The following is a 57,671-nucleotide window of genomic DNA, read 5'->3' as shown; positions in this document are numbered from 1 at the left end:
GGGCAGTTCGGCCCCACCGGGACGAGCTACTCGTCGAGCTCGCTCCCCGGTCAGGTCGACTTCGGCCAGGCGAACTTCCTCCTCGGTCGGGTGAACACCAACGACGAGGTCGCGGCGAAGGGACAGTCGATCGCCTTGCCTTCGGGCCAATACGCCGGGATCGCCCTGCTGGCGGCCTCGAGCAGTGGGGTCCAGACCGTCACGTTCGTGGTGAATTACTCCGACGGCTCCCGAGACCTCATCACACTGTCGATCAGCGACTGGATCGGCGGTTACACCGGCGCCGGGACGACCGGGCCCGGCGAGACGATCGCGGCCACCGGGCTCCTGAACACCGCGAGCGGATCGACCCAGGTCCTCGGCAACACAAACGCATACCTCTATGCGTACTCCCTGCCGATCAACTCGAGCAAGACCGCCGTCAGCGTCACGCTCCCTTCCAATGACAAGGTCAAGGTCCTGGCCATGAACATGGTCGGCTCGGCCGCCATGTCGACCTCGAGCGGCACGGTGCAGACCCCCTTGGCGGGCAACGCGGTGGGGACGACCTCCGACTCCAACACTCGAGCCGGGAACGGCAACGCCCTCCCCGGCATCGACGGCGCCGGCAACACCTACTCCGCAGACCTCCTCGGGTCTTCCATCACCTGGGGTTCCTCAGACTTCGCCATCACCGGACCTGGCTCCTACAACGTCGTCCAGTCCGCCGCACAGCCCGTCTCCATCCCGCTCACCCAGGGGCGTTACTCCTCCATCCAGTTCCTCGGGGCCGCCGTCAACGGCGCGCAGTCCGGCACCTTCATCGTCACCTACAACGACGGCACCACCTCCGCCGTCACCATCAAGCTCAGCGACTGGGCCTCCGGCGGCGGTGCCCCCGGTGAGACCATCGTCAAGCAGATGGCCTACCGCAACACTCCCAACGGCAAGAGCTCCGGACTCTCCTTCTACGTCTACGGCTACTCCATCGCACTCGACCCCAACAAGACCGTCGCCTCGCTCACGCTCCCCAGCAACAACGGGAACATCGTCATCCTCGCCGTCGACCAGGTGGCCCTGCCGGCGACGAGCGTGCAGAGCTACGGCCCCGGGCAGGTCCCCTTGACGGGCAACGCGGTGGGGACGACCTCCAACGCCAATACCCTCGCCGGCAGCGGCAGCAACTTCTCCGGGATCGACGGAGCGGGCAACTCCTACTCCGCAGACCTCCTCGGGTCTTCCATCACCTGGGGTTCCTCAGACTTCGCCATCACCGGACCTGGCTCCTACAACGTCGTCCAGTCCGCCGCACAGCCCGTCTCCATCCCGCTCACCCAGGGGCGTTACTCCTCCATCCAGTTCCTCGGGGCCGCCGTCAACGGCGCGCAGTCCGGCACCTTCATCGTCACCTACAACGACGGCACCACCTCCGCCGTCACCATCAAGCTCAGCGACTGGGCCTCCGGCGGCGGTGCCCCCGGTGAGACCATCGTCAAGCAGATGGCCTACCGCAACACTCCCAACGGCAAGAGCTCCGGACTCTCCTTCTACGTCTACGGCTACTCCATCGCACTCGACCCCAACAAGACCGTCGCCTCGCTCACGCTCCCCAGCAACAACGGGAACATCGTCATCCTCGCCGTCGACCTCGTCGGGCAGGTGAGCACGACCCCCGCCGCGACGCCGGTCGTGCTCAAGTCCTCGGCCATGATGCTGTCCGCCGCGACTTCGACAAGCGCAACGACCTCCACCATCTCCGCGATGGCGATCGCCGACACCTCGACCCCCACGACCCTGGCCCTAGCGACCTCGGCCGTCGTCACGACGGTCGCGGCACCCGCAACGACCTCGACCACCCCTGGCACGATCTCGGCCGAGTCGGTCGCCGCACCGCAACAGAAGGTCGCGATCATGGGCCGCCGACACCCGCACGGGGTCAAGTTCCCCCACCTCCGCCCTGCCCTCGCGGCCGGCCACAAGCTCCCGCACCGGGCCGTCGGCCACTTCCCGGGCCTCCACCGAGGCGGGAAATCCTAAAACGAAGAGTCCCGACATCGAAAAGCCTCGCCCGCGTCGACCAAGTCGGCGCGGGCGAGGCTTTCTGCGTTCCTGGGCCATCGGCCAGTTCGGCCAACAGCTCAGGCGGGATGGGAAGCGCAGGGGCGGAGCAGGTGCCAGTTTCCGGGCGAGGTCGGTCGCGTCGACCAAGGAACGGTTAGCAGAGCCGCTCCGCTCAGGGACGCCCCCTAACCGGGTGCGAAAGCAACGACTTCGGACGGAGAGGGGTTTCCTGCGGGCCACGGCCCGAGTAAGTTGATCCAGGTTGAAATATGTAATGGGCACCAAAAGTATTAGTAGAAGAGGTATCTAGTAATGGTAACGGCCGCTTCCTCTCCGCCCCCTCTCACCGGTCCCAAGGCGCTCGATCCCAGGCTCCGCCGTCTCGTCTACGACCTGGATCGAGCTGCCGGTTCCCGGCTTCGATCGGATGTGTCCAGCGCCTTCATCGCGTCGAGCGAGGACCTGACGCCGACACAGGCCCCTGATACCCAGAAACTCTTCAAACGCGTCCTCGTCAAGCTGGACCGGGACAAGATTCCGGCGGCGATGGCGGGCCTGGACTGGTCCAAGATTGTCGATGATATCTATTCGGTGAATGTGCCGATAAATCGCCTACGCGACCTTTCAACGACCACCGGTATCCAGTTCATCTCGGCGGGCCATCCGATCGGAATGGATCTCGATACGTCGCGGGCCGAGGCGCGGGCCGACCTGGTCCAGGCTCCTCCCCCGGGGCCCGATCTCAAGGGCGCGAACGTGATCGTGGGGATCATCGATTTCGGCTGCGATTTCACGCTGCACGACTTCCGGAATGCCAACGGTTCCACCCGGATCGCGTTCCTCTGGGATCAGTCGCTCGTGCCCATCGCAGGAGAGAGTTCTCCGGTCGGATTCGCCCACGGGGTCGAGTACACGGCGGCCGATATCGACTTCACCAACGGATTCGTACCATCATCTGGGGTCACGGTCCGGCATAGCACAGGACTCTCGGAGCACGGAACGCACGTCCTGGGGATCGCCGCTGGGAATGGGCGGTCGGGGGACGCGGCTTTTCCAGCCGGCAACTACATCGGGATGGCCCCGGAAGCGACGATCATCTTCGTCCAGCCGGCCGCCAATGACCAACAGACGACGTTTACCGACTCGGTCCACGTGGCCGAGGCAGTCGCTTATATTTTTCGGAAGGCCCAGGAGCTGCACCTGCCCTGCGTGATCAACATGAGTCTCGGGCAGAACGGTGGGAGCCACGACGGCGAGAGTATCGTGGAGAGGGCGATCGACCGACTCCTGGACGAGCCGGGTCGCGCTTTTGTGGTGGCCGCGGGGAACGAGCATGTTTGGCGGCCCCACGCCTCCGGGGTGATCGCCCTCGGCGCGAGCCGCAACCTCCACTGGCGGGTTGGCGGTCCGATCCCGCCCCCCTTCGGGCCGACGCCCCCCGGACCGGACCGTACGCCCAACGAGATGGAGATCTGGTATTCGTCACGCGACCGCTTCGAGGTCCGCGTCATCGACCCTGCCGGCAACGCCACTCCTTTCGCCGCGCCCGACGCTCCGCCAATCGACCACCCGATGCCCGGCGGAAACCGGGTCTTCGTCGACTCGGAGCGGTTCACCGTCATGAACGGGGACGCTCGGGTCTATATCGAAGTCAGCCCTGACGCGGCGGTCCCCGCTGTCATTCAGTCCGGCGTCTGGATTGTCGAGATCCGCGCCATCGAAGCCCAGGACGGGAGTTTCGACGCCTTCATCGAGCGCGACCTGCGGAGCCTGTCAAACAACTTCGCCGACCAGTCGATCTTCGACGGGGCCGACTTCGACCCAACAATGACCCTGGGTACGCCTGCGACCACCCGGCGCGCCATCGCGGTCGCCAACTATCGCCATGCTCCGCCGATCGCCATCAGCGACTCCAGCAGTCGCGGTAGGACCCGGGACGGCCGGACCAAGCCGGAGGTCGCCGCGCCGGGCACGCAAATCCATTCGTCGAATTCGCAAGGGGGTCGGCCGGCCCCCGCCCCGGCACTCCCCGGGACGATGATCCCGATGCGCGTCAGCATGAGCGGCACCAGTATGGCGGCCCCGCACGTCACGGGAATCGCCGCCCTCTTGCTTCAACGCGAACCTCGCCTGACTTCGTCCCAGATCGTCAAGATCCTGGTCGCTGCGGCCCGCCCTCACCCGGGTGCCGCCGGGCCAGGATACGACATCGCCTTCGGCTTCGGCCTGATCGACGCGGACGCGGCGGTCAGGCTCGTCCCCTGAGTGACAACCCTCCGCACCGCCGGGGCCGGCTCATTTCCGATACTTCTGGCCGGCCTCGACCTGGACGACCCCGTCAAGATCGGCCAGTTCGGAGAGGTGCCCGGCCCCGATGTCCACAGTCACCAGGTTGGCCTCAGGCAACCAGGACCGCACCGACCCTCCGTAGGCCGTGACGCCTCGCTCGAAGGCGAGACGGTCGATCGAGGACGCGACCTGTATCAGGGTGGAGACCGTTTCGTTACCCGTCGACCGCATTGCTATCTTCTTCGCTGAGGACCCCAGACGCTTTGAGAGGATCGGGTTCATAGCAGCACCCTTGTTCTCCGGGACTCGGGAGCGAACGACGGATCTGGACCTGTCGGCCTGGGCGCGCGCCGCCGGTGCGGGCCGGGAGGACTTCAGCGAAACGGAGTTCGGATCGTCGGCGCCGACGCAGCCCGCCGGGGCAAAGGCGATCCCTACAGCGAGCAGTGCCGTCGACGGGGCCGAACCGGCCGAGTTAACGCATCGAGCAATCAACATCCCCAGTTCGAATCGCCTCGGAGCCATCATCGATCCTCCAGCCTTCGGAGTCTCACAGCATCCAACCGGCGAACAACGAATAATTGTCGCACAACCAGCATCAAAGATCGAGCCAAGAACCTGGACAGAACCAGAATTTTGACAGATAAGGACCAATGGCAGCGACAACCACCAAGGCTGGTGGAGGTGGATCACGCAGTTCTCCCGCGCACCTCGGGTTGCAATTCCCCTAATCGAATGCCCAATGCCCCGGGACGACACGACCCTCTCAACAAGGAACCGGAGATCCCACGACCAGGGCCCGCGGGACGCGGCCCAACCGAAAGAGCCGACGCCTCCGACTCGGCCACGCTACCATCACGCGATGCCTCGAGGTCCTCGCACCGCTCCTGCGCCTTCACTTGCTCGACACGTCCCCTTGATCAACACGTGGCGGAATCGCCTCCGAGACTGTTCCGTGGGAGCCGGTCAAAGCCTCGGCGAATCTCGATGAACCCTTTTGCATATCAGGGATCCTCTCTGTTCCAGGCCCTGGCTACGGCTCGCCGCGCGGGTACAATCGCGGCCAGCGACGGGTAGTCGGTCTACTTCGGGCCGTCCCCGACGCGCCACGGTCTCGGAGGCGATGATGAAGGCAATCCTCTCAATCTCAATGGCGTTGGCCCTCGGTGTCTGCGGCCTGGCGGGTGCGGCGGATGATAAGGCGGCCGATCCGGTCGGGACGTGGAATTGCGAATACGAGGTCGGCGGCCAGCAGCGGACCTCGACCCTGGAGATCAAGAAGGACGGAGATAAACTCACCGGGACCATGAGCTGGTCGAACCAGAAGGACGAGATGCTCAAGGATCTGAAATTCAAGGAAGGAACCCTGACGTTTTCCGCCGTACGGAAGGTCATGGATAACGAGATCTCCATCGACTACACCTTCAAGGTCGACGGCGACAAGCTCAAGGGGAAAGGTGAGACCGAGTTCGGTGGCGACAAGCGGGAGTTCGACATCGAGGCCAAACGGGAAAAGACGGACAAGTGACCGTCGCGCCCAGGCCTTGCCGCCAGCTCGATCCTCGTCGATCGGTCGAACCCTGAGCCTGCACCACCTACCCTCGACTCGACCCGGAACGCCCCACATGAGCCCTGCGTCCTGTCGCCGCTCGACCATCTGCGTCATCCTGCTCGCGGTCGCCACCAACTCCGAAGTCCACGGCCAGCAGCCTCCCTACGACGTCTTCCCTCCGGCCGATCCCCCCTATTACCGGGTGCGGTACGAGCCGTCGAAGGAGCCTGGTGGCCTTGCCTTCGGCGTCAACTACACCGCCTGGTTCCCGCCGGGCGTGAAGGCCCTGCGCGGGGTGATCGTCCACCAGCACGGCTGCGGCGAGGGGTCTTGCAAGTCCGGGCTCACCGGGGCGTACGACCTCCACTGGCAGGCCCTGGCGAGGCGTCACGATTGTGCGCTGCTGGCCCCGGCCTACGAGCAGCCCGAGACGGCCGACTGCCAGAAGTGGTGCGACCCACGCAACGGTTCGAGCGATTCATTCCGTAAGGCCCTGGCCGACCTGGGGGCGAAGTCCGGGCATGACGAGTTGGCCAAGGTCCCCTGGGCGCTCTGGGGCCACAGCGGCGGTGGCCACTGGGCGGGTGGGATGGTCATGATGCACCCCGAACGCGTGGCGGCCGCCTGGCTGCGCTCGGGGGTCCCCCTCCTCAAGCCGAACCCGCAGCGGCCCGAGATCAAAGTCCATAACTTGCCCGACGCGGCGCTCGCGGTGCCGTTGATGTGCAACCTCGGCACGAAGGAAGGCGTCACGGTCAAGGACAGCCGATTCTCCGCGGTCTGGCCCGCGAACGAAGTCTTCTTCGGCGAGGTCCGCTCTCGAGGCGGCCTCGTCGGGGTGGCCGTCGATCCGCTCACCAGCCACGAGTGCGGCAATCAGCGCTATCTCGCGATCCCCTGGCTCGACGCCTGCCTCACCGCCCGCCTGCCGAAGACGCCGGGCGAACCCTTGAACGTCATGCCCGCCGGCGACGCCTGGCTCGCCGTCCCGACCGGGACCGAGGCGTTCCCTGTGGCAAAGTTCACCGGCGATCCCCTGAAGGCCGGATGGCTTCCAAACCCGACGATCGCGTCGGCCTGGATGCCGTACGTCAAGGACACCAACCTGCCCGACGCGACCGCACCGCCTGCCCCGACGAACCTGCGAGTCTCCGGGGGGACCCTGCGATGGGAGTGCGCGGCCGACCTCGAGAGCGGATTGGCCGGATTCGTCATCGAACGCGATGGTGAGCTCCTCGCCAAGCTGCCCGAAAAGCCCAGCAACCCCTTCGGACGCCCCCTCTTCCAGAACCTCCAGTACAGCGACACCCCTTCACAACCGCTCGTCCCCATGGAATTCACGGATACGACGGCACGACCCGGTGCAACCCATACATATAAGGTAATCGCCGTGAACACGGCCGGGATGAGGTCCGAACCGGCCAGTGCAGAGCCGGGAAGGTGAAATGATTGACACTCCTCGCCAATCTCTACCGAACCCTCAGCCGAGGATTCTTTCACCACAAAGGCACAAAGGTCAGTACCCCAAGGGAACGGATCCCTTTCCAATGTCCTCTCGGGACCCTTTGTGTCTTTGTGGTGAGTCTCCCACTGCGTCAACCGAAGACGACTCGGTGGACTTCAGCGAGGCGTCTCCATTTACTCCCACGCCGATCGGAGCCAGATCCCGCCGTCCACAGGGATCGCTGCGCCGGTGATGTAATCGGCGTCGTCGGAGGCGAGGAATGCCGCCGCTTTTCCGATGTCCTCGGGCGTACCGAGCCGACCCCAGGGTAGCGTCGGGCCGGCTTTCGCGATCGCCTCGCTGCCGAAGGACTCGTGTTCGCCCGGTGTGTCGATCCAACCCGGCTCGATCACGTTGACGTTGATCCGATGGCGATAAAGCTCGGTGGCGATGGTGAGCGCCATGTGGTTCAGCCCGGCCTTGGCGGCGTTGTACGCGACGCTTCGGGCATAGGGCGTCTTCGCGTGACAGCTCGAGATGAAGACGATCTTGCCGCCACCGCCCCGCTCGACCATGTGGCGAGCCACGAGTTGGGCCATGTGAAATCCGCTGCTGAGCGTCCCGTCGATCACCCTGGCGAACGTCTCGGGGTCGTAGTCGAGGAAATCGGCCCGGCGGTTGAACGCCGGATTGCTCACCAGGATGTCGATGCGTCCCAGGGCCTCAATCGCCCGAGCCACGACCTGCTCGCAGCTTGCTCGCTGGAAGACATCCCCTTCGACCAGGGCCGAGCGACGGCCCAGGGCCAGAACCTCCTCGACCGCGGCCTCAGCTTGGGCGGTGCGATCGCGATCGTTGATCGCCACGTCCGCCCCGCCCTTGGCGAGCTCCAGGGCGATCCCCCACCCGATCCCTCTCGCCGCGCCCGTCACCAATGCCGTCTTGCCCAGGAGTTTCATCAGCGTCGAGGCCCTGTTGAGGATTGCCATCGTCTGCTGACGAGAATAGCGGCCACGGCGAGGCGAGGCAAGCAATGGACGCAGGCGGGGAAATTGGCGAAAAGTGGCCGTCAAGTCAAAGCCAAGAAATGAGCACCCCTGGCAGAGGGAAGCGTGGAGTGGGAAGACTTCCACGAAGGTAGACCACGAGAGCCGAGCCACAACTCGATTCAAAGCAAATGCAACGCTTGGCACTTTGCATATTCACCGTTGCCCACCGTGATATCCCACCTCATAATAGCCTTCCCCAATGACACTAGGGGCTACTTAAAGAACCGTCACGCCAGGACCTTATTCATGCTATATCTGATCCTCGGCATCGTCTGCCTGGGCCTATTTGCTGCCGCGCTCTTCTTCTTCCTCAGATCCAACGAGCTTTCCACGCAGATCAAAGCAGCGCAAGACGACTGGCGACTCAAGGAAGACGACTATACTTCCGAGCTTGCCAAACTCGAAAAGATCAGGCACATCCCGAACGTCGTCGAAAAAGCCCGACGAACGCAAGCCGAGGTCGAGGCAAAACTGGCGGAGGCGGACCGAGCGGCTACCGAGAGGGTTTCTGACGCGAACCGACGGGCAGAAGAGATCGTCCATCGCGCCTTGGCGGAGGCTCAGGATCGTAGCCAACAGATCAAGTCCCAAGCGGAAACGCTGAAATCCGAGGCGACAGAGTCGCTACGGTTGGCGAAGTGGCAGGCCCAGAACGCCCTCGATGAAGCCCAGAAAGAGGCAAAGGATCTGGCGTCGAAAGCCCGCAAGGACACGAAAGAGAAGCGGGACAAAGCCGAGTCAACCCTGGAGCAGGCCATCGCGTATGCCTTGGAGATTCGACAAAAAGCCGACCATCGTGCAACGGAAATAGCCGGGGAGGCTTACGAGGCCAAGGGCAAGCTTCGGGACTATGAGGCCGCGATACATGCCATTGAGAACAGAATCAAAAAATACGACGGTGTCTTCATCATCCCGGCAACCCACTTACTCGACGAACTCGCCGGGGATTTTGGCTTCCAGGACGCCGGTACGCGGCTGAAACTTGCAAGGGAGAGAACCAAGCGCATGCAGGAGAACGGCACAGCCGCGACCTGCGGCTACAGCGAGGGATGGAAGAAAGAGCACGCGTTGAAGTTCGTCCTTGGCACGTTTAACGGAAAGATTGACACGATCCTTTCACGACTGAAGCCCGGCAATCAGGGCAAACTCCTTCAGGAGATCAAGGACGCCTACGCCATCGTGAACCTGGACGGTGAGGTGTATAAGAACGCCCGCATCCAGGAGGAATACCTCGACGCTCGGCTCGATGAAGTGAAGTGGGGTGTGGCGGTCCTGAAGATCAAAGAGAAATCCCGAGAAGAGCAGCGGGCGATCAGGGAGCAGATCAGGGAGGAACAGAAGGCCAAAAAGGAGATTGAGAAGGCGATCAAACAGGCCGTGCGCGAGGAAGAGTTGGTCAACAAGGCTATTGCCAAGCTTAGGAAGCAGTTCGAGGAAGCGAGCGACGCTGAGAGAGCTAAGCTCGACCTTCAGATTATGGAGTTGGGAGCCAAACTCGCCGAGGCCGAGGAGAAGGGTAAGAAAGCGATCTCGATGGCCCAGCAGACGAAGCAGGGGCATGTCTACATCATATCCAACCTCGGGTCATTCGGCGAGAACGTCTATAAGATCGGCCTCACGAGGCGGATCGACCCCACCGAGCGTGTCAGGGAACTGAGCGACGCGAGCGTCCCTTTCCCGTTCGATGTGCACGCGATGCTGAAGTCCGACGACGCGCCGGCATTGGAAACGATTCTGCACCGGCGATTCGTCGAACGGCAAGTCAACAAAGTTAACAGGCGCAAAGAGTTCTTCAAAGTTAGTCTGAAGGAACTTAGGGAAGTTATCGACGAGCTCGGCATCGACTGCACTTGGACGCTGGAATACGAGGCAAGCCAGTACCGTGAGACTCAGGCGTTGGAGGAGGCAATGCGCTCGAATTCCGGGCTAAGGAAGCAATGGCTGGAAGAGCAGGCGACGTTCAAATTCGACGATCAGGACTTCGAAGACGCAGAGCACGAGCTCGAAGATGCAGAAGCGTGATTAAATCATCTAGAAAATTAAAACATTTCCGAACTACGCTTTATATCAATCTCTTCACAATTTTACGATGGTCTGGCGCCTAACGAGGCCGTCGACCTCTCGCCTCCGTGCCGAAGTCCGGCTTGTGCGGGTCGGCAGGGATGCTATCATCCCGCGTCTTGCCGGGACGCGTTCGGGGAGGGTCGACGATGCCGAATGGGATGCTTTCTCGTCGCGGGTTTCTCGGGGCCACGATGGCGTCGCTGACGCTTGGGGCCGGCCTTCCCGTCTGGTATGCACGCGAGGTCGCGAATCGGGCCCGCGCGAAGCGGGCTCGCGCGCGGAAGCGGGTCGCTCCGAGCGAACGGATCGGGTTGGCGGCGATCGGCGTCGGCGGCCAGGGATATCGGCTCATGACGGAGGCCGTCCTGAAGCGCCCCGACGTCGAGCTGATCGCCGCGTGCGACGTGGACGCCGACTGTCTCCGGGCGGCGATCGAGAAATCCGAGCTCGACGGGGTCGTCGGCTACAACGACTTCCGGGACCTGCTCCAGCGCCGGGACATCGACGCGATTACGATCGCGACGCCCGACCACTGGCACACGCTGATCGGCGTCGCTGCGATGCGGGCGGGGAAGGACGTTTACTGCGAGAAGCCGCTGACGCTGACGATCGACGAAGGAAAAACGTACAGCCGAGTCGCCAAATCGACGGGCCGGGTCGTCCAGGTGGGAACTCATCAGCGATCCGACCCGCGTTTCCGACTGGCCTGCGAACTGGTGAGAAACGGTAGGATCGGCCGTTTGAGCCGGATCGAGACCCGCGTCGGTGCAAATCCGCGCCCCAAGCCGCTCTACCCTTCGGCGGTCCCGAGCGGGCTGGATTGGGACCTATGGCTGGGGCAGGCGCCGGCCGTCCCCTACATCAAGGAACGGTGCCGATACGACTTCCGCTGGTGGTACGAATACTCCGGCGGGAAGCTCACCGATTGGGGCGTTCATCACAACGACATCGCTCAGTGGGCGATGGGGGCCGACGAGACAGGTCCCGTCACCATCGCAGCCGAGAATACCCCGGTCGGCACCGATCCCAATGCCTACTACTGGCCGTCCGACTTCAAGGTCACCTACACCTATGCGAACAGCGTCGAGCTGATCTGCTCGGCCAAGGGAAAGAACGGGATCCTCTTCACGGGCGACGCGGGCTGGATCTTCGTCGACCGTGCCAAGATCGAGGCGAGCGACCCCCGGCTGCTTAACGAGCCGCTCTCGGCGAATGCCATCCGCCTCCACTCGTCCGACGATCACATCCGGAACTTCCTCGACTGCGTGAAGACCCGAGATACGCCCGTCTGCGATGCAAGCATCGGGCATCGTTCGGCCAGCGTCAGCCACCTCGGCAACATCGCCATCCTCACGGGCCAATCGCTCCAATGGGACCCCTCAGCCGAGCGATTCGTCGCCAACGCGGCGGCCGATGCGAGGCTCGCCCGCCCCATGCGATCACCGTGGACGCTTGATAGCCAGCAAGTCCACATCAGATTTATCTAATTAGAAACGTAAACAAATATCAAATTTTACGATATTCGCCGACACTATCGCGCGATGATATCACGTACTTCCCATTCCACGTCCCCTACTTGATTCGCGTTGACCTGCTACGGATACTGAGGTGTGGAACGGCAGTCATCCTGGGAAGCGCACTCGTATTCGTCCCCGATGCACTGCGAAAGTGCCAGGGATGCTCGGCTGCAAGGCCCGGAGAGGCGGTGAGATGCAGAAACTCAGACTATCCCTACGAGTGGTTTTCTATCGAGAGGGAGAATACTGGATCGCTCATTGCCTTGAATTCGACCTGCTCGGAGATGGCGAGACGAGGAAGGATGCACTGGAGAATCTGTCGGCGGCGATCGCCCTTCAGATCTCGGCTTCCATCGAAAACAAGAACCCCTCAAATCTCTTCAGCCCCGCTGAGGGCAAGTTCCTCGAGATGTTCGCGGCCGGGAAGGATATCGCAGAAGGTCAACTTCAAGTCCAGGTTCAGCAGCTTCGCGAGACATTCCCTATAGTCGATGGCGTCGAAGCCCGGGAGTTTGAAGGAACCATTCCCGAACTCGCCTTGCGCTGAGGACGCCTGATGGCCGACCGTACGATCAAGATGGCCGATCTCAAGTCGATTCTCAACCGATACGGTGTGGGGTGGTCGGAGCAAAGAGGAACGGGCTCGCACATCCTCTTCAGCAAAGAGATGGATGGCGGAATTTTCACGTATCCCATCCCAACTCACGGCAAAGATGTCCTTGCCTGTTACCTGCGTGGCGTTCGAAAGAAGTTCAAGCTGAGAGCCGAGGACGGAGTCGCCGACAAGGATTTTTACAGCAAATCCTGACCGACCGATCTCCGAGGGTTTATCGCTAACCCTCGGGGCGTGAACATTCGAGGCCGGAGGCTATCCACGACGGGAACGTCGTGGCCCTATCGAAGTCCCATTACGGTCCAGGCACCGTCCATCCACGCTGCCTTTTCCGCGGCTGCAAAGCTGTGCCCCCATCACGCGGTTCGTCGATCGGCACGCCGTTCATCCCGTGGACGCTCCTTCTGACGCGATTCCTCCAGGCGGTGGCTCAGCAGCACGTGCTCGGGTTGCCCCGACGCCCAACGCTCGGGCAGCAATTCGGCCAAGCGTTCCAGGCTCGCGTCCATCGACTTTCAGCGTTCCGGGGCCGTCGGCCAGATCGAGGCCAGCTCGGTCATCAACTCGGGAGGGATGGGGAGCGCGGGGGCGGAGCGGCCGGCGAGTTTGCGGGCGAGGTCGGGCGCGTCGACGGAGGGGATCTTGGCCTTCTCGGAGGCGACGCGGAGGGTCAGGCCCGAGCTGCCCTGCAAGGCGGAGCGGACGGAGACACGCCGAGGGGGGGGGCCTCCTCCGAGGATGAGGGTCAGGCCTCGAGGGCCCTGGAGGACGAGGGAGGCGCCGGTGAGGATCTCGGCGGAGTCGCCTCGCCAGCTCCGGGCGAGTCGGCGACGGCGGGCACGGAGGGCGGGGTCGCCTTCCATCGAGCGCATGTCCTCGCGCTGTTCGTCGGGGGTCATCATCAGCCGGGCTTCGAGCCGTCGGCGCTGCAGGGCGAAGTCGATGAGGCCCAACGCCAAGGTCGCGGAGGCGAGGGTCAGGGCGAGGCTGCGGAGGGCGTGGCCAACGGCCGAGGCGAGGGCCGGGGTTTCGAGCTCGGCGAAGGCCTGGGACGCCGGCCAGCCTGCTCGGATCGACCAGACGGCGGCGGCCAGGACGACGGCCGTCTTGATGATGGCCCAGAAGGTCCGGGCTCCCCGCGCCGCGAGGCCGGGGCCTCGCCCGAGGCTCCAGAGCCGCTCGGGGTCGGGGAGGGCCAGGCCGGGAACCCAGAGGCCGCCGACCTGCGCCTGGTGGACCGCCACGGCGGCGGCCGAGGCCCCCGCGATGATGAGGCCCAGCGGCCAGGCCACCGCGAGGGCCTGCCGGCGCAGGAGGGCGACGACTTCGCCAGGGTCGGCCGAGAGGGGGGGCATGCCCTCGAAGGGCCCACGCAACAGCGATACCAGGGCCAGGGCCAGGTCGTCGCCGAAGGCCCCCAGAAGCGCCACCGCCGCGAGCAGGGCCGAGGCGCCGGTCAGCTCGGGGCTGTGGGCCACCTGCCCGAGCTCGCGGGCCCGCTGGAGGCGCTGTTTCGAAGGGGATTGGGTCCGATCTTCGGACTCGGACATGGCTTCAGCCTCCCCCCGGCCAGGACGTCCAGGCCCCAGCGATCGTGACGGCCAGGGTCGCCATGCCGAGGCCGACCACGATCAGGCCGATCACCGAACGGACGGGCATCGACAGGGTCACGAGCGGCAGCGAAGGTGCGGCCTTGCCGAGTAGCCCGAGTGCGACTCCCGCAAGGGCCAACGCCAGGGCCGGCGGCGCGGCGGCGCGGAGCGCCAGCTCCAGGGCCTGGCCGACTCGGGCGAAGGCCAACGTCGCCGTCTCCTCCGACAGGGTCACGCCTCCGACGGGCGCGACTCGGTAGCTCTCGACGAGCGCCTGGACGAGGACGAGCGGGCCGTCGAGCGCGAGGAAGATCGCCAGGGCCACGAGGCCGTACCAGTGCCCGAGGGCCGTCATTTCTTCACCGGCGTCGGGGTCGAAGAGGGAGGCGGCCGAGAGCCCGGCCTGGGCCCCGACGATCTCGCCGGCCTGCCTCGCCCCGGCCACGATCAGGGCGGCCGACCACCCGAGCCCCGCGCCGACCAAGGCCTCGAGCAGACACGCCTTCCCCAAAGCTTCCAGGCCGATCGGGACGGCGACCTGCGCCGAGACCGCCGGGACCAGGATCGCCCCGAGGACCAGGGCCAGGGCCAGGCGGGACCGCCAATCCGCGCCCGGGACCGCCAGGCCCGGGGCGGTCCAGGCCAGCCCGAGGACCCTCGAGAGCACCAACGCCCCCGTCCCGGCTTGCCCGAGCAACCAGGCGAGTTCGATCGGCGTCATCGGTCCGGGCTCGTCGGCCCGAGGGTTCGACCCGTCTTCGCGTCCATGGCAGACTCCTCCTGAGGCCGGGGCCGGCACGCCCGCTTCGGTCGCCTCGTCAGAATGACCCCGGGATCGACTCGATCAACTGGGTGGCGAACGCGACCCAACTCCCCAGGAGCCAGGGCAGGATCAGCATGACGACGAAGAGCACCGCGACGAGCCGGGGGACCAGGCCGACCACCGGCTCGTGCATCTGGGTCATCGTCTGCACGACGCCGACCACCAGGCCGACCAGCAAGGCCACGCCCAGCGGCGGGCCGCTCAGCAGGATCGCCAGGCGGATCGCCTCGCGGGACCAGTCGACGACGTAGGACATTTCCATCGGGCCCGCTCCTCGTTCCACTCGGCGGCGGTCCCGAAACCCGTTCTTTCTTAAAAAAAGACGGGTTTCTGACGCGCTCGACGCCGACAACTCTTGCCGGGATGCCGTCGCCTAAGGCCACAGAAACCCGTTTTTTAAGAAAAAAACAGGTTTCGGGACAGCTCAGGTCGCGAAGCTCCGCAGCAGCATCGAAGCCACGAGCATCCAGCCATCGGCGAGTACGAATAGGATCAACTTCAGGGGCAAGGCCACGAGCGAGGGGGGGAGCATGAACAGGCCCATCGCCGCGAGCACCGCCGAGACGACCAGGTCGACGACCAGGAACGGCAGGTAGATCGTGAACCCGATGACCAGGGCCGTCGTCAGCTCGCTGAGCAGGTACGCCGGGGCGATGACCCGGAGCGGGACCTCCTCGACGGTGGCCGGCTCGGGCTGCCCCGCCGAGCGCGGGACCGCCAGGTCGTAGAGCTGGAGCAGGTAGCGCTCGTGCTTCGTACGGACGATCTGTTCAAACATGAATTGCTTGATCGGCCGAGAGCCCGACTCCCAGGCCTCGGCGGCGGACGCCCGTTTCGAGTTGTACGGCTCGATCCCCTTCTTGTAGACCTCCTCGGCCACCGGCTGCATCACGATCGCGGTCAGCAGGAGCGAGAGGACCATGAGGACCTGGTTGCCGGGGACCTGCGGGCTCCCGAGCGCCTGTCGGAGCAAGAGCAGGACGATGTTGATCCGAACGAATGCCGTCACCATCAGGAGCGCCGCGGGCGCCAGCGAGACGAGCGAGAACAGGGCGACCGTCTTGAGCGTCCGGACGACCTGGTCCGGGTCGTCGGTGCCCAGCGGGTTCGCCGGGGTCGTCGCGGCGGCTGCGGAGACGGCCGGGTCGGCGGGACGTCCGGTGGCCGGCGGCGGGGCCGAGGGCCCTGGCTTGCGGCCCGAGGGGGTCGCGACCGTCCGAGGGGGCCGCGCGGCCTGAGGTGCGGGCTCCTCGACCGAGACGGCCTGGTTCGACAGGACCACCGAGCCTTTCGACCCGCGCTCGTTCGGGGCGGTCGGTCGGCCGGGGGGCGAGGCGCCGAGCAGCACGACCACGCCGATCGCGAGGGCGAGAGAGGGCCGACCGACGTTCCTCCAAAGTCGGGGTCGCGTGTTCATTCGTCGTCCCCCACCCGGCGATCGAAGGAGGACGTGACGACGGTCGGAGCTCGGCGCCCTGGAGGGGCGAAGGCTTCGAGGTCCTCGGGGTCGCTGAGCTCGCCGAGCAGCGAAGGCGCGCCTTGCGGGCCGGCGCCCACGATCAGGACGCGGCTCCCCGCCCGGAGGAGGTAGACGGTGTGCTTGGGAGAGAGGCTCGTGCGCCCGACCACGCGGAGCGGCCCGGAGGCCAGGCCGGGCAGTTGGCGTCTCGTCGCGACGCCGATCCCCCCGATGACGGCCAGGACCACCGCGACCCCGGCCGTGCCGAGCCACCATGATCCCGAACGACCTTGGCCCTCCGACGACCCTCGACGGAGGACGTCTCGGGACGGCCAGGGGTGCGAGTCGGAAGCCTTGGCGGAGGGGACGCTCGAAGGGGCCTCGGCCTGGGCGGCCTCGGCGTGGATTGAGAGCGGGCTGAAGGCCCATGCCCCGAGGATGAGGATCGTTCCCATCCCCGCGAGGGCGCGTCGGCGAATCCTGGTTGCGCTCGGCATTCGCAAATCCTTCGCGAAAGGGCCGTCGGCGTACTCGAATGTTGACGAACGAAGTTCGAGGCCCCGGGGTCTTCTTACCCCTCGTCCCGTCCCCCGCGCGGCCGATTCGACCGCACGCGAGGGGCGAACGAGATATGTCGGAATTCCCTGGGTGATTCGCGGCCGATTGGCCGAAAACAAAGGGGCCGATTCCTAGGCCACCATGTCCTCGGGGTCATCGAAGGCGACCTGCCCCGCCCGGCTGAGCCGGCAGAGGGCATCGACGACGGCACGCTGCGCGGTCTGCACGGTCTCGAATGAGACCGACGCATGCGCGTTGACCTGGGCCTCGAGTTCGACGGCCGAGGCGGTGGAAAGCTTGGTGAAGAGCAATCGGCGGACGCCCGGAGGGGTCCCGCAGAGCGCCTCGAGGAGTTGTTCGCGAGACACTTGACCGAGGACCGCACGGAGGTCGGTCCCGTCGAGGTCTCCCAGGTCTTCGAACGCGACGAGGTCAGACAAGGATGGCCTCCTGACCGTTGGGGTCGGGAAGGGTGAGTCGTCCGTGGTCATGGAGGCGACGCAGCCTTTCGGTCACGTCGGCCTGGGCGGCCTCGGCATCATCGAGGCGGAACGGCCCGAGCTTGGCCAAGGCCCTGCGAAGCGAATCGGCCGAGGAGGCCGAGAGAGCCTCGAGGACCCTGGCGCACACCGGGCGGGCCGCCCCGGCCAGGGCCAGGGCCCAGGTCGCGGCGTCCTCCTCGTGATACGCCTCCCGGATGTCTCTATCGTCCATCTTGACCACATCTTCGAACACAAAACGGAGCCTTCGCAGGCCCAGGCCGTAAAATTCCTCAAGGACGGAATGCTGCTCCGCCGGAGCGATCCGCTCGAGCCGGGCAATCTCGAGGGTCACCGCCTCGACCGCCGAGCGGTCGAGGTGGGCCAGGAGCTGGGAGGCCAACGGCTGCTCGAGGCTGACGAGCAGGATGGCCGCCTTGCGGAGCGGCGTGGGCTCGTCGTCGGGGTCCGGAGACCCGGCCACGCCCGACGCGGTCGCTCGGTGCGATTCCTGTCGGCTCATCCGGCGTGCCCTCCCTGTCCGATCCAGCGGTTCAGGACGCTCGCGGCGGCATCGGGATTGCGCCTGATCAACTCGCGGACCCGCTCGGTCGGGGCCGGGACCGACTCGGACGGCTCATCCCTCGTGTAACGGCCGAGGTCCTTCTCGGGAGCGGGGGGAGCCGGCGACGGCCGTCGGACGGCCAGCATCCTCAATCCGACGATCAGGGCCATCGCCGCGATCCCACCGGCAACACCCGCGGGGAGCCACCAGGAGGGGCTCCGGAGCGTCTCCGGCATCGCGGGGGGCACCGGCGCGATCCTCGTCTCCACGTCGTCCGGGATGGTGTCGATCTTCGGCTCCTCGCCCACCTCGGCGGGGGCGACCGCCAAATCCACGGCCTTTCGGATGAACCCGTGGGTCTTGGCCATGAGCTTGCTGATCTCCTCGGAGGACAGGCTCCGGCTGGCGGCCGCTCGGTAGTAGAAGCTGCTCGGCACCTTGACCCAGACCTTCGCCAGATAGCGGTCGACGGCCGGGGCCGGCGGCGGAGTCGGCTCCTTCGGGACCGCGGGGGCCGGCTTCGGCTCGGGGTCGAGCGGCACGACGGGCATGTTGGCCATGACCATGTCGTGCGCGGCCGGCGGCGGCTCGGGCGCCGGGGTGGGCTTCGGCGGCGGCGGAGGGGCGGGGACGAGGCGCACCGAGACCTGGAGCCCCTTGATCCAGGAGAGCTCGTCGGAGACTTGCCGACGGATCTCGTCCTCGCGGGCCCTGGTCCTGGAGATCGCCCCGACCGTGGGATTGCCCGCCTTCAGATAGAATCGCCCTCGGGCGATCACCGAGACGGCGTCGGCCTTCACCTCGGGCTCGTTCGCGACGATCACGTTCTGGATCGCCTGCACGACGTCGGGGTTGAGCTCTCGGTTGTCCTCGGTGTCGAGGTCGACCGAGGCGCTCGTCATCGACACCGGCCTCAGGCCTTGGTAGGTCCGGATCCGGTTGAGCCGGACGAAGACCGACTCGATCCCGTTGAACTTCGCGATCAAGGATTCGAGGATCTCCTCGCGAACCTCGAGGTCGCGCTGCTCTCGCTCCGAGGCCGTCTCGAACGACTTCCAGAGCCCGGAGGCCTGGGTCCTCCGACGGATCTCGGTCGGCGAGTGCGGGCCGAGGTCGAGTTTGGAGAGGATCGCCGAAGCTTCTTCGAACCGATCGGCCGAGACGTCGATGCACTGGTCGACGACGCGATACGGGATTCCCTCGGCGTCGAGGGTGCGGGTGATCTTGTCGCGATCGCCCGAGGTGTAGGATCTCCCGCCCCCGAGGTACTTGCCCGAGGCGGGGGCGGTGGCCATGTAGCCGAACGCCAGGATCGCCGCGAGCACACCGAGGCCCGCGAGCCAGCGTACGGCCGGCCCTTGCTCCAGCACGGAACGCCGGGCGCGCGACCAGTAGTCGCGGATCCTGGCGGCCGGCGTTGAGGGGTTCTCGGTCCGCATCGACTCTCCTCCGAGCCTCTTCGGTCGCGACGCATCCGCCGAGTATGCCCGAGTCCCGCGAATCCTTTCGAGGGGCCGTCCGGGGTCGACATCGCCGCGGTCTTTGGAGGCGCGTGAACGGGGAAAGCAGACGGGAAGGGCCCAATCGGCCGGCTCGCCCCGAGGGTTCCGCGAGGGCCGTTCGACGCCCTCGTCCCTCGACTGTCGCGAACCGCCGCCATCCCGATCCTTGGGATCCAGGGGCCCGTCGCATCCTGCATTGGGGATTTATCCACAATCAGCCCGGTTTGTCAATCGCGAGCGACGCGGCAAGGCGTGCCGATTCGGCGGTCCTCAAACGACGAAAAGGCCCTCGCATCGTGCGATGCGAGGGCCGCTTGAATCTCAAGAGGATTCAGACCGAAGCCAGGGTTGGCTTCGGTCCGGGCTCCGTCGGGTCTCGGGAGGTCCCGAACACCCCACTTGAGCGAGGGCTAGCTCAGTTACCCGCGGGGGTGGAGAAGAGCAGGCTGCTCTGGGGGGCGTTGGCGGCGGGAGCGGCCGGGGCCGGGGGAGCGGCGGGGACTTCGGCGGCCGGGGCGGCCGGGGCGGGAGGAGCCTCGTCGCCAGCCGGGGCGGCAACGGCTTCGGTGGCCGGGGCGGTGTAGCTGGCCGCACCGTAGATCTGGCCGCTGGCGACCGCCTGCGGGCTGCTGTAGCCCTGCGGGCTGCTATAGCCCTGGGGGCTGGCGTAACCCTGGGCCGTCGGGTAGACGGTGCTGCAGGTGTCGCAGGTCGGGGCGGCGCAGGGGGTCTTGTGGTTCCAAACCAGCTTCTTCTTCAGCACCCACTCGTACTGGAAGGTGAAGCACTTGGGCTTCTTGAAGCCGGAGAAGAGGTTGCACTTCTTGGGGGCGGCGCAGGGGCTGTAGCCGCAGTCGCTCTGGGCCGAGGCGATCGGGGCCGCCTGGGCGCTGGGGATCACGCCCTGGGGCGAGGCCAGGCCGCAGGTCGAACAACCGCTGCCCGCGAACAGGCCGCCCGCCATGCTCACGGTGGAGGCGCCAAGAGCGACGGCGAGGGCGAGGCTCAACGTCAAGGGCTTCAACATGGGAGACTATCTCCTTGGCAATCGATCGATCAAGGGAGGCGAATCCGGCCGGCCGTCTCGCTCATCCCTTTAGTTTGGCTGGTCACGGTGTCGTCCTTCGGCGGGCTTTCCCGAGCCCGAGGCCTTGCGGCCCAACCCTCTCGACGACACCACCCAATCGGTGCTCCCGAGTCCTCGCCGTGGCCGTTGCCTTGGCGAGCCATGACATGTATCGTCATCGCAGGCAGCCCCCTTGAGGTCGCTTCGCGTTTTATACCAAGGAGTTACGTCGACAGATCGTGCCGGTTGTACGGGTCGGGAAATCCAGGGAATCTAAACAAAATGAGACGCCGGCAAACTCGAGGTAATCCGAAAACCATCAGTCATCCCGTTTCGCCAACACGCAATCTCTCCCCAATCCCCAACGTCAAACTGACGAGAATCCCGTTCGGATTGGGTAAGGATGATCCCCTCCGGTAGGCGGGACACTGTTGCCCTGTGGCTTTCGTCTCGGCTTGCGGAGCAAGAGCGGGGCAGGAGTGCCCCGCCAACCGGGGGGAGGCCCGTCCGGTCCTGTGTGTCAGATGACAATGAGAGTGGCGGCTCACTCCGAATCAAAGGTCGACGAGGCACTGGGTCCTCACCGCCGAACGAAACCGGCGTGCGCGCACACAGAGGGGAGGTGCCAAGCTTCGGCGCCTCCCCTCTGCGTTTGAGGATTCGGTGGTATTGGGAGGGGGATCCCCCCCTACCCTGGCCCGCCTACTTCCGCCCGCTCTCGTTCTCGGAGGAGCGGGTCGCGATGGGGCCCGAGGAGTCGACGCGGAGCAGGACCAGCTCGTGCCGCACGAGGCCCTGCTCGGAGTGGACTGGGGTGGCCAGGCCCGCAAGGGCGGGGGCGAACGGCTCGTACAGGGCCTTGCGGATCAAGACGTACGAAGAGGAGCGATCCGGGCTCGCGATCCAACTCAGGAGGATCTTCTTCTCGGACTCGAGCCGCTTGTTCGGGTCGAGCTCGAGCTGCCCCGTGCGGAACTCTTTGTAGAGGTCGAAGCCCTTGTTGTAGACGGGCTGGCTCCCCGGCACCGGGGCGAGCGTCCGGTCGCGGAGGTAGAACCAGAGCCCCTCGTCGAGCTCGTGGAAGAACATGACGGTCCGCACGTCGGGCGGGAGGACCTTGTCGATGCTTGCGGCCAGGGCCCGATGGCTCCGCGTCCCGTTCAAGGTCGGCGCGACCGCGCCATAGATGATGAGGATGCCGAACGCCCAGGCCCCGACGAGCGAGGCCATCGCCCCGACGTCGGCCCCTCGACGCCACGCCCAGGCGCTCACGACCACCGAGGCGACGGCCGCGACCGAGAAGGCGATCATCCAGCCCAGGAACTCCGGCGCGATGCGATAGATGACCACTGGGGCGACGACCGCGGCCACGAACCCCGCGACCCAGTGGAATTGCAGGACGCGCCGGGCCGCCCCGGAACCTTCCCCCGTCTCACGCGCCACCCTCGTCAGGCGGACCCATTCGAGCCCGACCAGGAGCGCGACACCGGGTAGGCACGGTAGGTAATAGTTGGGCTTGGCGACCGACCAGAGGCAGAACATCGCCAGGTTGCCAACCGCCCAGGCCCAGGGGAACCAGATCAATGGACGGTATTTCTTCCCCCGAGGCATCAACGGCAGGATCACGGCGGTCGTCGCGAAGATGATCCAGGGGGCGGTCATCAGCGGCCAGTCGGCCGCGAGCACGTCGTGGTGCCGGTGGTGCGAGATCCCGGCCGTCCCCGCCTTCTGGCCCATCTCGAGGTACCAGACCCGTGCCGCGTTGGTGTCGTTGATCACGACCGGGACCGGCCAGCTCAGGGCCAGGAGGACGAACAGGCCCAGCCCCCAACCGTCCGCCAGGCAGCGCAAGCCTTGCCGGAACCGGCCCGCCGAGGCCAGGTACGGGATCAGGGCGAACGCGACGAGCACGATGATAATCGGCCCCTTGGTCAGGAAGCCGAGCCCGAGCGCCTCATACATCACGAAGTTCCAGACCCGGGCCCCCGGTGGCTCTTCGTCGAGCGCCTCGCGATTGCCGTGCAGTCGCCGCCAGGCGGCGTAGATCGCCAGCGTCGTGAAGAAGGCGAGCGGGCCGTCGTTCCCCGCCTGCCGAAGCTCGCTGATGAAGAATGCCAGCGAGGTCAGCACGAACCCCGACGCCAGCCCGACCGACCGGCCGCCGAGCCGGCAACCCAGCGCATAGACGAGCGCGACCATGCCGAGCGCCGAGAGGGCGCTGGGGAGCCGGACGACCCACTCGTCGCGAAGGCCGGTGAGCGTGACCAACGTGGCGATGGTCCACCGAGGGAGCGGCGGCTTCTCGAGCCGGGGCCTCCCCTGGATCTGTGCCACGAGCCAGTGCTTCTGGTCGACGGTGTCCAGCGCCTCGGCCGACGCCCGCTGCTCGCGCTTGCCCCAGAGGTCGACCGCGCCGAGGAACCCCAGGAACACCACACTCGCCAGGACCGCCAGGACGACTTCCATCCCCCAGCGCCGGGCCCACGCCCCGATGGCCAGCATCGGCATCGACTCCTCCCTGAGCGTCGCCTCAACGCGCTCGGCCAACGATCGCGCATTCCTTCCGCGATCCCGGAACTCTCACTGAAGACGCGGCGGGAAAATAACCGAGAGCTACGAATTCAGCAAGCCGTTTGTCGCGGCCCCTCGATGAAGCCCCCCCATTTCTGCCATTCGCGCTTCCCCTCGCCGACCCATTCAACTTACCCCTCTGGGGAACCTCGCCCCGAGGTGCCCCCTATTTGGGCCGGATGACGTCCCGAGGCTCCTCTTCACAGGCTTTGACGACGGCAAGGACATCGCTTTCGGCAAACGATCCACAGGAACGAATCACACCCTTATGATCAATCAGCACGGCGTGCGGAAACCCCTGGATCGCCCACTGCGTGCAAATTGGCCCCTCGACACCCGACTCCCACCAACAAGGCCAGGTGATCTCGCCCTGGTCGATCGCGCGACGCAAGGTCTCGGGGTCCTCGTCGGTGTTCACACTCAGGAGGGCGAACGGCCGGCCCTTGAGACGCTCCACGAGGGCGCGTTCTTCGGGGTACTTCGCCCGACAGGGCCCGCACCAGTTGCCCGAGAAGGTCAGGAACACGACCCGGCCCCGATACTCGCTCAGCCGGAATCGGCGTCCCTCGACATCCTTGCCGTCGATCTCCGGGGCCACCTGCCCGACCTCGAGGTCGCGAAGCCGCCGCAAGTCCGCCCGAGCCACGTCGGCCAGGTGTTTTCCCCCGTCCGAGGAGAAGGTCGGGTCGTAGGGAAGGTCGCCGTAGTCGGCGATCGCCAACTCCAGCAGCCGTTCCCCTTCACGCGACAGGGCTTCGGGGTCCTCCCGCAGGAGCTGATTGTAGTAAGGCAAACGGTGGGGAGAATCCGCCTTCACACGCCCCATCCGCTCGCCGCCGCCCGGCTCCTTCAGCGAGGCGACGGTTTCCGACTTCACCAGGAGAAACTCGCCCAGCGCCAGGCACGCACGCCCCTTGATCCCTCGATCGGTGCTCCTGGTAAAGACCGTGTGGAGGAAATCATCCCTGAGGGGCGCCGCCCCCGCGACGAGTTCCAGGCAGAGGCGACCGACCCGGACGTCGTCGAGATGGGCCTTGGCGAGCCGGTCCATGGCCCGCTTGATCCGTTCCCCCCGCTCCTTGAACGCGTCATATCCACTAGTACTGGTCGCGACGATCCAGATGAGCGCGTCGACCGAAGCGGGGTCGTCGGGGTTCGCCTCGGCCAGGGCCAGGAGCCTTGCGTAGTAGTCGTGGGGCGACGGGAACCTCGCGCGAAGCTCCTTTTGCCGCTCTTCGGTCGTCGCCGACCCGTGCTTCGCGTTGAACTCACGTCGGGCCGCAACGAGCTCATCGAGCACGGCCTGATACTGTTCGCGGACGGTCAGGCCGTCGGCCGCTTTATCCCCTTCGCGTCCGCCCAGACCGCCGACGAGTAGCACCGAGACGACGATCGCCCGCATCAGTCCCCTCCCGCACCTTGCCAAGGACAATGAGCAGCCCGCCCTTCCCCCACTGTAAGACATTTGTCATTGGAACACAACCCGCCGCCGGGGACGACATCAACGCCTGGAACGCCCCTTCTTCCGTGTTGAGGACGCCGCCTTCTTCAGGACCAATCGTTCGGCGTTCTCGAGCGTCTTCACCCCGGCGGTGAAGGCGGCGGAGGGGCCGAGCTTGAAGGAGCCGGCCCGGTCTTTCTCCAGGGTTTCGAGGGCCGCCTTGACCGACGAGGCCGCGCGAAGATCATCATATTTTTTCGTAACCTCATCCACCGACCGGCGCAGGTCTTCCAGGGTCGTCTTGACCGTTTCGCGGTTCTTCTTGCTCTCCTCCTCCAACGCCTTGCGATCCGTCTCCTTGGGCACCTCGTCCTTGAAGTCCTTGAGGTGCGACTCGACCTCGGCCAGTTCCATCCGGATCTGGTTGCGCTGGGCGACCAGCGGCGACGAAAAGCCCCCCCGGCCGAAGTTGCCGGCCCCCTGCCGCCCCGGGCCATTGCCTTGTTGAAAACTTTGCTCGTTTATTTGTTGATTCATATCCTCGAGCCTCTGCCGGAGCTCGGTGCGGCATGCCTCCAACTGGGCGAGCTCGCCCGAGGCGCGGCCCGACTCCTCCTTCCGGTTCTCGGTCGCGGTGTACTCCGCGAGGGTCGCCCGGGCTTCCTTCATCTTCTGCAAAACGGGCTTCTCCGCGTCGATGACGAAGAGCCGGCCCGACCTGATGAGCCCCTGCTCCTTCAAGGCCGTCAAGGCCGGGGAATCGGCCGCGAGCGACACACTGGACGCGAGGACGACGACGGAGAAAGACCACGCGACCGGGCGAATCTTGAGCATTGTTGCCCCCATTCTATGGGACATGGTGAGGCCGTCATCGTCGAGACGATGTGAAGGGGGCGGCGGCCAGCTCCCCTACGTTGTAGAACGTAGGGACTTCCTCCGCGCCGACCGAGATTCATAAAAAGAAACACTTCGCCGAATCCAACCACAAACACCCACCAAGGACAGAATCCCGAGGGAACGGATCGCTTTCCGAATGTTCTCTCGGGACCCTTTGTGCCTTTGTGGTGAGTCTGTCACCACCTCAATCGCAGACGACCCGGTGGACTTCAGCGAGGGGTTTCCCCCCGGGTCCTGCACTTCAACAAACACAGCGTGCCCGAAGTCGTACGGCACTTATGGACGGTTGCTCGGCCTCATCGCCCTGGCACGATACACCTCGTAGAGGAGTAAGCTCCCGGCCACACCGAGGTTCAGCGAGTCGGCCGCACCGACCATGGGGATGCGCACGAGATCCGTGCAGAGATCACGCTGGGTTGGCGAGAGTCCCTGGCGTTCCTCGCCCAATGCGAGGATGGTGGGTCGGGGATAGTGGAAGCGGTGGAGGTCGGCCGAGCCGCCCGGCGAGGCGCCGACGACGCGGCAGCGATGGCGGCGGACCCAGTTCCGAAGGCTTCGGTCGTTCGTCCGGATGAAGGACTGCCGGAACAACGCCCCCATCGAAGCGCGAACGACCCCCGGAGCGTAAGGGTCGATCGAAGGCCCGACCAGGATGAACCCGGCCCCCCCGATGGCCTCGGAGGTCCGGATCAGGCTCCCGAGGTTCCCCTCGGAACGGACCGCTTCGAGCAAGATCCAGCAGAGTCCGGCCTTCGGCGAGGCGCCGTGCAGCGTCGACCACTTCTGGGCGACGATCGCGCCCACGCCCGAGGCTCGAGGCATCGCGGAGATTTGGCGGAAGTCTTCGGGAGACATGTGGAACGTCGGCGTGCCCGACCGGCATCGGTCGCGGACCAACTTGCGGGCGATCGGGACGATCAGGAGCTTCTCGCTCCAGACGAGCAACTCGATGGGGACGTCGTTCTCGAGGGCATGAACGACGTTCCTCACCCCCTCGATGAAGAACACCCGCCGAGTATCCCGGTGGGCGCGATCGGCCTGGAGGCGCCTGATCTCATCGAGCGTGGACCGGACATCGGGCAGGGCCCGAACGGAGCCGATATCATGTGGCATTCTCCTTTTGGCGAGCCCAGGGCTCAGTACGAGGAGATGGCGGAGCCCGTGTCCCGACCGACCACAATCGGCCGTGATTCAGACAGCAGGACCGCAACCGAACAAGATAGCGGCTCGACGCGGAGATGCCCAGGGGGCGTCCAAGCGAATCACACAAACGAACGCTTTAATGCAAATCCAATAACAACATCACCACCTTCTTTGGACCCTCGCCCTGCCCTTCGGCGCAAACGCGGAGAGGTGATGACGATGTCGGCCGACCCTGCGAGATCGCTCGGGGTCTCGGCCGCCCGATTGTGCGGGGATGGGGGGGGAAGGGCAAAGGCGATCGGCTCTCGAGCGACGTACGTGAAGGTCCGTCCCGAGGAGAACCGGCTCACGCCGACCGGAGGGGACCGACCGGGTTGATCCGCATTCGAGTCGCGATCAATCCAGGACGACGTCTCCGGAATCGATCCGGGCCGCCACATCCTGATGAATCAAGATGATGACGTCGTTGCGGGCATGGGGGATGGCGCGGTAGAGACCGGCCTTGGCTTCCCGTCGCATCGTCGTCAGGATCCGGTTGATCCCGTTGCCGAGGCCGTCCACCTTCCCGAAGGGGATCAGTTCGGCGACCGGCTGAAGTTGGTAGCGAAGGTGCGGGATGTTGCCGTTCCGGGAATACTGCTGAAAGCCGAAGTGGACCTCGTTGATGATCGCGTCGTACTGCCGACTCGTGATCACGACCGGATCGGCCCCGGCGACCGACAAAAGGAATCGGTCCTCCAGACCGGCGGGAGCCTCGGGTCGGTAAGCTCGCGTGCGCATTCGCGACGTTCCTCTCCTGCGGGGCGTGAAAGTGAGCGCGTGTGCCGGACCCCCGGTCGCGTCAACGACGCCACCCTCGGCTTTGCTTTTGAGGATGGACGCCCGGGGCCAAAGGACGGCGAACCGCCATCACTCGACCTCGACTCTTCTTAACTATTCATCGACCCTTGGCGGCGGCAACTCTCGCCGATTCCGGACGACCGTCGACCACTCCCGGTCATCGTCCTCAAGGACGGGCAGGATCGGCCCGACTCCCGCACGGTCACCGAGGCGCGGACTCACCCAAACGGAATTCCCGACGACCTGTTGTGATCGCGGGACGGTTGCGTTCAGATCCAGGGGAAGGCCGGAGCGATCCCGGCGGACGCGGGACGGCGAAAGACTCGACGGCGGAGGCCCGTGCGACGGAGAGGCCTCGTGAACGGGCGGAAGGGGGCGGGGTTGTCCTCCTCGCGCGCCCAACTGTTAAGGCGGAGCGCTCGGCCCGTCATCGTTTGCCAATGAAGAGGGGGAACACATGAAAGCCGGTAGGGCGAAGGCTTGGGTTGCGTGGTTGACCGTGGCCACATCCTCGGGACTCTCGGCGTATGGGCAAACGCCCGGCGCGAAGGACTCGAGTTATCTTCCGGTCGTGGTCAAGGAGACGCCCGAGGCCGTCCGGAAGGGGATGGAGGCCGCCAAGCCGGAGATCATGGCGAGGCAATTGGGCCTGCTCGCCGAGCGGTACGACCTGGACGACCGGCCCGCCGATGGCGTCACCATGTCGCGCGGCAAAGCGGTTCAGGGAGGGGTACGGGCGAAGTTGCCGGCCGGGATGACCTGGGAGGTGCTCGGGACGATGACCCCCGAGGAGATCAAGGCCCAGGACGTCTTCCCCAAAGGGTTCTTGCCCCTGTCGCACCCCAACCACCCCGAAGGTGGGATGATCTTCCCGAAGTTCCACATCGACGAGATCAAGCGGCAGGAGGCCCGCGACCTCACGCGGTACGACCTCGACTATGACCTCCCGGACCACGTCCTGCCCGAGTTCCCCGCGCCGATCTACCTGACGACGAGGCCCGACCTCGGCGACGTCTCGCAAGGCAAGGTCGTCACGATCGCGAACTACTTCGCGATCTTCGACGGGATCCTGAACCCGAAGCAGCTCGAGGGGCTCCGCCTGCTCGTGACGCCGTTCCCGCAGCAGCAGTTCAACTCGACCGACGACCGGCGCTCCGTATTGCCGAGTCGGGGGGTCACCTGCTTCGATTGCCACGTCAACGGCCACGCCAATGGCGCGACCCACCTCGCGCCCGACGTCCGTCCCCAGGCGTCCCGGCACCGGATCGACACGCCGACCCTCCGTGGCGTCCACATCGAGCGCCTCTTCGGCTCACAGCGGGCCCTCAAGAGCATCGAGGACTTCACCGAGTTCGAGCAAGGGGGGGCCTATTTCGACGGCGACCACGTGATCGCCGCCAAGAAGGGGGTCAACCACCTCGACCGCTCGACGCAGGTCTCGTTCATGGCCGAGTTCCAGGAACTGCTCGACTTCCCCCCCGCCCCCAAGCTGAAGATCGACGGCAAGCTCGACCCGAAGAAGGCGACGGAGGCCGAGCTCCGCGGCCAGGAGGTCTTCTTCGGCAAGGGGACCTGCGCGACCTGCCACGTGCCGCCGTATTACACCGACAACCTGATGCACAACCTGAAGACCGAGCGGTTCTTCACCGCGAGGACGATCAACAACCACACGGCGGTCGGCGACGGCCCGATCAAGAACTTCCCCCTGCGAGGGATCAAGGACTCTCCCCCCTACCTCCACGACGGCCGGTTGCTGACCCTGGATGACACGGTCGAGTTCTTCAACCTGATCCTCGAGCTGAAGCTCAACGCGTCGGAGAAGGGCGACCTCATTGCCTTCCTCCGACAGCTGTAAACATCAGGATACAAGGCTGTCTTCCCGATCGGGCCTTTGGACCCGGCGCAAGGGCCCGATCGCACCTTCGCCACCACACCAGGAACACCGCCATGGGCGATTTCCGCGTGGAACGCATGCCCCGAGAGGAGCTCGACCGCGCCCTCGACGCGGCCGCCCTGGAGGGCTGGAATCCCGGCCGGCACGACGCCGAGTGCTTCTGGGCCATCGACCCGTCCGGGTTCTTCATGGGGACCGTGGACGGCCAGGTCGTCGGCCGGGCCTCGGCGGTGGTGTACGACGACACGTTCGCCTTCTGCGGCCTCTACATCGTCGCACGCGAGTTCCGGGGCCTCGGCTACGGCCTGGCGATCACCCAGGCCAGGCTCCGCCACGTCGGGGACCGCAACGCGGGGCTCGACGGCGTCACCGCGATGGTCGACCGATACGCGAGGCTCGGCTACCGCTCGAGTCATCGCAGCATCCGCCATACGTTCACGCCCCGGGGCCCGATCGACTTCGGGACCTTGCCGAACGGGGCCGAAACCGGGGTCGTGGACGTTTCGGCCGTCCCGTTCGAAGCCCTGGTCGACTACGACGCCCGGCACTTCCCCGCGCAGAGGCCCGCGTTCCTGTCGCGCTGGGTCGCCCAGCCCGACACGACCGCCCTGGCGTTCGTCGACGGCGGATCGATCCGGGGCTTCGGCGTGATCCGGGCCTGCCGGGTGGGCTTCAAGGTCGGCCCACTCTTCGCGGACGATGAGGAGGTGGCGACCGCCCTCTTCGGGGCGATCGCCGACAAGGGGAGGGATGCGCCGGTCTCGCTGGACGTCCCCGAGCCGAACCGCGCGGCCATGGCGTTGGCCGGTCGACTCGGCATGGTCCCTGAGTTCGAGTGTACCCGCATGTACCTCCGCGGCGACCCGGGCCTGCCGCTCGACCGCATCTACGGCATCACCGCGTTCGAGGTCGGGTGAAAGCCACGACCACGCGAGGATTTCAGCACAAAGGCACAAAGGGGAAGGGCCAGAGAGAGCCAATCCTCCTCGATCTTCCTTGTTGAGTATTCTTTGTGTCATGTGTGCCTTTGTGGTGAAGAAATCTTCCGATGAAGGCTCGGCGGAGATCAGCGAGAACTCTCGTCAACGCGATAGGGCCGGGCGGTCCAGGGCGTTGAGTGCCTCGATGGCACGGTCGACCTTGCCCCGGGGGTATCCCGGAGATTGCCAACCGATTCGGACCGCCCGCCAGTAGTAGGCACGGGCCCGCTTCGGGTCGCTCGAGGCGAGGCGACCTCCCAGCGCGACGCAGGCGTCGAGGGTCAGTTGGTCGTCCTCGAAGGCCGAGTCGGCGAGCCGCTCGAGCAGGCGCAGGGCCTGGGCCGTGCGACCCGTCGCGTCGAAGAAGCGAGACGCGAAGAACAGGGCCGCCGGGTGGACCGGGCCCGGCGGGGTCAGGGCGAGGGCCAGGCGCTCGGTCGTCGGGTTGAGGGCGGGGTCGTCGTACCTCGAGAGGACCTCGAGGCCGGTGAGCCCCGAGTCGAGGAGGCGTTTGGGCCTCAGCTCGAGGAGGGTCCGCAGGAGCCCCCGGGCCTTGTCGCTGTCACGATTCGGCCCCCACATCAACTCACGGACGACGGCCTGAGCAAAGAGTTCTTCGGCATGGATGGGGTGCGGCTTGCTCGCGTCGAGTGCCGTCAACCCCGCGCGGATCGTGGGGAGGTCCGCGTCGAATGAGGGCCCCTCCGCCGCCGTCTCCTTCGCAAAGACGAAGTGCTTGAGGAAGGCGACGGCGAGCGGGGCGTCGAGCACGTTGCCGTAGCCGAGGCGGGTCGACTCGGACAGGTTCTCCGAGTTGGCGAGCGCAATCAGCGTGACCTTCCGGTCCGGCACCCGGAGCAACAGGGCGGAGCTGCCGTTGCCGTAGCCGTAATGCCAGACCAGGCGGGTGCCGGCGAATTCTTGCGAGAACCAACCGATCCCGTAAGGCCGAGGCGTGCCGTCGCGTCCGAGGCCGGGCGACTCCATCACCTCGTAGCTCCGGCCCGAGATCAACGCATGCTTCTGCAATGCGACCGCGTATCTGGCGAGGTCCTTGACGTTCGAGAAGAAGCCCGAGGACGGGAAGTAATCCCTCGGGACGGGCGGGTTCGCGGCGGGGGCCGGCCGGCCCGTCGCCGGGTCGAATCCTCCGTACGGCTTCGCCAGCAGGCCTCGCAACGAGTCCGAGAGCGCGACCCCGGGCTGCGGCAGGGTCCGATCCATCCCGAGCGGCCGAAAGAGCCTGCGAGCGACGGCCTCCCCGTACGCCTCCGGGGTCGTCCCGAAGGCCCCCAGGACGAACCCGAAGCGGTTCCCCTCGTAGCAGTAGACCTCGCCCGGAGGCCCCTGCGACGTGTGGCTGAGGACGTGCCGCAAGCGGACCTCCGGCGTGATCCGCGTCGGGTAGAACCAGCGGTGGAACGGGTATTTCACCACCCGGTCATCCAGCGAGACCTTACCCTCCTCGACGAGCTGCATGAGGACGACCGCCGTCATCGACTTCGTGACCGAGGCGATCTCGATCAGGTGGTCGGTCGTCATCGGGACCTTGGCCTCGAGGTCGGCATGACCGTAGGCACGCTCCATCACGACCTGGCCGTCGCGGACGACCGACACCTGGAGCCCCGCCACGCCAAGGAGGCCTCTCAAGGCCTCAACCTCACGCCCGAAGGCGTCGGGACGATCCGCGGACGTCGCGGGCTCCGAAGCACCGGCCGACGCTCCCAACGTCACGCCTCCCGCCACGCAGACGAATACGACACTCAACACTTGCGTAAACCTACGAAAACCCATGCTGTACGTTTTCAAGAAGGTGCCTCCAGAGACGGACGAAGACCGGGCCCCGCCTGGGGGTTCCGTTCGAGGTCCAGAGTTCTTGGTCGAGAGCGTCAGCGCACGATGAGGAGCGAACGATCGGAAGTCATCTTGTTCACCTGCCGTGGCGCCCCGATCGACTCGACGCGGGCATCCCCGCGCGAGAGGACGCTCAGGGTCCCCTTCGGGCGGACGATCCCCGAGGAGTGGCCCGACGCGGTGACCTTCGCGTCCTCGACGGCCAGCCGGGAGGCGTCGAGCCGGGCCTCATCGCCCAGGACAGCCGACAGGTCTTTGATCGTCCCGGAGGCCTCGAGCTTCGCCGAGTCGGAGACGGTCAGGACCACGGTCGGGGCCTCGAGCCCCTCGGCCACGACGGCCGAGCGGCCTTCGGCGAGGACCCCGACAAGCCGGGGCGCCGTGACGCGAACCTCGAGGAGGTCGACTCCTCCCTGCCCTGCTCCGTCGCCGGCCTCGTCCTCGCGGGGAAGCCGCTCGAGGACGAGTCGGCCGCCTTTCGCCCTGGCCTCGACCTTCGACCGCAAGCGAGCGGCCTGGGCCGGGCCCCCGACGACCGTAAACCGCGACTCGGCCCCGGGCGAGATGACCACGCGGAGGTCGCCGATGACGCGCACCTCGTCGAACGGAGCCACCGGCTCAGGCGGTCCCGAGGCCTGGGCAACAGCCTCCCCCTGCCCGACGACCCGACGGACCTCCACCCCGGCGCCTGCGACCGCCAGGGCGAGCACGATCGCCCACTTCCAACGCGCCAGGGCCAACGAACGCAAGACGCCATCGGCCAGCGTTCCCAAGGCCTCGGGGACCGTCCCTCGTCCTGCGGAGATGACCGCGCAGGTCGAGCGAAACAGCAACTCCAGGGCCTCGGGAGAGACCGTCGCGGACCCTCCGGGCACGACGGCAGCCCCTGGGGCCATCCCCGCAGGCGCGAGGCCTCGCCGTTCGAGCTCGCGCCTCAGTCGATCCCGCCCTCGGGCGAGGCGGCTCTTGACCGTCCCGACGGGACAGCCCAGGTGCCGCGCGGCATCTTCGTAAGAACGCCCTTCGAGATCGCAGAGCACGATCGGGGCTCGAAACCGTTCGGGCAAGCGGTCGATCTCCTCGTGGAGCGCCCCGACGACCTCACCTTCGTTCGCCCTCGAGGTCGATCGGCCGGAGTCCTCGGCCGCCAGGCGTTCGACCCTCAGCCGACGCCCCGACGCCTGCCTCGAGCGGACCGCCACGCGGCAGGCGACGCGATGCAGCCAGGGGCCGAGCGAGTCCCGGACCCAGAGCGAACGGCCGCTCCTCGCGAGGGCCAGGAACGTCGCCTGGAATGCGTCCTGGGCTTCGTGCTCATTGCGGAGGATCTCCCGGCAGGCGAGGTAGACCATCCGCCCATGCCGCTCGACCAAGGCTGAGAAGGCCCCCTCGGCCGCCTCCCCGCGACCCGCCGTGAACCGCTCGAGCAGTTGCCCGTCGGTCAGGCCGCCGGCGACCCCCACCGTGAACAGCGTGCGAAGGTCCCTCAAGGCCGCCACCCCGTCCCAGCGTCGGATCACGCGTCTCGCCCCCAAAAAGGCCCCTTTCGATGCTCCCCGACACCAATAAGGCCGGCAAGTTTCCCGATTGTTCCCGAGGCCGAAAAAAATTCCGGCCTTCGCCGGTTGGGGCAATACGACCCATCCGCCTTCCGCCCCGGGTCAAGACCTCGGACGTCCGGGAAGGTGGCGCCCAGGGAGTGCAAGGAGTGCGGAAATGGCTTGATAGAGGAGATTCGAGACGTCGATTGTGATGCCTCCACCCACACAGTGTCCCGAGGGTACGGGTCGTCACGACCACCTCGACGACCTCGCAAAATCGCCGTTTTCTGAAAAATCGGCACCCCGCAGCGTCTCTTCCTCCCTTTTTCATTGCGGCTTGGCGCAAGCGCTCTAGTGTTGCCGCCCCATTGCACATTACACTTGGATGGCTTTTACCCCCCCACTGCATTTTCGTTATGAGGCAGTCATGGCCAAGAAACTCGCCACCAAGCACGTCGAGAGTGAGGAGCGACAGGAAGAACTGACCGACGTCGGCAGCGCCATCTCGAAGGCCGAGGCGATCCGGCGCGCCCTCGCCGAAGGGCTCGACATGCCCGAAGAGGGGACCGAGTTCATCCGCAAGAACTTCGGACTCGAGGTCAGCAAGCCCCACTTCTCCGCCACCAAGTCCCAGATCAAGAGCCGGGTGCCGACGAACGGCGACGCCCACCACAACGGCTCGAGGATCCGAGGCAGCCGGCCCTTCGACGGCTTCCTCGCCCCGCCCTCCAAATCCCTCTCCGGAGGGGAGGCTGACTTGCTCGCCGCCATGGAAGCGTTGAAGCCCCTCGTCGCCATCCTCGGTGCCGAGAAGGTGAAGAGGATCGCCGACCTCCTGGGTTGACGGTGATCCCCCGGGCAAGAAGGCCCTTCTTCGTAATCCAGCCAGTCCGGCCGGTGTGATCCCCGGCCGGACTCGTTCGCCCGTGCGCCGCAATTGAGAGATCAAGGCGCACGCCAGCATTATTAAGGCGGTCTGATGACACGAAGACACCCTACCCATCAAAATCCGCTGCAACACCATTCTTTAAAAAGTCGAGATCTCGCGTTGACGACCGCGGAAGAATGAGCAGGTTAGGTCCGAGCCTTGAGATATGTCGAGAAGAGTTGTTCCGACAATCCCTTCAAGTACCCCTTCCCCTTCGGGCTATCTTCCAGCAGGTCGACCAACCTCGACGGTATGCGTTCGACCCCGAGGTAGGAGCCGGCCAGGGCCCCGGCCATCGCGGCCAGGGTGTCGGTGTCTCCCCCGAGGAGGATGACGTGGCCGATCGTCTCCTCGAAGGAATCCGGCGTGAGGGCGAAGCTGGCGATCGCCGTGGGCACCGATCGGTGCGCCTCGATCCCGTTCCCGAGCCTGGCGAGTTGCTTCGGGGTCTCGACCCGGCTCGCCTCGTCGATCTTCTCGCGGTACGCGTCCGACTCGCAGGCCGCCGAGAGTCCCTCGAAGAAGGCCGCCCGATCGAACCGCTCCGCGCGGGAACTGAGAGCCACGGCCAAAGCCAAGAGTTGAGCCCCCTCGATCCCCAGCGGATGCACATGAGTCGGCAACGCCGAGAGTCGCGCCTGCTCCCAGAGCCCGCGGAAATCGTCGCGGAACAGCAGCCCGACCGGCGCGACCCGCATCGCCGCCCCGTTGCCGAACGAACCGCCGGGGAAATACTGCTCGGCCACCGTTCGATGGTCCCGCCCCTGCCGCATCGCCTCCAGGACAACTCGGGCCCCGCGACCGTACCCGCGAGACGGCTCGTAATTGTCGACGAACGCCCGTATGAGGGTCGCATCGACGATCTCTCCCTCGGCGACAAGCGTTTCGGCGATGCCGATGGCCATCTGCGTGTCGTCGGTATACCAGATCTCATCCCGAGGATAATTGATCAACCCCCGGACCGTCCCGGCTCGAACCTTGATCGCCTTCGCCTGCTGCCCCTCGAACCGGCCCCCAAGTGCGTCCCCGACGGCAAGGCCAAGCAATCCTCCCGCAAAGCGGCCCTTCAGCATCGAATCCGTGGTCGCCATCCCGAAGGCCCTCCCTCCCGATACGCAACACCACCGGTCGGCCCCATCCCGCCGCCAGGCCTTGGCGAGCGAACCGAAACCATCCTACCCTCGACTCGGCCATCCCCCTATTCCCCAACGTGTCGGAACGAACGTCCTCGCCAGACGAAAGGACTCTCTTGCCCCAACATCCGACAACTGTCATAATTCCCCAAATGCGTGTTGACCGCCCGTTCCGACGGAGCCGAGATGTCGCGTGCCAACGAGTCCAACCGCGCCAGGCGTCCTTCCCTGATCGGGGCGATGGCCGTGGTCGCGCTGATCGCCGTCGACTGCGCCGCGTTGCGGCCGGCCTTGCCGCTCGACCTGGGCTTCCTCAACCCGTCGCTTCCGCCGGCGGTGGTGAGCCAGTCGTTTCCTACGATCCCGAACCCGGGGCTCGCCGTGATGATCCTCGTGCTCGAATTCGGACTCTTTCGCGTCCTCTCGCGGAGGGGGGCGGCGAGGGCCTTCTGGCTCGGCTTCGAGCTCGCGGGCTGGGCGTACGTCCTCGCGGGCTCCGCCATCGACCAGGCCGCCTGGCAAGGGCCCCGCAACCTGTTCGAGGGATACGTGCTCGGGAGGCCGATCACCCTCGCCATCGAATTGCGGCGATTCGTCCTCTTCGCAATCGCCCTGCATCTTACGGCCGCAACCGCCGTCGCACTCATCGCCGGGCTCGTCTCCCGGTCGGTGTGGGGACAGGAGCGGCCACACCTCCCATCCACCGGCGCCGTAACTGCGGAGCACGTCCCTTAATTCATTAACGCAGCATCCTTATCAACTCACGGACAATCATTGCGCCTGCCGAACCCTTGATCCCTTCACATTATGAAACCACCTTGTCGGCAAACCCTTTCAGGACGTCGGCGAGCGGCACGAGGCCCTTCTGCGACCCGGCCTCCCCGGATTCGAACGCGATCCAGCCCTCGTTGAAGCCGTCGAGCATCCGCATCCTCGGCGACGGGTTCTTCATCCCCTGCGAGGTGAAGAGCTCGGCCCAGGTCTCTCGCGGGACGGCCTCCGCGCGGACGGGTCGTCCGAGGAGGTTGGCGAACGTCGCGGCGACCTCGGCCGGAGAGACCCGCGTGGGGCCTTCCAGCTCGACGACCCGCAACCCGCCCGAAGGCGTGCGGAGCAGGCCGGCGGCGACCCGCCCGACGTCGGCCGTGGCGACCATCGGCACGGGGACCTCGAGCGGTTGGAGGAAGCTCGCGAGTACGCCTCGATCCCGGGCCGCCGCGACGTCCCACGAGGCATTCTCCATGAACCAGGCCGGCCGGAGGAAGGTCAAGTCGAGCGGCAAGGTGCCGAGGCTTTGCTCCATGAGCCCCAGTTGCGTCAGGAGGTTGACCTCGGCCGCCTGCGCCCCGATGGTGGAAAGGACGACGACCCTCCCCGGCCTCGAACTGTCGAGCGCCTCTCGAATCGTGGCCGCGATCCGGCGCGACTCGGGGAACCCCGGCGACGGGTCGAAGTTCGGCGGCAAGAGCACGAAGACGCCCCGGGTGCCCCGGAACGCCCCGGCGAGCGCATCCGCATCCCCCACGTCCGCGACCGCGACGTCGCACCCCGCCTCCGCCCACACAGCCCCCTTCCGCTCGTCCCTGACGACGGCCCGGACCCGCTCGCCGGCCGCCAACAACGCGCGGGCCACATGCCCGCCGACTTGCCCCGTGATCCCGGTGATGGCAAACATCATCCCCTCCTTTCGGCCCTGCCCTCGTCGGAAGGCGCCCGGCGAAGACCGCGACGCCCTGGCCCTCGGCACCCAACACCAATACGATACGTTCCGTATCGTATTGGATCAAGAGCCGATCGACCTCGCGGTGGCGTGCGGCAGGGTCGCCGGTTACATTGGGGAGGGGCTGGAGTGGAGCCGATGAACACGAGCGAAAACGAGGCCGGTGCGAAGGGGACGGTCGGGCGTCCTCGGGACGAGCAGACGACGGCGAAGATCCTGGCGGCCGCGCTGGCGCTCGCGGAGGAGGCCGGGTTCGACGGCCTGACGGCCGAAGGGGTCGCCGCGCGCGCCGGGGTGGGCAAGGCGACGATCTACCGGCGCTGGCCGAACGTCTGGGCGGTCGTGGTCGACGCCGTGTTGGCGGAGGTCACGCGGGTCGCCCCGGTCGTCGAGCGGGCGACCGCCCGCGAGAGCCTGGCCGCCTCGATGAAGCTCGTGGCCCGGTCGTTCCGAGGCCGCCACGGTCGCCTCTTCCGGCCCCTCATCGGCCTGGCCCAGACCGACGAGACCCTCCGCGCCGCCATCGACGCCCGCTGGCTCTCCCCGCGCCGGGAGCTCTCGCGGGCGATCGTCCGCAAGGGGCTCGAGCGGGGTGAGCTCCGCCCCGGCCTCGACCCGGACGTCGTGATCGACGCCCTCTACGGCCCGCTCTACCACCGCCTGCTCCTCCCCTATGCGGGCACGGCCGTACGGCTCTCCGACGCCTACATCGACGCCCTGGTCGCGACCGTCTTCGAAGGGCTCGAGCGTCCGGGAGCCCGCCCAGTTCCTTGACCGAGCGTTCCCCCAACTCTCGGGCCGAGGCGAGCAACCCTCACCGAGCGACGGAGGGAGTGTCGTCCGGACCAGGAGCCCCGGACGCGACCCGACGATGGCCTTGCTGGGCCAGCCGACCAGACCGAATGTCTCCCCAGGAGGTGTAGGCGGCGATCCGGGGGGCGATCTCGGGATAGGTGAGGGCTTCGGTGAACAGGGTGTGCTTGGCGCCGCTCTCGCGATGGTGATCGATCTCCTCGACCTTCTCCATCAACGGGCCGATCCGCTTCCGGTCGAAGTGGGTCAGGCCGACTCGGCCGATCGCGCCTTGGACGCCGGTGTAGGCCCCGAAGACGTAAACCGCGAGGGCGTAGTCGCCCCGATTGGGGAGGTTCAGTAGCGCCTCGCAGGTCGGCAAGGTCTGGTCGAACCTCCGGCCGGGGTTGAGCCAGTCGTGGCCGGCGGCCGCGTCGAGGGTGATGCAGCGGATCCGCAGGTCGCGACGGCCGCTGGCGAGTTGCAGGGCCGACTCGCGGACGAACGGGGAGAGTTCGGCACCGGAGAGGAGGTGCGTCGTCGAGAGGACGACCCGCCCCCCGTCGCTCTGCCCCATCAGGCAAATCCGGGAATCGGGAGGGGCCGCCTGGAGGAACCGCGCCAGGTGATAGCTCGTGATGCGAGAACGACGGGTCTTCTCATTCAGGTCCACCACGAGGTCGCGGTTGAGTCGCTCGCTCGGCCAGTCGAAGACGATGAACAACGAATCCGGCGCGAACCCGCCGATCGCCTCGAGTTGCGTCCGGACCTGGATCGCTTCCTTCATCGCGGCGCGATACAGGTAGCCGTTGCCGTGGATCAGGACCACGATCGGACGCCCCGCCATCCGCTCGAGCAGGGTCTCCGGCGTCTCACCCTGGAGCGGCCCCCCCTGTTCATCGAGCCGACCGACCGTCAGGCAGGGCCACGGGTTCGACCCCGCAACCTCCTCGCAGGCCCTGGTGTGGACGACCCACGTCTCGACGCCCGAGCCCGGCGACACCAGATCCGGGTCCGGCTGGGATCGGGGCGAGTCGACGTTGACGACGCCCGAGAGGTCCGGCCCCTTCCCCCTCGCGGGGCGTTCGGCCTCGCCCTTGGGTGTCCGGCTCACGAACGGCCCCAGGCAGCCCAGGGCGCTGCAGGCCGCGAAGACGCCCACGGCGAGCCGTACCGCCCAGCCCCGCCTCGCGAAGATGTGTCCGACGGGGTCCATTGGTGCCTTCCGTAGCTTCGCTCGCTCTCTACTATGGAGGTTGGGCCGCAGTTCTATCGGCCTGTAGCCCCTCCTTCATGCGGACAAAGCCACTTGTTCTCGGGCCGAACCGATCGATCCTGCGGCCCACGCCCGGCCGATCTCATTCTCGCGGGGCAGGAGTGCCCCGCCTACCGCTCGTGAGAAGGAGTGCCGCTATCGAGCGAAATGCAAAGGCTGTTGAGAGACTCCTCGAGGTTGGTATATCCGTCGCCATCCCGGTCGCCGTTGCGATCGGCCGGGTCTTCGGGATTGAGTTGGCGGTCTCGTTCCCAGGCGTCGGGCATCCCGTCGCGGTCGAAGTCCGCGGGGGCGGGCAAGGTCGCGAGGGAAGGCCAGCCGCCGACTTCTTCCTGGGAGTTGATCATCCGGTGGGTCCGGTCGCGGACCCCCTGGACCAGCCGGGCGTCGGCCGCGTCCCGACGACGCGAGGCGCCGGCGTTCCGGAGGACAAGTTCATACGCCTCCTCCGCCGACTGCGTCGCGGGCTTGGCCTTGCCGCAGTCGAACTCGGCGTCGGCGCGGATCTCGGCCACGCTCAGGTGGAGGTAATTCCCCTTCGACCACAGGTCGACGTCGATGGCCGAGAAATTGTCCGACGTGAATCCGGCATTCCCCTCGAAGACGTTCCCGGCGAGGAAGGCCTTCGTCGCGCCTCGGTTCTCGGCCTTCACCGCGATCGGCTTGCGGGACGTCGCGTTGGGGCCGGGCCGGTAGTCGTTGGCGACGACGTTGATCCGGCAGTTGCCCAGGTTCGTCGCCCCGCTCGGGTTGTAGACGACATTATTGCGGAAGTCGGCGATGGCCTGCGGGTCGGTCCTCGGGCTCCCCCCGAGGGTCGGGTGCCGCTCCCGGCTGCTGGCGAGCAGGTTGTGGTGGATCGAGACGCCCCCGGTCAGGTCCCGGTACGACGAGAGCATCGCGTGCCCCCCCTTCTCGTGCAGGCTCTGGTCGAGCGCCTCGGCGTAGATCGACCACTGGAGCGTGAAGTTCCCCCCTCGGCGCAGGTCGTGGATGCCGTCGATGCCCCAGGTCGCCGAGACGTGGTCGAAGATCACGTGGTCGACGTCGTTCGTCGTGATGCCGTCCGGCCCCGAAGGCTTCGGCTTGTTCTGGTCGCCCAGCCGCATCCGCAGATAACGGACGATCACATGCTTGACCTTATCGAGGACGAAGGTCTGGTCCTTGAGGCAGATCCCGTCCCCGGGCGCCGACTGCCCGGCGATCGTCAAATACGAGCGGTCAACCTTCAGCGGCGTCTTCAGTTCGATCGTCCCCGAGAGGTCGAACACGATCGTCCGGGGCCCCGAGGCCGACCGGATCCCCTCCCGCAACGACCCCGGGCCCGAGTCGTCGAGCGTCGTGACGTGATACACATCCCCCCCACGCCCCCCCTTCGCGAGCCTCCCGAAGCCCTCCGCCCCGGGGAACGCGATAAGGTCCCCATCCTCGTCCGCCCCGGCTTGCGCCGTCGCGCCTAAGAACACGGCCGAGCACATCCACGCCCATACGGACCATCGACCGATCCGGTTCATCAAAGCTCGTCCCCCCACTCTCCCGAAACCCGGTTTCTTCTGAGAAACCGGGTTTCTGATCCAATCATCGCCGCCGTCCCTTTGCGGGACGTCCTCGCCACTCCCACAGAAACCCGGCCTTGAAGAAAAAACCGGGTTTCGAAAACAAGTCCTCACTCATCTATAGCGTTAAACTTGCCGGCCTTCGCCATCACCAGGAGTTTCCGGCACCATTCATCGCACACCCGGCAGGCCACCGGGTCTCCCCGATTCATCAACACGCACGCGGCAACGTTCTCGACCGGCGAGATCATGAACACCGAACAGCTCACACCGTTACCCCCATTATGGGTGGGCACATCGCCACGGATCCCGTCCTTCTCGAGCGAGATCCGGAAGAAGCCGAGCCCAGTGTTCTTGGTCGGGCGCTGCGGCTCGTAGAGTTTCTCGAACGTCTCGGGGCGGAGAAATCGGCTCACCCCTCGCGTGCCTTCGAGGTGCATGGCCACGAATCGGGCCAGATCGATCACCGAGCAATCGACGTTCTTCCCCAACGGCGACCGCGCCTGCCGCTGCATGACGAGGCTCGGGGCGACCGGGTGGAGCGCCCCGAACTTGACCCCGTGCTCCCAGGGCCCGTTGACCTTGCCCGGCGCCGCGCCGCAGCCAAACCCGGCCGAGTTCATGCCGAGCGGTCCGAAGAGGTGTTCATGCATCAGCTCTTCATAAGCCCGGCCTTCCACCTTCTCGGCGTAGTTGGCGACGAGGATCGGCCCGCCGCCGTAGAGGAACTTCGTGCCCGGCTCGGCCACCGGCCGACCGAGAAGCGCCGCCCGGGTGTACTCGAATCGACGGCCCGACAGGTCCACGGCCCTCGTGTCGATGGCCGACTGGGGCGTCGTCGGCCGATAAGGCAATCCGTCGGTGTGCGACAGGAGTTGGGCGACGGTCACATCCCTGTAAACCGGGAGCATCTCATCGACCAGCTCGGGGAACATCTCGGCGACGGTGAGATCCCAGCGCAGTTTCTTCTCGTCGACCAGCTTCCCGAGATAGGTCGCCGTCATCGACATCGCCACCGAGCATACCTGGAACGCGTCGTTGCGCCCGACCGCGGTCGGATCCCCCGCCTTCCGGTATCCCGCCGCCGAGGCCGCGACGATCTTCCCATCGACGACCGCGGCGACGGCGATCGCCGGGAAGAGATGGTCGCGACACGACGCCTCGAGCTCCTTGCGGAGCCAGGCCGGGTCCGGGATGGTCTGCGCCCCGCTCGCCGAGCCGAGACATACGAAGACGCCGAGCCACCCGACGGCCTTCTTCATCCAGGCCTCCTTTGGCCGGGAGCAGCCTTATACCTCTATGCGCATCGAAGGCCTCCGCGCCGCCGATGGCGATCGGGATCAAGTCGCCGGACGTTCGAGACGCATTCCAAGGCCCCGCAGAGGTGGTCGAGTGTAGCCCGGCATCGCCGGCCCCGGGATGGGGTTCCCCCGAAAACCCTCGAACCCTGGCGTGCGTCGCCGATGATCGCTCATTTCGGCAACGTCAGCTCGACGTCTTCGACCTCGCGGCCCGGAGCAACCACCACCTTGCGGGCTCGCGTCCAGGGGTCGGCGGTCCACAAGGGGAGCGGGGGGAATTCCCGAGGGACGTCGGAATCCTCGAATGCGTCGTGGCCGACCTTCAACCCGTACTCCCCGGGCGCCAGCTTCTCGAACGAGAACCGCCCCTCGGCGTCGATCTTCGCCTCGGCCCGCAGGGACGTCTCCGTGAACGCCACGGCCCACAGGTGTCCGGCCCAGTCCGGCGGCACGTTGGTGACCCGACCGCGAATCCCACCCCCCGCCTTGCAGGCGATGTCCAGCGTCGTCTCGAGCTTCCCCCCGATCCCAACCGGCCCAAGCACGGTGGGCGGCTGTCCCGGTTCCTCCACCACGACGTACACGCTGTCTGATTCCGACGGCACATCAAGATGGTAAACACCATCGCGAACCGATCCACATGCGGAAACCACCGGAGGCACGACCACCGTACGGCCCCGAAGGATGCCGGTGAACCCCGAAGCCTTCCACAACGCGAACCAGCCGACGGCCACCGGCCGGCCATCGCGCGTGACACGCCCGGTGAGCCTCCCCTTCGGACGCGAAGGGCCAGAGGTCCGGCCCTCGCGATCCTTCCGGGCCGTTCGCTCCATGGCGACGACGAGCTCCTTCCCGACGACGAAGCCCGACTGGTCCCCTCCGCGATACTCGTTCCAGCGAAAGCCGCCGTTGCCCTTTTGGACATGCCAATGGAGATCCACGTAACCGTCGCGCGTCCCATCGAGGAAGGCATAGAGCTCGGGCCCTTGGCCGTGGAGCGTGAACTTGCCCGCAACATCCGAGGTCTCGACGTATCGAGAATTGAGCCTCAGCGTCACCCCGGCAATCGGCCGTCCCTCCTCGTCGCGGACGACTCCGGGGATGGGCGCTTCAGGCTCGAGGCGGAGCGTCTTCAACACCCGCACGACTCCCGGCTCGACCGATCGTTGCCAGGACCCTTCGCGCCGACCGGGGGCGTGGACGAAGAGGTAGCCATCCGCGATCGCCAGCGGCGGGGTCCGGAAGTATCCCCTCGCGTCCGTCGACAGAGTGAGGAGCGCCGGGCCGTCCCAGGTGGCACGTTCGCCCAGGATGTTCCGCGAGAGTTCGCAGCTGATCGGCGCGTTGGGATATGGAGTTCCGTCCGCGTCCAAGATCCGGCCCGAGAGGATCCCGCCCTTCTCGACCTGGATCGTGCCGAGATCCGCATCGATCCCCGGGTAGACCGAGTAACTCCCCCGCGCGAGATACTGTCGAGCGAAGCCCGGGGCATCGACGAGCAGATCGAACGGGTTGCGATAGACCGGCCGGAGCGGCCCCAGCCGAAACCGCCCGTCCCGGTCCGTACGAGCCTCCGCCATCGCCTCCCGGTCGGTCGTGTTCACCCAAACCCGGGCCCCTTCGATCGGCGCACCATCGGGGTCGAGGACCGTCCCCGAAAGCGTCCCCCGCGCCTCCGGCCGGGCGATCGCCGACGGCCCAATGTCGAGCAAGAGAGCCGCCAGAAAGAGACCCGCTCTCATCCGGCACGCAAGGTCGCCAACGAAGTTCCGACCCATGGCCTGGCTCCGAACGCACCATCAAGGGAGGGTTGAGGTTCAAAGCTATCCGCAGATGGGCGCGGATAAAATTGAAAATCTCCAATGTCTTCATCTGCGTCGATCTGCGTCATCTGCGGATAGACTTGCCTTCTCCCATCCTTGTTCCCTCCAGGGTATCGGGCCGGGCGATTTCCGGAAAAGTCAGATTGGCTGGCCATCCTCGCGCCACTACATGCAGGAATCGCGGCCGAAACGGGGACCATCGCCCTTGCCAAGAGAAACCAAAAACCTGGCCGGACCAGAACTTCGGACGTTGCTCGAGGCCGGGACCGTCGTCGGGTGGTCGGATGGCGAACTCCTCGATCGCTTCCTCACGGCGGGGGGGACGGCCGCCGAGTTGGCCTTCAGGACCTTGGTCGAGAGGCACGGGCCGATGGTCTGGCGCGTCTGCCGCGACGTGCTGCGAGAGTCGAACGACGCCGACGATGCGTTCCAGGCGACAATCCTCGTCCTCGCCCGACGCGCGGGGGCGATCCGCAACCGGTCGTCACTCGGGCCCTGGCTCTATGGCGTCGCGCTCCGGGTCGCCCGCTCTGCTCGAAGACGCACGGCGCAGCGTCGGGATCGGGAAGAAGTCATCGCCGAGCCTGAGCCGGAGGGATCGATGGCCGACGCCGTCTCGCTCGACGCGGCGCCGATCGTCCACGAGGAGGTCGGCCGGCTTCCGGAAAAGTACCGCGCCCCCCTGGTGCTTTGCTACTTCGAAGGCCTGACGCACGACCAGGCCGCGAGCCAGCTCGGCTGGCCGGTGGGCACAGTGCGGAGCCGCCTGGCCGTGGCCCGAGACCGGCTCCGTCCTCGGCTCCTGAAGCGGGGCGTGGCCCCGTCGGCCGCGATCCTCGCAGCCTCGGTCCTCCCGCCCGAGTCCTCGGCGGCCGTGCCGGCGGCCCTGGTCTCCGCGGCGGTCGGAATGGCGGTCGAGATTGGAGCGGGCGCGGGCGCAACCGGGACGGTCCCGGCCGGCGTCGCCGCCCTGGTCGGGACGGTGCTCAGGGAGATGACCCTCATGAAAATGTCGATAATGGCTACGGGTCTGGTGGCGGCCCTCCTCGGGACGGCCGGTGTGGGGTACGTCGCGGTGGCGGGGTACTCACAAGCCCCAGAGAAGGTCGCCGCACCGAAGTCGGACGACCAACCCCCCAAGGCCGACGCGGCCGCCTCCGGCCCGACTCCGGTCGAGACGGGACGCGATCCAAGCCGCACGACCGAATCGTATAACCGGCCGAGCGTCAATTCCGCGCGAATCCTCTGGGCCAAGCTGAACGCCGCGTCAAAGGCCTTCCGGACGCTCGAAGTCCAGTTCAGGTCGGGCGAAGGCCCATACAGTCGCGTCGCGACGGCACGCGGCGAACTCGAGACCCTCGAGGCCGAGCTGAGCTCCTGCGCCGATGACCTCCGCGATGAGATCGAGCTGCTCCACGCCCAGCTCGAGATCAAGAAGGCCGACGTTCAGGCCGCGGAAGCCCAACTGGCCAAAACCATGGTGAGCTTCAAGCAGGCGGAGAAACTACTCCGCGACAAAGTGGTCAGCCAACAAGATGTCGACCTTCACCAGCAGGAAGTCAACATCCACTCGGCCGAGGTGGCCAAGAAGCAGGCCGAGCGGGACGAAGTGCTGCTCCGGATCAAGCAGACGACACGCCGTCGCACCGAGGCCGATGGCTTCGTCGTGCGGGCCAAAGGCCTCTTCCCCGAGCCAGCATCCACCCCAAAGCCGGCGGCGGACGCCACGAAGCCGTAATCGAACCAGGCGACTACGGGCAGAACACTTCGTAGGAGCGGACCACACTCGAGACGCCCCCCACATGGCTCCCCGAACGGCTCCTTACAAGCCCGAAGCGTCAGCGAGTGAATCGGACCCCCAGAAATCGAAGAAGATTCACTCGCTTGCGCTTCGGGCCTGTATCAAAGCGGCGACCCGAACGCCTACCGCCCCACCCCAAATCATCGAACATAAATCAATGATTTCATTCAATGAGATCATTTGAGCCTCTCCGCGAGGGTGGTTTCGTCCCCCTCGACCAGATGCCCCTGGGGATCGACGAGGGTCGGGACGCCGAAGGCCGGCAGACCGAAACGCTCCCACGTGGTGAAGCTGGAGTCGAGCAGGACAGGGAAGGGCATGGACTTGTCCCACACGTTCTTGACGACGGTCTCCAACCGCCGGTCGAGCTCCGCGAGCGACGTCATCTCCCCTTCGGGGTCCATGCAGAATGCGACGATCTCGAATCGATCGCGTTGGTCTTGATGATCCTCATAAAACTTGATGAGCTTGGGGATCCCACCCTTGAGGCACGGTGTGCAGGAAAGTCCCCAGAAGTAGACCAGGAGCCACTTCCCCCGGTAATCGGCGATTTGCGCGTCCTTGGAGACGCCGCGGGCGTCGTCGACGTGCCATCGGGGCGGTTTCTCGCCGTAATGCCGGGTGTAATCCGTCCAGGTACCGGCGGCCTTCGCCCGGCTGATTCGCCCCTGGATGTGCGGCTTGTACGGGCCGAGGTGCGAGGTGCCCAGGTTGATTTCCGAGGCCTCGCCCGGCAGGAGGACCTCACGGACTGGCAGGACGGTCGCCTTCTCATTGCAGTCGGCGCTCAGCTTGTAGGACTCCATGAGGTAACGGCCCGGTGGAAGTGAGAACTCGAACCGGCCGTCGACCGACCCGCAGACGAGGAGGGCCGTGAAGTCGAGAGGTCGGGCGGGATCGTCGAGCAGGCTCACCAGGACGGTCACATGGCTCGGGTTTTCGCCAAGTCCGGGGCCTTCGATCGACCCTCGGGCCTGGACCAAAGGCCCAAGGTGGATCTCGACGTCGGCCGCTCCCTTTCCAGGAGGCAGGAGCGTCAACCCTCCGCGTCCCCGCGAGGGATCCATCACCATAAGGTGATGGCGATCTACCGGGACCTGGATCGAGAACCGGCCATCCTTCCCCGTCTTCGTCGGGTGGTCGACGTCTCCCAGGGGGGACATCGTCCCGAGGTTGGCCGAGTAGACCTTCCACCCTTCCTCCGTGTCGAGGTCGTAAGGCTTTCCGGTCGGGTCGTTGAAAGGCCCGTTCGCGGTCCAGTAGTAACTGACGTCCGCACCCGCGACCGGAATCCCATCCCCGTCGAGCACACGGCCATGGACCGTCCGCAACTCGGCCCCATGCACGCCGCCCACGAGTCCAATTCCCAGGCTCGCTGTCAGAATCACCCATCTCATGGCCCTGATTCTCCAGACAGGAGGTCCCTCGGTCCAACCTCGGGCCAACACTACACTTGTCACACGATTCGATTCAAGGACAAAATGCCTCGTACGGCCATTACTTCGTGGGCCGGAGATACTTGAGGTTCATGGAGATTGCCGATGGACGAGAAGAGATTCTGGGAAATGATCGCCGAAGCCTGCGAGGCCGACTGGCGCAAGGCCGACGAGTGGGACCAGCGGCTCGTGGACGTGCTGAAATTACTACCGCCAGACGAGATCATCGAATGGAATCATATCTTCGATCGTCTGGCAGCCCAGGCTTACACCGTAGATCTCTGGGGTGCGGCCTACACCATCAACGGAGGCGCCTCCGATGATGGCTTCTACTATTTCCGCTGCTGGTTGATCTGTATGGGCCGAGAGGTATACGAAGCGGCCCTCGCAGATCCGGACAGCCTCGCCGAGGTGGTCGATCCGCGCATCGATGCGGAGGCCGAGACCTATAATGCCGCGCACGAAGCATGGATGGCGGTCACAGGCCGACCGGACACCGACTTCTATCCGGCTCGCAACGAGAAAGCGGAGCTCCGTGGCGAGGATTGGGACTTCGATGACTTCGACGAAGTCCGCAGGCGCCTGCCTCGCCTGTATTTCCTCTGCCGGAAGGACGAGGAGGAATAGTCGGATCAAGGTCCCCGCAACCCGACCACAATCACGGGAGCAAGAGAGGAGGGTGCCCCAATCCAATTTCAGCACAGGCTCAATTAAAAAAAACAAAAATCACAAAAATTTGTTCAAATAAAAACATTTCAAACAAACGACAGGAAGAACGGAAAAAAGAAGGCGGGGAGGGAGGAGACAACACGCCGAGGACGTGGGTGGTTGAGTGAGAGGCCTGGGCATTCGGTGAGGTGGTAAGAATCGGCTCGGGGGACGGGGCCAAACCGGTCGAAGAGCTCGATCGGATCGGCTTACCGTCCCCCAGGCCGGGGCGCGTTGACGCTCGGCGCCGGGGGCGATCGGGGTGGGAATGTGCGACAGAGCTGCTGGTAGCGGCCCACGCTTCGTCGCGAGCGTTGCCGAAAGCCAGGAGAGATCCGGGCGTTCCGGCCGGGACGGGGAGTCCGTCCTGGTTGCACCGCGACGGGCGTCCAAATGGCCGCGGAGGCGACACGAAGTCGGCCCAGTCGCCGGGGGACGGGGGACGCATTGGAGGCCGATCGGGTCGGCGGGGTGGGCGAGACTTCCAACCGAGGCTGGACTTCGTCAACGACTTCGGGAGCAAGGTCATCAACCGGGGCGATCGGTTCGGCTTCGAAGACTTCGGGTGCGATACCCTTATTCTCCGTCGCCAGCACCGGGCCGTCGATCTCCGGGCCTTCCATCCCTTCGGTCGTGAGAAGGGTCTCTGCCGCGAACTCCGCGTCTCCGACGTCCTCGAGCGTGTCGTCTCCCGGGTCGAAGGCCGGCCTCTCCTCGCGGCCAGCATCGTCCGGACAGGAGTACTCATGGTGCGACTCGAAGGGTGTCGAAGGTTCGACGTCCTCTTCCGACGATCCCGCGTCGCCTTCCGCCGTCGTGGTCGGAGGCAAAGCCTCGTCGCACTCCGGGGTCGGCTCTTCGAGGATCGGCCCGCCCCGGTCGCCTTCGTCGCAAGTCCCAAGGGCGTCGAAGTCCGCGGTGCAGACTTCGGACTCCCGGGGGAGCTCGTCGACGATTTCGTCGGGGAAGGCAGGTTCCGGCCCGTCTTCGTCGTCCGACCGTGTCGGGGCGTCGAGGTCGGCGGCGGAGTCCAGCTCTTCGTCGGGTTCGAAGTCCGACGGGCTCGGGGTCTCGAGAAGGTCGGGCGTGACGATCCCTTCGTCTTCGACGTGGCCCGATGGGGTCGGGGCGTCTTCGACGAGCGGGGCCGCCGGTTCCAACACATCTTCGAGACCGGACGAGGCCGGGACGACGAGGGGGTCGGGCGTGGCGATCTCTTCGAGGTCGATGTGGCCCGACGGGGTCGGGGCGTCTTCCGCGAGAGGGATCACTGGCTCCGGCACACCCTCGACGCTCGACGATGTCGGCGCATCGAGGTCGACGGGAGAGAAGGACTCCGACCTGGCCTCGTCGTCCGACGGCGTCGGGTCGACGGCTTCAGGGACGGGTTCGACTTCGGACGTCGTGGGGGACGATTCGGTCGACGGACTCGGGCCGTCGGCCCTGACGAACTGACCGGGGCCCACCCGGATCCAGGTCGCTCCCGCGGGAGGTTCAACAACCACCGCCTTCGCCTTCCGCCCTCGCCCCTTGCCTCGCTTGGTTTTCACCGGCGAAGGCTCGGGGGCCGTCTCGCCCGGCTCGCCCGAGACGTCGGACTCCTCGGCCGGCGAGGTCGGAGATCGGTTATCGATCTCGGACCCGGTCGGTTCGACACTGGCCTCGACTTCGGATACGAATGGCCGGGGTCCCGGGAAGGGACGGACCAGCCAAGGATCGCGAGTCGGGCGCGCCGGCAGGAGGATCCAGGACATCAGGACGAGGTAGGGCGCGACCATCCAGACCGAGACCGTAGTCAAGGCCAGGCTGGTCAGGGCCACCAGGACCGCGAAGCCCAAATACCACGCCAACGCATGGGCGCGGCGCGGAGTTTGGGAATCGGAAGTCGAGGCAGGGCTCGAAGTTATGGAGGGGTCATCGTACCGCACTCGGAACCGCTCCGGTTCGGATCGGGCCACCAAGGGATCGACGTCGCCGCCGAACCGCCCTGCGATCCTTATCGGCCCCTCCGCGCGGCCTTCTGGCGTTTTTCGACCCCGCCCCCACCCCCAAATCGGGCCTGATTTCGGGGACCTGAACGAACCACCAGACCACCCTTTAACGATTTTCCGAAATGGGCGGATTGGTCCCCCCTGCTCGCCACATTACAGGAAGATGACCAGGGACGTGGGGAGGCCGGATGCCCGTGGACGACGACCCGAAGCCCGAACTCTCGACCAACATCTCGACCCTCTTCCAATCCGGGGCTGTCGGCACCCTGGCCGACGGGCCGCTGCTGGAGCGGTTCCAAGGGGGCCGGCGCGAGGCCGAGGCCGCGTTCGCGGCCCTGGTCGAGCGGCACGGCCCGATGGTCCTCCGGGTCTGCCGGGACGTGCTCCGCGATGCGCACGACGCCGAGGACGCTTTCCAGGCGACGTTCCTCGTCCTGGCGCGTCGGTCGGGGACGCTCTGGGTCCGGGACTCGCTCGGCCCCTGGCTCCACGCGGTGGCCTGCCGGGTCGCCGCGTGCGCCAGGGCGACCGCTCGTCGACGTCAGGCCCACGAGCGGGAGGCCTCCTGGCGCGAGGACCGGGCGTTCGTCCTCGAGGATTGGGACGACCTCGCGCCGGTGCTCCACCAGGAGGTGGATCGGCTTCCGGAGCGGCTCCGGGTGCCGATCGTCCTCTGCTACCTCGAAGGGATGACCCACGAGCAGGCCGCGGACCAGCTCCGTTGGCCGGTCGGGACCGTCCGGAGCCGCTTGGCGCGGGGGAGGGACCGGCTCCGAGGCCGGCTCGCCCGCCGGGGATTCGCCCCGGCGGCCATCGCCCAGGGGGTGGGGGTCGCCCTGCCCGCCCGGAGTGCTCCGTTGAGCCAGGCGCTGGCGGATGCCACGGCCAGGGCCGGTTCTCGGCTGGCGTTGGGAGACGCGTCGACCGTCGCCGGCACCTCCGCACACGCCCTTCTGTTGAGCCAATACGTTCTCAGGAGACTCGTCATGGACACGATCAAGACCGGTATCGCACGGGCCCTGCTCGTCGGCCTCGCGACCGTCGGCATCGCCTCGCTCGCGACAGGCCGAGGACCGGCCGACGGCCAGGCTCCTGCTCGGCCCCCGGCGAAGGCCCAAGCCAAAGCCGAGGCCAAGACCAAGGATCCGAATCCCCCCAAGCCCCCTACCCCGGTCACGCCGGCGGACGATGCGACCCCGCCGAAGGTCGCCGGCCGCGTCGTCGACGAGGAAGGCCGGCCGGTCGCCGGCGCCGAGGTCTCGACGTACTGGCGGTCTTTCGAGGGGATGATGCGGCCGTTCGGCGGCGTGACGACCGATCGCGACGGCCGCTTCGCCCTCGCCGCCAACGTCAACGGCAGGCGTTACCAGCCGATCCTCGCCATCGACCGAGCCCGCAATCGCGGAGGGATGATCGTCCTCGACGAGAAGGCCGTCCGCCAAGTTCCGGAGATCCGCCTCGGCGGCCTGATTCGGGTCCACGGCCGGTTCTCCTGCAAGGCGATGGGGATCGACCCCGCCTGGACCAACGTGTATCTGAACGTCGCGTCGGCCCCGATCCGGCTCCCGGACGCCCTCCGCAGGCTGGCCCCCGGACCCGCCGAGTCGCTCGTCCCTGCCCCGGTCCGCCTGGTGATGAACAGCACCAGCTCGGCGACGTTCGACCTCTCGGTCCCCCCCGGCCAGTACGAGTTCCAGGGCTACGGAACGTATACCGACTTCCGACGCGCGGCGAAACGCTCTCTGACGCTGAAGGCGGACACGCCGGACGTCGACCTGGGGACGATCGACCTAACGCCGACGCCGATGGCGACGCAATTCGGCAAGGAGGCGCCCAACATCAAGGTGACCGACGCGAGGGGGGTCGGCCCCAAGGTCAAGCTCGCCGACTACCGAGGCAAGTGGGTCGTGCTCGAGTTCTGGGCCTCGTGGTGCGGCCCTTGCGTCATCGACAGCATCCCTCGGCTGATCAAATTCGACGAGGAGTACCGCGAGTTCCGCGACAAGTTCGCGATCCTGACGTTCCACGACGCGACCGCCAGGACGTTCGCAGAGCTCGACCCCAAGATGGAACCCCTTGCCAAGGCCTGGTGGCAAGGCAAACCCCTCCCCTTCCCGATCCTGCTGGACGCGAGCGGTGAGACGATCGCAAGATTCGGGGTCCGCGGCTTTCCCGAGGTCTATCTGATCGACCCCGAGGGCAGGGTCGTCGAGCTCGACATCCCGTTGGAACGGTTCCTCGGCGAGAAGCTCCGGCCAACCCCCGAGAAGGATCGGGTCCTCCGCGCCCTCGACCACGAGATTCGCTTCGCCTTCGACCGGATGCCCCTCGACGAGACGATCTGGTACTTCGCCCGATTCGACGCCATCAAGATCGAGGTCGCCCCGGACGCCCTGGCCGCCGTCGGGACGACCGAGACGACGCCGATCCCCCTCGTCCTCACGGGGAACCTGACGCTCCGGAGCTGGCTCGAGCTCGTCCTCGAGCCGCTCGGCCTGACCTACGAAGCCCGGGAGACGTCCCTCGTCATCCTCCCGAAGGGGCCGAACGACCCGATCCGACCACCGACGGCCACGCAACGTAAGGTCGCCGGCCAACTCGAAGAGGCGATTGGGAAGGCCGTGGACGTCGACTTCCGCAGGACGCCCCTCGCCGAAGTCGTGGCGACGCTCACCGAGAAGACCGGCGTTCCCATCGCGATCGCCCCCGAGTGCCGCCAATCCGGCACACTCGACCCCGACGCGGTCGTTACCGGCACCACCCGAGGCCTACCCCTCCGCGAAGCCCTGTCCCAAATGCTCAGCCCCCTCGGACTGACGCCGGTCGTCCGATCCGAGGCCATCCTCCTGACAACTTCCGCAAAACCAGGCCGCCGCCCCTGAGAGCCCGCCAAGGCACCCGGCTCCTCGGATGAGGAGCCGGCCCCCCGGGTCGCCCCGAATTTCGTAGGGCACGGCACCGCCCAACGGCATTGGGAAGGCCCGTTGGGCGACGCCCCCCCCACATTTTTAACACAACCAAAATTCGCCTATTCAATTCACTTCATTTTCATATCGTCATTCCAATTTCTCTGCCGCGAACGCCCTCCTCCACGCATCCACTTCCAATATCAAAATTTCCAGGGATCTCCCCTTTCCTGATCCGGTTTGGGCGGTAGAATGGAAGGTGCAATTCCGGAGGACGACGTGACCCAAGGAAGGAGCGTCCGACGTGGCGACACGCATGTTCAATTTTGCGGTCTCGACACTCGCGGTCCTGTTGGCCGTCCTCTTTGTCCTGTTCGAGATCAACCACGTCAACCGCGAGTGGCGTCGGATGATCCCCACAGCCCCGACTGCGGAATATCACATCCCGCAACACGCCCCTTGACGGGCGGACCGTTTCGCGTCGAGATACGAATCACGTTTCGCCCATCAAGGCGCGATTGCGTTTCCGCGCGACGAATCTCTTCTCTCGTCGAGCGGATGTCGAGGGCGGGACGTGCCCGTAGCTCCGAGGCTTCGGATCAAGGGCGCCGGACGAGCTCGAGGAGACGTTCGGCCCCTTGATCGCGGAGCGCCTGCGCGACGCGACGGCCGAGCTCCTCGGGGTTGTCGCGCGGACCTTGGAGCGCGATGAAGACGCGAGCATGGCCATCGGGGTCGTAAACGGCCGCGTCGAGCGCGAGTTCCGGGCCCGTCGACTCATGGTCGACGTCGCGTGCCCAGGCGGCCATCGGGATCATGCACCCCCCTTCGAGCTCGGCGAGGGCCCGGCGCTCGGCAAGCACGGCGCGTCGGGTCGACGGGTCGTCCAGCGGGGCCAGGAGGGCGAGGGTCGCCGCGTCGTCGGCCCGGCACTCGATCCCGAGGGCCCCCTGCCCGACCGCCGGCAGGAATTTCGGTGGCCCGAGCCGCTCGGTCACGTGCCGGTCGAGCCCCAGCCGCCGCAGGCCGGCCTCCGCGAGGACCACCGCGTCGAGGGTCCCGTCCAAAGCCTGGTTCAGGCGAGTCTCGACGTTCCCTCGGATCCCGACCACCCGGAGGTCGGGGCGGGCGTGGAGCAGCTCCGCGCGTCGCCTGAGCGAGCCCGTGCCGACGGAGGCCCCCTCGGGGAGCGCCTCGAGGGTCCGATGGGCCGGGGCGATCAGGGCATCGGCCACGTCTTCACGCGACGGAACCGCGCCCAGGGTTAGCCCTTCGGGACCTCGGGTCGGGAGATCCTTGAGGCTGTGGACGGCGACCTCGACCGTCGATTCGACGAGGGCGCGCTGGATCTCCTTGGTGAAGAGGCCGAGGCCGCCGATCGCCGCCAGGGGGGAGTTCCGGTCGCGATCCCCCTGGGTCTTGATCTCGACGAGCTCGACGACGAGCCCGGGGTGGAGTTCCTCGAGCCTCGCGGCGACCCACTCCGCCTGCCAACGGGCCAGTTGGCTCCCTCGGGTCCCGATCCGGATCGCGCCTCGAGGGAGGCCCGCTTCGCCTTCGGACGTCAACGCCACCTCAAACCTTCCCTTCCGCCCTGGCGATCACCGCCACCACGACCCGAGCGGCCCCGGCTCGCTTCAACGTTCGGGCCGCCGCGCCCGCGGTCGCGCCCGAGGTCAGGATATCATCGACGAGGAGGATCGTGCGACCCTCGAGGGTCCGCGAAGCCCCGCGACGGATTCGGAAGGCGTCGCCCATCACTCGGGCTCGCTCGGTGCGGCCGGCCTTCGCCAGGCGAGGGGTCGCCAAGGGTCGGCGGAGCGGTTGCGCGAGCCGGAGCGAAAGCCGACGCGCCAGGCCCCGCGCCAACGCCTCGGACTGGTTGTAGCCGCGCTCCCAGCGCCTCCGCCAGTGGAGCGGGATGGGCACCACCAGTGAGCCTTCCGGGAGTCCTCGAAGTTCGGCCCGGGCCTCGATCAGGACGTCCGCGAGCCAGGGGGCGAGCCAGGCATCCGTCTCGTGCTTCAAGCGAAGGCAAAGGTTTCGGATCGGCCCCTCGTAAGGCCCGAGCGCAATCGCCTGGTCGAAGCCGAGCGGCCGCCCTCGGCATTCCGAACATCCTCCGGACCGGTCCGACCACGGACCCAGCGGCATGGCACAACGAGGACACGACTCCCCGGACGCCTCCACGAGCTCCTGGCGGCAGTCGTCGCAGAACGGCGAACCCGTCGTCGAGACGTCGCAGATCGGGCATTCCCAGGGGAAGACCAGGGCGTCGATCGCCCGGAAGCCTTCGGCCAGCCAGCGTCTGAGCAGCCCGGGCTCGCGCAAGGTCGTCACACCCCTCGCTGGCCGGTCCTCAAGTACGGCTCCAACTGCTCGCGCAGGTGGTTCCGGGCCCTCGCCAGGAGCGACTTGACGGCCGCCTCCGAGCGACCCATCACCTCGGCGATCTCGGCGTAGCTCATGTCCTCGAACTTGTTCAGGAGGACGGCCATCTTCTGGTCCTCGCCGAGCACGTTGAGCGCGTCGCGGACCACGTCAGAGAGCTCGACCTTGCGCAACTGGGCCGAGGGGGTCCCTTCGCGCGACGGCACGCGTTCCTCGACCGGGCGGAGCTCCTGCGAGCCCGACGTCTCGGTCCCGAGGGCCGTGGTCGGGTTCCGGCCTTTGCCCCGCAAATGGTTCAGCGCCAGGTTGTTGGCGATCGTGAAGAGCCAGGTGGAGAACTTGGCGCGGGGACGGTACCCTTTGCGAGCTCGGTAGATCCGCAGGAAGACTTCCTGGGTGAGGTCCTCCGCCTCCTCGACCCGGCCGACCAGGTGGATCAAGACCCCAACGAGCCGATGCTGGTAACGCTCCACCAGCACCTCGAACGCCCCCTGGACGTCGTCACGAACCTGATTCATCAGCCGGACGTCGGGGTCGCGGGATTCGAGTTGTTGTTCCAGGGTCTCGCTGGTCACCACCCGGTCCCTCCCACGTCGGTCTCGGCCGACCACGTCGGCTGCACGGTACGGTGGCCAACGCCGGGGCCGCTCGGGAGCCTGCCCCAATCCCGACTCAGATCGCGAAGGACCGCAAACTCGGAAGGGACGCCGGGGCGATCGGGCGGCCCATCAGGAAGATGTCGCCGCCTCGCGCTCCTCAAGCCGTCGGCGAAGCTGGCCGCAAGCCGCATCGATCTCGCGCCCCTTGGTTTTTCGGACGCTCACGCTGACGCCGCGTGATCGGACAATCTCGACAAATCGGCGGATCGCCGTCGGCGTGGGCCTCTCGAACGGCAAACCCGCTACGGGATTGTACGGGATCAAGTTCACATGGGCCTTCCTCGCCTCAAGGAGGGCGCCCAGGGCCCTCGCCTCCTCGACGCGATCGTTGATCCCGCTCAACAGGACGTACTCGAAAGTAACCTGTCGGCCCGTCTTCTGGAAGTAGGCGTCGGCCGCGTCGATCACGGCGCCCAGCCCGACCTTTTCATTGATCGGGACCAGCTCGTTCCTCAAGGCCTCCGTCGGCGCATGCAGCGAGACCGCCAGGTGATACTGACGGTCCTTCGACGCCAACGTCCGGATCTTCTCGGGCAGGCCGACGGTCGAAATCGTCACCCGCCGCTGACCGAGCCCCAAGCCATCCTTCGCACAAACCCGGTCGAGGGCCGCGAGCAGGTTATCGAGATTCGCGAGGCTCTCCCCCATCCCCATCACCACGAGGTTCGTGATCGACTCCTCGGCGGGGAGGAGATTCCGCAGACGTAAGACCTGCTCGAGGATCTCGCTCCGCGTCAGGTTCCGCTCGACCCCCTTCAACCCGCTCGCGCAGAAGACGCACCCCATCCCGCAGCCGACCTGCGTGCTGATGCAGACCGTCCGGCGGTCATCTTCGGCCATCAGCACACATTCGATCCGGCGGCCGTCGCGACAACCGAGCAGGATCTTGTCCGTCCCGTCCGGCGAGACGTGGTGATGAACGATCTCGGTCCCGAACACGACCCAATCGGCGTCCAGTTGCTGGCGCAACGCCTTCGGGAGGTCCGACATCGCGTCGAACCCCTCGGCCCGGCGCTGGAAGGCCCATCGAAACACCTGGCGCGCATGGTACGCGGGAAAGCCCAGGCCAACCATCCAGGCCGACAGCTCTTCCGTGGTGACTTCCAGAACACATCGTTTCATCAACACGCCATCCCTCATTCAAGGGAGACCTTCAAGAATCCATTTCAGTCTATCAGAGTCGAGACGGGTTGAACCAGACACGAGCTCGATTTGGGGACAGGCGGGACGCATTCGCCACAAAGACACAAAAGGAAAATCAAAACGAATCATGATTACTATCTTCGTCCTCTTTGTGGCCTTTGTGATGAATCCTCTCCCGCTTCACCAAGGCGCAAAAAAACACCCCCGTGACTCGGATGAGTCACGGGGGTGTTCGTGGAAGATTCCGGCGATAACCGACTTTCGCGCCAAAGGCACTATCATGGGCCTGGCGGGCTTAACGGCCGTGTTCGGGATGGGAACGGGTGGGACCCCG

At 66.3% G+C, this 57,671-nt stretch carries 47 protein-coding genes and 1 rRNA gene (1 of these 48 running past the window's edge); 17 read left to right on the top strand and 31 right to left on the bottom strand.

Annotated elements, in window-relative coordinates:
* Both ACYOEI_RS36550 and ACYOEI_RS36545 read left to right on the top strand, forming a co-directional pair.
* A protein-coding gene (locus tag ACYOEI_RS36550) for a beta strand repeat-containing protein (RefSeq protein ID WP_462855313.1) crosses the window boundary here: on the top strand, nucleotides 1-2,016 show its end. Its footprint begins 2,754 nt before the window's first position; the window shows 2,016 of its 4,770 coding nt (coding positions 2,755-4,770); its start codon lies beyond the left edge, outside the window; its stop codon occupies nucleotides 2,014-2,016.
* 336 nt (nucleotides 2,017-2,352) lie between these two features.
* On the top strand, nucleotides 2,353-4,305 hold the full coding sequence (locus ACYOEI_RS36545; RefSeq protein WP_462855311.1) for a S8 family peptidase: 1,953 nt from the start codon (nucleotides 2,353-2,355) through the stop codon (nucleotides 4,303-4,305).
* A 30-nt stretch (nucleotides 4,306-4,335) separates the two neighbouring features.
* Here ACYOEI_RS36545 and ACYOEI_RS36540 read toward each other — a convergent pair whose 3' ends face one another.
* On the bottom strand, nucleotides 4,336-4,611 hold the full coding sequence (locus tag ACYOEI_RS36540) for a hypothetical protein (RefSeq protein ID WP_462855310.1): 276 nt from the start codon (nucleotides 4,609-4,611) through the stop codon (nucleotides 4,336-4,338).
* A gap of 841 nt (nucleotides 4,612-5,452) precedes the next feature.
* On the opposite strand from ACYOEI_RS36540, the gene ACYOEI_RS36535 reads away from it, so the two are divergent.
* Nucleotides 5,453-5,857: a hypothetical protein gene (locus ACYOEI_RS36535; protein WP_462855309.1), complete on the top strand. Its 405-nt coding sequence runs from the start codon at nucleotides 5,453-5,455 to the stop codon at nucleotides 5,855-5,857.
* 97 nt (nucleotides 5,858-5,954) lie between these two features.
* Nucleotides 5,955-7,325, top strand: coding sequence for an alpha/beta hydrolase family protein (locus ACYOEI_RS36530; RefSeq protein ID WP_462855307.1), 1,371 nt, complete (start codon nucleotides 5,955-5,957; stop codon nucleotides 7,323-7,325).
* A gap of 194 nt (nucleotides 7,326-7,519) precedes the next feature.
* On the opposite strand, the gene ACYOEI_RS36525 is transcribed toward ACYOEI_RS36530, so the two are convergent.
* A complete protein-coding gene (locus tag ACYOEI_RS36525; RefSeq protein WP_462855306.1) occupies nucleotides 7,520-8,314 on the bottom strand; it encodes an SDR family NAD(P)-dependent oxidoreductase in 795 nt (264 codons plus the stop codon).
* 306 nt (nucleotides 8,315-8,620) lie between these two features.
* Between ACYOEI_RS36525 and ACYOEI_RS36520 the strand changes: the two genes are divergently transcribed.
* From ACYOEI_RS36520 to ACYOEI_RS36505, 4 genes are all read left to right on the top strand, one after another.
* Entirely contained in the window at nucleotides 8,621-10,396 is a 1,776-nt protein-coding gene (locus tag ACYOEI_RS36520) for a GIY-YIG nuclease family protein (RefSeq protein ID WP_462855304.1), read from the top strand.
* A gap of 200 nt (nucleotides 10,397-10,596) precedes the next feature.
* Nucleotides 10,597-11,925, top strand: a complete 1,329-nt coding sequence (locus ACYOEI_RS36515) for a Gfo/Idh/MocA family protein (RefSeq protein ID WP_462855303.1) — start codon at nucleotides 10,597-10,599, stop codon at nucleotides 11,923-11,925.
* Nucleotides 11,926-12,115: 190 nt separating this feature from the next.
* Entirely contained in the window at nucleotides 12,116-12,502 is a 387-nt protein-coding gene (locus ACYOEI_RS36510) for a type II toxin-antitoxin system HicB family antitoxin (RefSeq protein ID WP_462855302.1), read from the top strand.
* Nucleotides 12,503-12,511: 9 nt separating this feature from the next.
* Complete coding sequence (locus ACYOEI_RS36505; protein WP_462855301.1) at nucleotides 12,512-12,763, top strand: type II toxin-antitoxin system HicA family toxin; 252 nt, start codon at nucleotides 12,512-12,514, stop codon at nucleotides 12,761-12,763.
* A gap of 320 nt (nucleotides 12,764-13,083) precedes the next feature.
* Here the strand turns inward: ACYOEI_RS36505 and ACYOEI_RS36500 are convergent, their stop codons facing one another.
* From ACYOEI_RS36500 to ACYOEI_RS36435, 14 genes are all read right to left on the bottom strand, one after another.
* Entirely contained in the window at nucleotides 13,084-14,118 is a 1,035-nt protein-coding gene (locus ACYOEI_RS36500) for an EscU/YscU/HrcU family type III secretion system export apparatus switch protein (RefSeq protein ID WP_462855300.1), read from the bottom strand.
* Nucleotides 14,119-14,122: 4 nt separating this feature from the next.
* Complete coding sequence (locus ACYOEI_RS36495) at nucleotides 14,123-14,881, bottom strand: flagellar biosynthetic protein FliR (protein ID WP_462855298.1); 759 nt, start codon at nucleotides 14,879-14,881, stop codon at nucleotides 14,123-14,125.
* 97 nt (nucleotides 14,882-14,978) lie between these two features.
* Complete coding sequence (locus tag ACYOEI_RS36490) at nucleotides 14,979-15,245, bottom strand: flagellar biosynthetic protein FliQ (protein ID WP_462855297.1); 267 nt, start codon at nucleotides 15,243-15,245, stop codon at nucleotides 14,979-14,981.
* A 162-nt stretch (nucleotides 15,246-15,407) separates the two neighbouring features.
* A complete protein-coding gene (locus ACYOEI_RS36485; protein WP_462855296.1) occupies nucleotides 15,408-16,400 on the bottom strand; it encodes a flagellar type III secretion system pore protein FliP in 993 nt (330 codons plus the stop codon).
* On the bottom strand, nucleotides 16,397-16,939 hold the full coding sequence (locus ACYOEI_RS36480) for a FliO/MopB family protein (protein WP_462855294.1): 543 nt from the start codon (nucleotides 16,937-16,939) through the stop codon (nucleotides 16,397-16,399). Before ACYOEI_RS36480 ends, ACYOEI_RS36485 begins: the two co-directional genes overlap by 4 nt.
* Before the next feature lie 192 nt (nucleotides 16,940-17,131).
* On the bottom strand, nucleotides 17,132-17,440 hold the full coding sequence (locus ACYOEI_RS36475) for a FliG C-terminal domain-containing protein (RefSeq protein ID WP_462855293.1): 309 nt from the start codon (nucleotides 17,438-17,440) through the stop codon (nucleotides 17,132-17,134).
* On the bottom strand, nucleotides 17,433-18,002 hold the full coding sequence (locus ACYOEI_RS36470) for a FliG C-terminal domain-containing protein (protein ID WP_462855292.1): 570 nt from the start codon (nucleotides 18,000-18,002) through the stop codon (nucleotides 17,433-17,435). Before ACYOEI_RS36470 ends, ACYOEI_RS36475 begins: the two co-directional genes overlap by 8 nt.
* On the bottom strand, nucleotides 17,999-19,483 hold the full coding sequence (locus ACYOEI_RS36465; protein ID WP_462855290.1) for a flagellar biosynthesis/type III secretory pathway lipoprotein: 1,485 nt from the start codon (nucleotides 19,481-19,483) through the stop codon (nucleotides 17,999-18,001). The genes ACYOEI_RS36470 and ACYOEI_RS36465 overlap by 4 nt, the downstream gene beginning before the upstream one ends.
* A gap of 478 nt (nucleotides 19,484-19,961) precedes the next feature.
* A complete protein-coding gene (locus ACYOEI_RS36460; RefSeq protein ID WP_462855288.1) occupies nucleotides 19,962-20,573 on the bottom strand; it encodes a hypothetical protein in 612 nt (203 codons plus the stop codon).
* A gap of 741 nt (nucleotides 20,574-21,314) precedes the next feature.
* The gene (locus ACYOEI_RS36455) at nucleotides 21,315-23,159 is read right to left on the bottom strand and encodes an ArnT family glycosyltransferase (RefSeq protein WP_462855287.1); all 1,845 of its coding nucleotides are present in this window, start codon (nucleotides 23,157-23,159) and stop codon (nucleotides 21,315-21,317) included.
* A gap of 190 nt (nucleotides 23,160-23,349) precedes the next feature.
* Nucleotides 23,350-24,585: a TlpA family protein disulfide reductase gene (locus tag ACYOEI_RS36450; protein ID WP_462855286.1), complete on the bottom strand. Its 1,236-nt coding sequence runs from the start codon at nucleotides 24,583-24,585 to the stop codon at nucleotides 23,350-23,352.
* A 99-nt stretch (nucleotides 24,586-24,684) separates the two neighbouring features.
* Nucleotides 24,685-25,458: an AAA family ATPase gene (locus tag ACYOEI_RS36445; protein ID WP_462855285.1), complete on the bottom strand. Its 774-nt coding sequence runs from the start codon at nucleotides 25,456-25,458 to the stop codon at nucleotides 24,685-24,687.
* A 339-nt stretch (nucleotides 25,459-25,797) separates the two neighbouring features.
* A complete protein-coding gene (locus tag ACYOEI_RS36440) occupies nucleotides 25,798-26,634 on the bottom strand; it encodes a TrmH family RNA methyltransferase (RefSeq protein ID WP_462855284.1) in 837 nt (278 codons plus the stop codon).
* A gap of 426 nt (nucleotides 26,635-27,060) precedes the next feature.
* On the bottom strand, nucleotides 27,061-27,444 hold the full coding sequence (locus ACYOEI_RS36435; protein ID WP_462855283.1) for a hypothetical protein: 384 nt from the start codon (nucleotides 27,442-27,444) through the stop codon (nucleotides 27,061-27,063).
* A gap of 517 nt (nucleotides 27,445-27,961) precedes the next feature.
* Between ACYOEI_RS36435 and ACYOEI_RS36430 the strand changes: the two genes are divergently transcribed.
* Both ACYOEI_RS36430 and ACYOEI_RS36425 read left to right on the top strand, forming a co-directional pair.
* Nucleotides 27,962-29,359, top strand: a complete 1,398-nt coding sequence (locus tag ACYOEI_RS36430; protein WP_462855281.1) for a cytochrome B6 — start codon at nucleotides 27,962-27,964, stop codon at nucleotides 29,357-29,359.
* A 92-nt stretch (nucleotides 29,360-29,451) separates the two neighbouring features.
* Nucleotides 29,452-30,315 (top strand): GNAT family N-acetyltransferase, encoded by an 864-nt coding sequence (locus ACYOEI_RS36425; RefSeq protein WP_462855280.1) that lies wholly within the window; start codon nucleotides 29,452-29,454, stop codon nucleotides 30,313-30,315.
* A 165-nt stretch (nucleotides 30,316-30,480) separates the two neighbouring features.
* Here the strand turns inward: ACYOEI_RS36425 and ACYOEI_RS36420 are convergent, their stop codons facing one another.
* Nucleotides 30,481-32,145, bottom strand: coding sequence for a serine hydrolase domain-containing protein (locus ACYOEI_RS36420; protein WP_462855278.1), 1,665 nt, complete (start codon nucleotides 32,143-32,145; stop codon nucleotides 30,481-30,483).
* Nucleotides 32,146-32,267: 122 nt separating this feature from the next.
* Nucleotides 32,268-33,752 carry a sigma-70 family RNA polymerase sigma factor gene (locus ACYOEI_RS36415; protein ID WP_462855276.1) on the bottom strand — a complete coding sequence of 495 codons (1,485 nt, stop codon included), beginning with the start codon at nucleotides 33,750-33,752 and terminating at the stop codon, nucleotides 32,268-32,270.
* Nucleotides 33,753-34,200: 448 nt separating this feature from the next.
* Here ACYOEI_RS36415 and ACYOEI_RS36410 point away from each other — a divergent pair, with 448 nt between their 5' ends.
* Nucleotides 34,201-34,617: a hypothetical protein gene (locus ACYOEI_RS36410; protein ID WP_462855275.1), complete on the top strand. Its 417-nt coding sequence runs from the start codon at nucleotides 34,201-34,203 to the stop codon at nucleotides 34,615-34,617.
* 230 nt (nucleotides 34,618-34,847) lie between these two features.
* On the opposite strand, the gene ACYOEI_RS36405 is transcribed toward ACYOEI_RS36410, so the two are convergent.
* Nucleotides 34,848-35,792, bottom strand: coding sequence for an ADP-ribosylglycohydrolase family protein (locus ACYOEI_RS36405; protein WP_462855273.1), 945 nt, complete (start codon nucleotides 35,790-35,792; stop codon nucleotides 34,848-34,850).
* A 228-nt stretch (nucleotides 35,793-36,020) separates the two neighbouring features.
* Between ACYOEI_RS36405 and ACYOEI_RS36400 the strand changes: the two genes are divergently transcribed.
* On the top strand, nucleotides 36,021-36,569 hold the full coding sequence (locus ACYOEI_RS36400) for a hypothetical protein (protein ID WP_462855272.1): 549 nt from the start codon (nucleotides 36,021-36,023) through the stop codon (nucleotides 36,567-36,569).
* 70 nt (nucleotides 36,570-36,639) lie between these two features.
* On the opposite strand, the gene ACYOEI_RS36395 is transcribed toward ACYOEI_RS36400, so the two are convergent.
* The gene (locus tag ACYOEI_RS36395; RefSeq protein ID WP_462855355.1) at nucleotides 36,640-37,509 is read right to left on the bottom strand and encodes an NAD(P)H-binding protein; all 870 of its coding nucleotides are present in this window, start codon (nucleotides 37,507-37,509) and stop codon (nucleotides 36,640-36,642) included.
* A 183-nt stretch (nucleotides 37,510-37,692) separates the two neighbouring features.
* Between ACYOEI_RS36395 and ACYOEI_RS36390 the strand changes: the two genes are divergently transcribed.
* Nucleotides 37,693-38,328 carry a TetR/AcrR family transcriptional regulator gene (locus tag ACYOEI_RS36390; RefSeq protein WP_462855270.1) on the top strand — a complete coding sequence of 212 codons (636 nt, stop codon included), beginning with the start codon at nucleotides 37,693-37,695 and terminating at the stop codon, nucleotides 38,326-38,328.
* 40 nt (nucleotides 38,329-38,368) lie between these two features.
* On the opposite strand, the gene ACYOEI_RS36385 is transcribed toward ACYOEI_RS36390, so the two are convergent.
* From ACYOEI_RS36385 to ACYOEI_RS36370, 4 genes are all read right to left on the bottom strand, one after another.
* On the bottom strand, nucleotides 38,369-39,562 hold the full coding sequence (locus ACYOEI_RS36385) for an alpha/beta hydrolase (protein WP_462855269.1): 1,194 nt from the start codon (nucleotides 39,560-39,562) through the stop codon (nucleotides 38,369-38,371).
* Between the two features lie 170 nt (nucleotides 39,563-39,732).
* The gene (locus ACYOEI_RS36380) at nucleotides 39,733-41,136 is read right to left on the bottom strand and encodes a pectate lyase family protein (protein WP_462855267.1); all 1,404 of its coding nucleotides are present in this window, start codon (nucleotides 41,134-41,136) and stop codon (nucleotides 39,733-39,735) included.
* A gap of 152 nt (nucleotides 41,137-41,288) precedes the next feature.
* Nucleotides 41,289-42,440, bottom strand: coding sequence for a serine hydrolase domain-containing protein (locus ACYOEI_RS36375; protein WP_462855266.1), 1,152 nt, complete (start codon nucleotides 42,438-42,440; stop codon nucleotides 41,289-41,291).
* A gap of 209 nt (nucleotides 42,441-42,649) precedes the next feature.
* Nucleotides 42,650-44,257, bottom strand: coding sequence for a carboxypeptidase-like regulatory domain-containing protein (locus ACYOEI_RS36370; RefSeq protein ID WP_462855264.1), 1,608 nt, complete (start codon nucleotides 44,255-44,257; stop codon nucleotides 42,650-42,652).
* Nucleotides 44,258-44,507: 250 nt separating this feature from the next.
* Between ACYOEI_RS36370 and ACYOEI_RS36365 the strand changes: the two genes are divergently transcribed.
* Complete coding sequence (locus ACYOEI_RS36365) at nucleotides 44,508-46,040, top strand: RNA polymerase sigma factor (RefSeq protein ID WP_462855262.1); 1,533 nt, start codon at nucleotides 44,508-44,510, stop codon at nucleotides 46,038-46,040.
* Between the two features lie 239 nt (nucleotides 46,041-46,279).
* Here ACYOEI_RS36365 and ACYOEI_RS36360 read toward each other — a convergent pair whose 3' ends face one another.
* Complete coding sequence (locus ACYOEI_RS36360; RefSeq protein ID WP_462855260.1) at nucleotides 46,280-47,500, bottom strand: TlpA family protein disulfide reductase; 1,221 nt, start codon at nucleotides 47,498-47,500, stop codon at nucleotides 46,280-46,282.
* Nucleotides 47,501-47,644: 144 nt separating this feature from the next.
* Here ACYOEI_RS36360 and ACYOEI_RS36355 point away from each other — a divergent pair, with 144 nt between their 5' ends.
* The gene (locus tag ACYOEI_RS36355; protein WP_462855259.1) at nucleotides 47,645-48,166 is read left to right on the top strand and encodes a DUF4240 domain-containing protein; all 522 of its coding nucleotides are present in this window, start codon (nucleotides 47,645-47,647) and stop codon (nucleotides 48,164-48,166) included.
* 290 nt (nucleotides 48,167-48,456) lie between these two features.
* On the opposite strand, the gene ACYOEI_RS36350 is transcribed toward ACYOEI_RS36355, so the two are convergent.
* On the bottom strand, nucleotides 48,457-50,097 hold the full coding sequence (locus ACYOEI_RS36350) for a hypothetical protein (RefSeq protein WP_462855257.1): 1,641 nt from the start codon (nucleotides 50,095-50,097) through the stop codon (nucleotides 48,457-48,459).
* 329 nt (nucleotides 50,098-50,426) lie between these two features.
* Here ACYOEI_RS36350 and ACYOEI_RS36345 point away from each other — a divergent pair, with 329 nt between their 5' ends.
* A complete protein-coding gene (locus ACYOEI_RS36345; protein WP_462855255.1) occupies nucleotides 50,427-53,120 on the top strand; it encodes a sigma-70 family RNA polymerase sigma factor in 2,694 nt (897 codons plus the stop codon).
* A 328-nt stretch (nucleotides 53,121-53,448) separates the two neighbouring features.
* On the top strand, nucleotides 53,449-53,607 hold the full coding sequence (locus tag ACYOEI_RS36340) for a hypothetical protein (protein WP_462855254.1): 159 nt from the start codon (nucleotides 53,449-53,451) through the stop codon (nucleotides 53,605-53,607).
* Nucleotides 53,608-53,743: 136 nt separating this feature from the next.
* Here ACYOEI_RS36340 and hemC read toward each other — a convergent pair whose 3' ends face one another.
* From hemC to rrf, 5 genes are all read right to left on the bottom strand, one after another.
* Nucleotides 53,744-54,718, bottom strand: a complete 975-nt coding sequence (gene hemC, locus ACYOEI_RS36335) for a hydroxymethylbilane synthase (protein WP_462855252.1) — start codon at nucleotides 54,716-54,718, stop codon at nucleotides 53,744-53,746.
* 1 nt (nucleotide 54,719) lies between these two features.
* Complete coding sequence (locus tag ACYOEI_RS36330) at nucleotides 54,720-55,484, bottom strand: ComF family protein (RefSeq protein WP_462855250.1); 765 nt, start codon at nucleotides 55,482-55,484, stop codon at nucleotides 54,720-54,722.
* Nucleotides 55,481-56,113, bottom strand: coding sequence for an RNA polymerase sigma factor (locus tag ACYOEI_RS36325; RefSeq protein ID WP_462855248.1), 633 nt, complete (start codon nucleotides 56,111-56,113; stop codon nucleotides 55,481-55,483). Before ACYOEI_RS36325 ends, ACYOEI_RS36330 begins: the two co-directional genes overlap by 4 nt.
* Before the next feature lie 150 nt (nucleotides 56,114-56,263).
* A complete protein-coding gene (gene rlmN / locus ACYOEI_RS36320; protein WP_462855246.1) occupies nucleotides 56,264-57,316 on the bottom strand; it encodes a dual-specificity RNA methyltransferase RlmN in 1,053 nt (350 codons plus the stop codon).
* 263 nt (nucleotides 57,317-57,579) lie between these two features.
* A 5S ribosomal RNA gene (gene rrf / locus ACYOEI_RS36315) occupies nucleotides 57,580-57,671 on the bottom strand; the annotation flags it as partial.

The sequence above is a fragment of the Singulisphaera rosea genome, from assembly GCF_054877945.1.
The sequence above is the reverse complement of the archived record's forward strand: the minus strand, read 5'-3'. Positions and strand labels throughout refer to the sequence as shown.

Coding starts and splice junctions, on each gene's coding strand:
- ACYOEI_RS36370 (WP_462855264.1), bottom strand. CDS start 44,257: ATGGGTCGGAACTTCGTTGGCGACCTTGCGTGCCGGATGAGAGCGGGT.
- ACYOEI_RS36360 (WP_462855260.1), bottom strand. CDS start 47,500: ATGAGATGGGTGATTCTGACAGCGAGCCTGGGAATTGGACTCGTGGGC.
- ACYOEI_RS36490 (WP_462855297.1), bottom strand. CDS start 15,245: ATGGAAATGTCCTACGTCGTCGACTGGTCCCGCGAGGCGATCCGCCTG.
- ACYOEI_RS36480 (WP_462855294.1), bottom strand. CDS start 16,939: ATGCCGAGCGCAACCAGGATTCGCCGACGCGCCCTCGCGGGGATGGGA.
- ACYOEI_RS36385 (WP_462855269.1), bottom strand. CDS start 39,562: ATGGACCCCGTCGGACACATCTTCGCGAGGCGGGGCTGGGCGGTACGG.
- ACYOEI_RS36425 (WP_462855280.1), top strand. CDS start 29,452: ATGGGCGATTTCCGCGTGGAACGCATGCCCCGAGAGGAGCTCGACCGC.
- ACYOEI_RS36505 (WP_462855301.1), top strand. CDS start 12,512: ATGGCCGACCGTACGATCAAGATGGCCGATCTCAAGTCGATTCTCAAC.
- rlmN (WP_462855246.1), bottom strand. CDS start 57,316: ATGAAACGATGTGTTCTGGAAGTCACCACGGAAGAGCTGTCGGCCTGG.
- ACYOEI_RS36515 (WP_462855303.1), top strand. CDS start 10,597: ATGCTTTCTCGTCGCGGGTTTCTCGGGGCCACGATGGCGTCGCTGACG.
- ACYOEI_RS36540 (WP_462855310.1), bottom strand. CDS start 4,611: ATGAACCCGATCCTCTCAAAGCGTCTGGGGTCCTCAGCGAAGAAGATA.
- ACYOEI_RS36435 (WP_462855283.1), bottom strand. CDS start 27,444: ATGCGCACGCGAGCTTACCGACCCGAGGCTCCCGCCGGTCTGGAGGAC.
- ACYOEI_RS36510 (WP_462855302.1), top strand. CDS start 12,116: ATGCTCGGCTGCAAGGCCCGGAGAGGCGGTGAGATGCAGAAACTCAGA.
- ACYOEI_RS36520 (WP_462855304.1), top strand. CDS start 8,621: ATGCTATATCTGATCCTCGGCATCGTCTGCCTGGGCCTATTTGCTGCC.
- ACYOEI_RS36470 (WP_462855292.1), bottom strand. CDS start 18,002: ATGAGCCGACAGGAATCGCACCGAGCGACCGCGTCGGGCGTGGCCGGG.
- ACYOEI_RS36345 (WP_462855255.1), top strand. CDS start 50,427: ATGCCCGTGGACGACGACCCGAAGCCCGAACTCTCGACCAACATCTCG.
- ACYOEI_RS36380 (WP_462855267.1), bottom strand. CDS start 41,136: ATGAACCGGATCGGTCGATGGTCCGTATGGGCGTGGATGTGCTCGGCC.
- ACYOEI_RS36530 (WP_462855307.1), top strand. CDS start 5,955: ATGAGCCCTGCGTCCTGTCGCCGCTCGACCATCTGCGTCATCCTGCTC.
- ACYOEI_RS36525 (WP_462855306.1), bottom strand. CDS start 8,314: ATGGCAATCCTCAACAGGGCCTCGACGCTGATGAAACTCCTGGGCAAG.
- ACYOEI_RS36440 (WP_462855284.1), bottom strand. CDS start 26,634: ATGCCACATGATATCGGCTCCGTTCGGGCCCTGCCCGATGTCCGGTCC.
- ACYOEI_RS36445 (WP_462855285.1), bottom strand. CDS start 25,458: ATGCTCAAGATTCGCCCGGTCGCGTGGTCTTTCTCCGTCGTCGTCCTC.
- ACYOEI_RS36410 (WP_462855275.1), top strand. CDS start 34,201: ATGGCCAAGAAACTCGCCACCAAGCACGTCGAGAGTGAGGAGCGACAG.
- ACYOEI_RS36405 (WP_462855273.1), bottom strand. CDS start 35,792: ATGGCGACCACGGATTCGATGCTGAAGGGCCGCTTTGCGGGAGGATTG.
- ACYOEI_RS36545 (WP_462855311.1), top strand. CDS start 2,353: ATGGTAACGGCCGCTTCCTCTCCGCCCCCTCTCACCGGTCCCAAGGCG.
- ACYOEI_RS36400 (WP_462855272.1), top strand. CDS start 36,021: ATGTCGCGTGCCAACGAGTCCAACCGCGCCAGGCGTCCTTCCCTGATC.
- ACYOEI_RS36465 (WP_462855290.1), bottom strand. CDS start 19,483: ATGCGGACCGAGAACCCCTCAACGCCGGCCGCCAGGATCCGCGACTAC.
- ACYOEI_RS36495 (WP_462855298.1), bottom strand. CDS start 14,881: ATGACGCCGATCGAACTCGCCTGGTTGCTCGGGCAAGCCGGGACGGGG.
- ACYOEI_RS36375 (WP_462855266.1), bottom strand. CDS start 42,440: ATGAAGAAGGCCGTCGGGTGGCTCGGCGTCTTCGTATGTCTCGGCTCG.
- ACYOEI_RS36535 (WP_462855309.1), top strand. CDS start 5,453: ATGATGAAGGCAATCCTCTCAATCTCAATGGCGTTGGCCCTCGGTGTC.
- ACYOEI_RS36355 (WP_462855259.1), top strand. CDS start 47,645: ATGGACGAGAAGAGATTCTGGGAAATGATCGCCGAAGCCTGCGAGGCC.
- ACYOEI_RS36500 (WP_462855300.1), bottom strand. CDS start 14,118: ATGTCCGAGTCCGAAGATCGGACCCAATCCCCTTCGAAACAGCGCCTC.
- ACYOEI_RS36395 (WP_462855355.1), bottom strand. CDS start 37,509: ATGTTTGCCATCACCGGGATCACGGGGCAAGTCGGCGGGCATGTGGCC.
- ACYOEI_RS36450 (WP_462855286.1), bottom strand. CDS start 24,585: ATGCGGGCGATCGTCGTCTCGGTGCTACTCGTCGGCGGTCTGGGCGGA.
- ACYOEI_RS36430 (WP_462855281.1), top strand. CDS start 27,962: ATGAAAGCCGGTAGGGCGAAGGCTTGGGTTGCGTGGTTGACCGTGGCC.
- ACYOEI_RS36485 (WP_462855296.1), bottom strand. CDS start 16,400: ATGAACACGCGACCCCGACTTTGGAGGAACGTCGGTCGGCCCTCTCTC.
- ACYOEI_RS36460 (WP_462855288.1), bottom strand. CDS start 20,573: ATGTTGAAGCCCTTGACGTTGAGCCTCGCCCTCGCCGTCGCTCTTGGC.
- ACYOEI_RS36390 (WP_462855270.1), top strand. CDS start 37,693: ATGAACACGAGCGAAAACGAGGCCGGTGCGAAGGGGACGGTCGGGCGT.